This window comes from Bacteroidales bacterium, assembly GCA_022647615.1.
Classification (GTDB): domain Bacteria; phylum Bacteroidota; class Bacteroidia; order Bacteroidales; family UBA932; genus Egerieousia.
Genome location: JALCKZ010000001.1, coordinates 2,133,845 through 2,191,515, shown reverse-complemented (window position 1 = coordinate 2,191,515; position 57,671 = coordinate 2,133,845). Strand labels below are relative to the sequence as shown.

Sequence of the window (57,671 nt, the reverse complement as noted above, 5' to 3'; positions counted from 1 at the left end):
CGGGGATAAAAATGCTAATCCCGACAGGATGCACGCTGTTAAGGATTCTTCTGCTATTGGGATTTCTGATTCTGCTGATGTGAGCGGTGCGGATGAGGCTCTTATGGACGATTCGTATCAGGCGGAGTTTGTGCCGGAAGATACAATGGCTGTCGCTGAGCATCAAAGGATTGAGGATGAGGCTGCTAAAGCTGTTGAAACTGCGATGGCCGATACTACTACTGAAGAGGGAAAGGCGGCACTGGCTCAGGCTCAGGCGAATCTGGATACGGCGCGTGCAGCGCTTGCAAAAGTAAAAGCTGAATTAGCTGACGCTCAGGCAACTAACGAAAAGACGAAAATTGAAATTGCAAAACATAAAAAAGCGCTGGCCAAACGTCGCGAAGAAATGTCGCAACGGCAGGGAGGAAGTGCTGATTCACAATATGCTGCGGGCAATTCTCAATACTCGGAGCCTGCAAATACCACTAAAATAATAGATTATGGCAGCGGCTCTTCCAACGGGATGGGTACATTTTACGCTGCGCTTAATAGTGCGGGGAGCAGGCCGGTGCGGATAGCAGTATTTGGAGATTCTTTTATAGAGGCTGATATTCTGACGGTTAACTTAAGGGAGATGTTCCAAAAACAGTACGGCGGAAGAGGTGTAGGTTTTGTGAATATTAATGCTGTTGCGGATGCGCCGCGTCCTACAATACGCCAAAAATCAGAGGGTTTCACGGATCACTCAGCGATGGACACAAAAGGTTATGACCGCACAAAGCTCGGGATTTCAGGACATTATACTGAACCGGCAAATGGCGCCTATGTTTTTTTGCGCGGACAGAAAAAACTTGCAGCCCGGCTGGATACATGCAACCGTTCAACAATCTATTTTACAAGTAGATACGGAGCAAATATATCTGCGAGAGTTAATAATACAACGGAACAAACTTTCAATGTTCCGGCTTCCGCTTCCATGCAAACTTTGCATGTGGACGGGCGCATAGGAAGTGTAAAATGGACTATAAATCAGTCAAATAAGACAGTTGTTTATGGAGTCGCAATGGATGGCTCCCGCGGTGTTACCGTTGATAATTTTTCATTAAGGGGCAATTCAGGCACAAGACTTCATGCAATTCCATATCAGACTTTAACATCATTCAATGCCGTAAGACACTATGACTTAATCATTTTGGAGTACGGATTAAATGTTGCAAGTCCCGGAGCTAAGAACTACAATTGGTATGAATCAGGTTTTTTGAAGACAATTGCGTACCTTAAAAAATGTTTTCCGAATACGTCAATTTTACTTCTTGGCGTCAGCGATAGAGATCAAAGGAGTGAGGATGGCTCAATTCACACAATGTCCGGAATCAGGCTTTTGCTGTCAACACAGAATAGGATGGCGCAAAAATCCGGAGTTGCTTTTTGGAATACTTTTGAGGCGATGGGAGGCGAGGATAGCATGGCGCACATGGTTGATAACAAGCCGCCTATGGCAAATTTAGACTATACGCATATAAACTATCGCGGAGGAAAAAAGATAGCAAAATTATTATTTAAAGCTTTGACGGAGGGACAAAAATGAAAAGAATTTTATTCGCGACAGTCTCCCTAATTGCTTGTGCGGTTGTAGTTTATATCTCTGCAAGTGCGCAATCAAAAATATCATCCACTGAGCAATCCAAGTTTTCTGCCGACCAGCAAAAAAATGATGATGTAAAGATTGCAGTCCCAATTGCCAATATACCAGGTAGTTTCAGGGGAATGGGAGAAAATGTTCTGCATGACCCCGGCAAAACTCTTGCGCCAATAATGAACAAATTGCGCGGCATCAGGAAAAATTATCTTAAAAATAATATGCTGGAGAAAGATTTTGAGGCACCGCAATCAAATGATACACTGCATATTATCCATATAGGAGATAGCCATGTACGCGGTCATGTCTATCCTCACGCACTTAGAGATTTGCTGTCAGAATCCTTTGGCTCAATAGCTTACAAAGATTTTGGAATTAACGGTGCAACTTGCAACTCTTATCTTAATTCCCGCACGATGCAGCAAGTGTGTACGTATACACTTGAACAAGAGGATAATCCATTGATTTCACAATCCGATGATAATCAGATTCTTCATAGAGGTCTGATTGCAAAACACCATAAGCCGGATTTGATAATTGTTTCCTTTGGGACAAATGAAAGTTACGGCAGATATTACAATTCAGACGAGCATTACAAACAAATTGATGATTTGGTAAAGGCTCTGAATGAGGCATTTCCTGGAACTCCGCTGCTGCTTACAACTCCTGCAGGATGTTATAAGGCGCACCGCTCCAGCTACAAAGTTAGGGTGCCGATAAGCAGCAGGCACTCCAAACACGGCAGAAAAAGCCGCCGTTATAAGACAGTAACTCGCACAAGTACAACGTATTCGGAGAATCCGTTTAATGCTCCGTGCGCAGCAACAATAGTAAAATACGCAAAAGACAACAACCTGGCTTACTGGGACTTATACACAATCTCTGGCGGCCGTGAAAACGCATGCCGAAATTGGACATCTGCCCGCTTAATGCGCGCAGACCACGTCCACTTCCTGCCGGAAGGTTACACGCTCCAGGGTCAATTGCTGTATTGCGCGTTAATAAAAGAGTACAATAAATGATAGATATATCAAAGTTGAAAGATGTGCTGACGTACAACGCACAGGCTCCGATGATTTTTAGCAGCGGGCTATTCCTGTGGCTGTTTGCGGCTTTCATCATTATATATTATTTGCTGCGCAAGCAACAGACTGGCCGTCTGCTGTTTGTGGTGTTGTTCTCTTACTATTTCTATTACAAATCCAGCGGCCTTTATTTCTGGCTTCTTGCATTAGTCACAACTTCAGACTTTTGCATCGGCTATGCAATGGAACAAATTGAGCAGAAGTTTAAGTTCGCGACAGGTAGTATTAAGGCTGGCAAAAAGTTGTCAGACAAACACATACATACTTGTAAGACGCTTTTGGTCACGCTCAGCATCTGCATAAATTTGGGATTGCTTACATATTTTAAGTACACAAACTTTTTTGGAGAGATTTTTTCTAATCTGATTGGCGGCAATTTTCAGCCAAAAGACATATTCCTACCTGTCGGGATTTCATTCTTTACATTCCAGTCATTGAGCTATACCATAGATATTTACAGAGGCGAGATTAAGCCGCTGCACAACCTTTTGGACTATGCATTTTATGTCTCATTCTTCCCGCAACTAGTTGCAGGACCTATCGTGAGGGCGAAGGATTTTATCCCGCAAATACGTAAAAATCTGGTTGTTACTGATAAAATGATTGGTGTTGCATTGTTTCTGATTGCTGGCGGACTTTTCAAAAAAGCTGTCATTTCAGACTACATAAGCATCAACTTTGTGGACCGCGTATTTGACTCACCTACACTGTTTTCCGGCCTTGAAAACTTGCTTGCAACATACGGCTACGCGCTGCAAATTTACTGCGATTTTTCAGGTTATTCAGACATGGCGATTGGTATTGCCCTGTTGCTTGGATTCCATTTCAACATAAACTTCAATAATCCTTATAAATCTGTGTCTGTCACCGACTTCTGGCATCGCTGGCACATCTCTTTGTCAACCTGGATGCGAGATTACGTTTACATTTCTCTTGGCGGCAACAGAAAAGGAAAAATAAGGCAATACTTTAACCTTCTGGCAACCATGTTCTTATGCGGCTTATGGCACGGCGCATCTTGGAATTTTATTTTGTGGGGCAGCATGCACGGGGTAGCGCTTGCAGCAAATAAAGTGTGGAGAAGTATTACAGGTCACGATAAAAATGTTGATAAAGGTCACGACAGAAAGGTGAAACCGGTAAACCGCTTCAGACGGTTCATCAATATCTTCCTGACATTCAACTTTGTATGCTTCTGCTGGATTTTCTTCCGCGCGCATGACCTTAGCACTGCCAGCGATGTTTTGAGTCAAATCTTTACTTCATTCCACGCCTCAATCCTGCCGCAGCTCATCGTTGGCTACTGGAAAGTCCTGGCACTGATAGTATTAGGTTATGCATTACATTACGTGCCGGACCGCATCACCAACAAACTTCAGGAGCGTTTCACCGCCACACCTCTATGGTTCAAAGCCCTTGTAATGATAATCATCATCTACATAGTAATCCAAACCAAGAGCAGCCAGATCCAGCCGTTCATTTACTTCCAATTTTAATCTTTAACGCCGTAATACCAGTTATTACGCCATATTACTGGTTAATACGCCGTACTATCGTTTATTACGACGTAATAACCGTTAACACGGCGTGCAAAAAGGATTGAGATACAATTTTACTTCTTAAAAAATCCGGAATTGTAAATATTTGCGGATGATAGATATAATTGCTTGCATTTTAGTTATTTGCATAATATTATTGCTAAAATTTTATTTAAAGAATTATGAAGGGGAAAAGAGAGCCGCGACTTCAAGAGGGAGTGATGCATGTCGCATTTCGAGGGAATGCAAAGTTTACAGTTTTTTACGATGATGATGATAAGATAATGATGCTTAGATATTTGCAACGTGAACTTGATAAATTTAGCTCAACGCTTTATGAGTTTTGCATCATGTCAAACCATTGCCATCTTATGTTGCAAACAGACTGTCTCACTAAGATGATGACGGTATTTTTGCGTGAGTACAGCCGATGGCATAATCGCAAGTACAATTTATCGGAAAAGCTATTTGGAACTCCTTTTTTAAGTACAGTACAATTCTCTGAAAATCATATGATTTCAAAATGTGCTTATATTCTAAACAATCCGGTGGAGGCCGGGATTTGCGCAAAACCACAGGATTATTTTTGGAGTTCAGCTAAGATGCACTTTGGAAAATGTGATGAGTCTCCCGACAGTTTGCCTGCCCCTCAAAGGCTGTCCGATATAATTACCGTTGACACAACAATTTGCGACAGGCGCTATGAGGATTTTGATGATTTTATGAGATACGTTGTTACATCACAAAAAGATGCGCCAAAGGAAAAATCAGAAGACATATTTTCATCCAAGCGTATTGACGACAAAGAGCTACTGTCAAATGCAATATGCTACATATCAAAACAATACTCAAAGCAAAACCTAAACATGCTAAAACCGGCAGAAGCAGACGACCTAATAAAATACCTAAGAACCACCACAACTGGCTCAATTCGGCAAATAGCTAGTCTGCTCCATGACAGCCAAGAAAGAATAAAAAGGATACTAAAATGACGCTGTATTACTGAATAGTACGGCGTAATAACCAATATTACGCTGAATTACTCAATAGTACAGTACAGCGTACTAACCAATATTACGTTGTATTACACGGTAATTAGGCGTAAGATTAAAGTAACCCCAGGGTTTTGCTGCGGACCAGGAAACAGGCGCCTGTGACGCCGGCTTTGTCGCCGAGCTTGCTGGTTTTGATTGTGGTGTCTTTGTTGACCAGGGACAGGGAGTATTTGTTGATGGCGCTTTTTAGCGGCAGCATTAGATAATCTTTTGCTACTGAGAGTGTTCCGCCGACGACTATTAGTTCAGGGTTGAACAAATTGATTAGTCCTGCAACCGCACGGCCAAGTGTATTTCCAATTTGCTCCATGATTTCTATCGCGAGTATATCCTCATGCCTCAGGGCGCGCAGTATGTCTTCTTGTGAGATGTCTTCTCCTTTGGCGTATTTATCTGATAATAAGGATATTTTCTTTTGCTTTAAGGCTTCAAGAAATAGTCTGTGCAGCGCTGAGCCGGATGCGCCGGTCTCCAGGCAGCCGGATTTTCCGCAGCGACAAAGAACGTCATTGTCTAACATAGGGAAGTGTCCGAACTCTCCGGAAAAGCCTGATTTTCCGTAATATAGCTTGCCGTCTATTATGATGCCGACTCCAAGGCCCCAGCTGGCGTTGATGAAAAGCATTGTCTTCTCGTTACTTGCGACTCCGCACATATATTCGCCATAAGTCATGGCACGCGTATCATTCTCTAGATGAACGGGATATCCCATTCTCTCCTCCAGCAAAACAGATAGCGGACGCTCTTCAAAATAGTAGTTGTAGCAGTAGCCGGTTTCTGAGTTTACGCGTCCCGACAGATTCACACCTATTGAAAGTATTTTTTTCTTGACAATCTTACTCTCTGATATAAAGTTCTTTACAACAGTACAAAGTCTGTCGAGAGACTGAATAGTGTTATCAATTTTAAAATGAACGGCACCTTTATAAAATACCATCTGCCCCTTGAAGTTTATAATACCCAGGTTTACAGAGTCTTGAGTAATGTCAACTCCGACAAAATAGCCGGCGTACGGGTTAAGTCCGTAAATATTTGGGCGCCTTCCGCCGCTGCGGCCTTGCTTGCCATAGTCATGCACAAAGCCCTCATTTATAAGCTCTCCAATAAGTTTGGTGGTCGTAGGGACGGATAAGTTAAGCTCCTTGCTTAAATCAGTAATGCTGAAGTCCCCGCCGGTGATGTAAAGACCAATAATCTGCCGCTTCAAAAGGGCATTTTTATTTCCCTCTTCAGCCTGGCGTAAAAAAGTTTCTGTCATAATCCTCTGTTTAACAGTACGTTCATGGTGCTGTCTTTATCATTTGCAAACGCCGTTTATGTTTGCTATTCACAAAGATAAAAATTTTTATTTTCTAAAGGCTACTTTATAAAGTTTTTACATAAATTTGTGAACCAAGATTGCACGCCGTCATATTGGTTATGACGACGTTATATTGGATATTACAACGTCATATCGGATATGACAACGTTATATTGGTTATTACGGCGTTATAAAATTAGATGTTATGGGAAGGAATTTTAGAGCAGTGATTTTATTCACGATGGCGGCGTTGCTGGCGTCTTGCGGCGGTGGCAGCGGAGGAAGCGGTACGTTTACTTATCCTTCAGGAGGTGGGAGCAGTTCCGGCGGCGGTACTGGCAGCGGGACTACTACGAATTATCCTACAGGATTGAGTGTCAGCCAGTTTACAGAGAACTTTTCAGACGGGACTAAGTGTGTGGGATGGGTTGCTATTGCGGATACTAAAGCAAATACAAAGCTGCATTTTGCTGCATATCAGCCATCTGCGGCATCAACTCCATCCGGAATTTTTACACAGTTCAAGTCTTCGGGTGCCGGGACTCCTTACGTTGTGACCAACGGCGGATACTTTTATAACGGAGCTTCTTTGAGCTTGCTGATTCATGATGGAATTGTGAAAAGCATTGCAGCTCAGGCAGATTACAACTGCACAGACCAAAAAGGAAAATCTATCGTGACCTATCCTGTGCGTGGTGCTTTTGGCCTTACATACTCCGGGAGCTTTGAGGCTCAGTGGGTTTACTGCGTTGCTGACCAGGCGAACAAGCCTTATGCGTTTCCTTCAACTATGGGGAATGATGAGCAAACAAAAACATATTTGAGTTCTCCCGTTACTTCAAAATCTGTCGGAGCGGTGCAATGGTCTCCTGCTGAGGCAATTGGAGGCGGTCCTGTTTTGGTAAAAAACAGCTTGAATGTTGCGGTTGCCTCATATTGGGGTGAACTTTTGGATGCAGGCGGAACCGCAGGTTTATCCCGACAGCCTCGTACTGCAATTGGCGCAACCTCTGATGGTAAGGTGATTGTGATAGTTTGCGATGGCCGCAATCAGAATGGAAGCATAGGGCTTACATTGAATGAGCTTGCTGCAAAATTTATTTCATTGGGTGCGGTATGTGCTGTGAATCTGGATGGTGGGGGCTCTTCTGAAATTGTGGGCAAGGATGGGAAGGCGCTGAATTCTCCGTCTGACGGAACAGAGCGTAACGTGCCAACTGCTGTTGTTCTATATGAAAAGTAGAACTTTTCTGATATTGCTTTTGTTTTTTGCTATGCCATTGAATGCACAGCAGACCAGACACATATACATGTGGATGGATATTGAAGCAAATTATTCCCGTCTCTCAGATGCTGATTCTGTCCGCTATTACATTGATAAAATGAAAGTTGCGGGCGTTACAGATATGGTGCTGGATGTTAAGTCAATCATGGGAACGGTTGCTTATCAGAGTAAAATTGCTCCGTATATGGGTGAATGGATGGGCGTTAGGAGAGCTCCTGATTATGATCTTGTGCAACTTGTTATTGATGAGGGACATAAATCCGGGATGGGAGTTTTTGCCTCTATGAATATTTTTGCGGGAGGTCACAATTATTATCGCAGCGGAATTCTGTTTGCCGGTGAGAGTAATCGCAAAATCAGTAATGGAGCTTTGAGCGCTGAGGGAGGCTTAAGCGCTGTTAATATAAGCTCTTGGCAATCACAGGTTTACTGGCGCAATGAGATTTTTCCCATACTCAGATGTATTGGAATTACAATGCCATGCTGAATCCTGCGGACCCGCAAGTGCAAGATTATGAGTTGTCTATCATTAAGGAGTTTGTTGGCAAGTATAAAGCTCTTGACGGAATTATCTTTGATAGAGTGCGTTATGATGATATAACTTCTGATTTTAGTAGTCTTTCCAGGGAAAAGTTTGAGAAATATATTGGACATGCCGTTAAAAATTGGCCGCAAGATGTTTTCAGCTGGAATCCAAGTGCGGCAGCTGACAGTGTAAAGGCTTATGTGTCAATTGGTAATGTTGGCAATGGCGCTGTTGGCGGAAGAGTGGATGTTGCCAGCCGTGTAAGAATGATTATGTCCCGCGGTCGTGCGGATTCTCTTTATAACGCTGATAAGCAGAATATTGTGCCGGGGCAGCTTTATGGCAAATGGCTGGAATGGAGAGCACATGTAATCAAAGAATTCCTGTCGCGAGCTAGAAAAGAAGTGAAGGAAATTAATCCGGATTTAAAAGTTGGAGTTTATACAGGTGCCTGGTATGACAGCTATTATAACGTTGGAGTTAATTGGGCATCAGAGCATTATGACTTGTCTGCCCAAATGGTAAAATTGCCTGCAACTACAATTGCTCCTGCAAGAGTAATTAGAAAATATCCTTGGGCTACAGCTAAATATGGCAAGCAGGGGTATGCGGAATTGCTGGATGTTTATATGAGCGGTTTCTATTATGAAAACATTTCCGCCGGAAACATCGGAGCCGTAAAAGATGTGTTGCGAGGTGCTGTGCCGTTGACAGGAAGTATCTGTGTATCAGTTTATCGCGGCAACGTTAATGGATTTGTAAGTAACATGCATGTGCTGTTGGGCAGTGGCGCAAGTAGTGCAAGTAGTGCGAGTAGTGCGAGTAGTGCAAGTAGTGCAAATAGTGCAAGTGTTGCAAATAGTGCAAGTGTTGCAAATAGTGCAAGTGTTGCAAATAGTGTAAGTGGGGCGAGTGATGTAGTTACCGGCGGCGGTTGTGACGGAGGCGTGATGATTTTTGATATGAGTCATATTGTGCATTATGGCTGGTGGGGACCTCTTAAAAATGCATTGAGCAGTAGATAATTATATATACCATGAAAAATATTATGGCAATTTCTTTATTAGCACTTGCGGCTTTTGCTTTTAATGGCAATGTATGCGCACAAACTGAACAGAAGGGACAATCGGTTAAAATCGTGAAAGCCTCTGACCCTCAGATAACTTACTCCGGAAGGGTGCTTTTTCACAGTAGCGGAAATGTGCAATCTGCCGGCAGCATGCAGTCCGGTAACAAGAAAACTCCGGCAGCGTTTCTTTTGACTGGGCCGGCGTTCATGCAACTTTCAAGTTTACAGGAGGTTATTGCGCAGTGCGGCTTTCAGATACCGGACGTGATTACTATAATGTCTTCATTGACGGCGTGTTAAGCAAGGTTGCTATTGCGCACGGCAATGACACAACAGTTGTGCTTGCTGAGAATTTGTCTAAGGGACCGCATACTTTGCTCATTCAGAAACGTACTGAGGGTGAGCAGGGTATGACTACTCTTCATGAATTCCTTTTAGCTCCCGACGGCAAAATTATCCAAGAAAATAAAAAATCGTCAAGCATTATTGCAAGGGATAAATCTTGTTCCGATGTAAAACTTGGTGCCAATAATCCTATCAAGAAACGCCGCATTTTATTTATTGGCAACTCGCTGACTTGCGGATATGGCACTGAATCTCTCTCCGGCAAAGAAGATTTCTTTGCGGCAACAGAAAATTGCAACAAGGCATTTGGCTGTATATTAAGCCGTTACTTTCATGCTGATTACACTTTAATTGCACATTCCGGTAGGGGAGTCGTACGCAACTGGGGAGACCCAAAGAAAGTATCTGTCGGGAATATGAGAGATAAAATGTTTAATATTTTTGATGAGCCGGGACATGCAAAAATTGCTGCCGAAATGCTAGCCAATAGCGGAAATAATTCAGGCAGCAAAGGCAATCTTGGGGATGTGGCTGATAATAAATATGATTATGCCTCTGACTCTCAAAAGCCTGATGTTGCGGTGATTAACCTGGGTACTAATGATTTTGGCACGGAGCCTTATCCAGATAAAAAAGATTTTATAGAGGCTTATTCGCAGATAGTTGCTGCGGTGCGTAAAATGTATGGTAATATTCCAATTATATGCATTGCTCCGCGCGTGCAAGGCCCTTGTTTTGACTATGTTGCGGAGTTTGTTGAGGGCAGTTCAAACAACTTGCACCTGGCTGCAATTTTTCAAGATTACTGTAATAATACAACTGACCTTGGAGCGTCTGAACATCCTAATTATGAGGGACAAAAGAAGATGGCAATGCTGATAGCTCCGTACATTTCTACAGTTACCGGCTGGGCTGTGGGGGGCGCATTTAAGTAGTTAATTTTATTAAAAAATAGGGCAACCTCTACTAAGAGGTTGCCTTTTTTATTTTACAGCTGCTTTGTATTCTCTGTTAAAGCGATCTGTGACAACAACCTCTATTTGATTGTCTGTGTGCTTGTTGCCGTTTTGATTGCCTGTCAATAACTCTGCCGGAATCCTTGCGCGGAACAGATGCTCTGTTGGCATTGGGGCTATCCAGTCATATTTTATTTTGCTTCGGTCAGAACAAAGCGCCTCTGCATCAGGGTCATTGCCTGTGTATTGCTCCATCCTGCCCATGCATTTCCCGTTCAGGTACCACTCAACTTTCCATCCCTCATCAAAATTCCAAACATTTGCAATTAGCTCTTTATCAGAACTTGCGGAACTTGCGGATGTTGCGGTTGAAGCAGTGGCAGTAGCAGCATTAGCAGAAGTAGCAGAAGTGCAGCATTAGCAGAAGTAGCAGAAGTAGCAGAAGTGGCAGAAGTGCAGAAGTGGCTGCATCTTTTAAGTAAGCTTTTGCCTGATATGAATCCGGCAGTCCTGCGCCTTTGTATAACCATTTGACATTCTTGCCGTTGACATCAAATATTGCGTAGCCCTGAGGTGTTCCGTCCAGACAAATTTTGCCGGGGTAGGGGGCACCGCACCACCACGTGCCGCAGACTGCCGCTATGTTATGTTCATAAATATCAGTACCTTGCAGGCATCCGTTTGCATCATCAATCTTGATTTGCGAATTACCTTTTGCATTGCCTGTATTAACAGCAGTGCTTCTACTATTTTTTGCAAACGGCATGAGCGAGTGGTCAATGTTCAGATTATAATGCATGTGACCCGATATGATATGTGTCTTGCGGCCTGCCAGAACGCTGTACAAATGTTCTGCGTTAACCAGCTGATCTGCAAGTGAATTGAAGTCAAACTGGAATGGCTGCTGCTGTTTTGTAAGAGAGGTCGGCATGTGAATTACCAGGAATATTATTTTGTCCTTTGGCACAAATTGCAAATCTTGCTCTAGCCAGCGGAACGTAGTTTCATCAATGTAGCCAATGTAATCTCCGTCGCGACCTATATAAAAATTGTCATCCAAAAAAATGTAGTGAGCCTGCCCCTTGTTAAAAGAGTAGCGGACAGGTCCAAAATATTTCTCAAAAGTAGAGTATGACGTCTCAAATGTGCGGCCGCCGTAAGTTTGGTCATGATTGCCTATTGTTTTGAAAATAGGCATATTAAGACGGTCTTGAATCTCTATGTATCTTGGGAAAAGCTGCGGTGAATCTCCAACCATGTCTCCGCAGTCCACTCCAAAAATATCTATTTTTTCACTCGCGACAGATATGTCTGTTAATATATTTGTGTTGATTGTATTTGTGGTTTTCTTACTTCCGCGTTTAGATTTTTTACTCTTTTTAGCGCTCGTATTCTGCGTCTGATTATTACTTAAACTAGAATATGCTCCGTTAACGTATGTTGACATGAATTCATTGATATCCTTCACAATTGGCTCATACATATCTAGTTCCTTATTGCTTGTTACCTGCACGTCTGCTTGGGCAACAAAGATATGGTGCTCATCCTGGTTCTTAAAGATTTCAAAGTCATTGCGCGGCCAGCCATCATTTCCTTCATTTGATTTTACATTGTTCTTGCTTATTTCCTGGTAGAACGCAGGTCTGGAACCGTTGCGTGATGTTGTGTATCCTGCAGGGGTAGAGATGCTTATGAACTTTGCATCCTGATTTGTTTCAAGCATGTAATAACCTGTCTTGTTGGTGCAGGTAACGTTGTATCCGTCAGTTACCGCAACCCCTTCCACCCCGTTTCCATTGCACATGACAAATCCGTTTACCATTCTGTTGGAGAATGACTTAACAACGCTTTGTGCATTTGCAATATTTATTGATGCCAGCACAAGTAAAAGTTCCAACGGAACTTTTTGTATGTAATTGCAAATCAGTTGTTTAATTTTTTTCATCTCAGTATGTTTATAAACTAACTTATTGTGAATCAAATATATGTAAAAAGTTGCGAGGGAACTATTATTTATTTGCAGCTTTGTATTTGTCAATCCCGGCTTTTAGTTCATCCCAGTAGCCGTTCGCTTTTACTGAACTCATGTCAAAGCAGAAGTAGCCGTTGCCTGAATTGATGCAGGCGTCTACGCTGTTTGTAACTGCAAGACTGAGTGTTGCAGGCGTTTGTCCGCCTGTGTACCAGTTGCCGACATCGGGTCCGCCTGCGTATTTTGTAGCGCCGTTAATTACTATTCCGGCTTGTTTGCAGAAGCCCTGTATAGTCCACTCTGTGCTTCCATAAACATTTGAAGGAGTGGCGTATGCGCCAATCAGCATGAAGTCAAGCAGACTTGCATAACCGTAGTTTTTATAATCTGCGGAGGCCCAGTTTGGATAGTATAAAGATGTGTCATAAGTGCTGCTTGCCCAGTTTACTCCGCTTTCATAATAACTTGAGTACCAGCCTCCAACGTAAGTTCCAAATTGTATTGACGGGTTAACGGCCTTTACTGCCGCACGTGCTTTTGAGACAAAATCATATATGGTTTTTGCTCTGAACTCCAGCCATTTTTTCATGTACTTTGGAGCAGTGGCGCTTGTAACTGAGCTAGGGTCAGTATTATATGCCAGGCAATCATTTGGCCAGTTCCCGACAGTTGTTCCAATGTATGCCTCAAATTTTGCGCGGGTGTAGTCAGAAAAATCGCTAGATGCATCATCATATCTGCAGCGGTCCAGGAATATGCCGTCAATTTTATATGCGGCTAAATCTCTGAGCATTTGTAGAATATAGTTCTGTACATCTTCCCTTAACGGATTTAAAAATTTTGTTCCGTATGTAGAAGGGTCGGAAATATCCATCTCGTTCACAATTCCTGATGCAGTATTAATTGATGTGCACCAATCTTTTCTGGAGGATTCTCTAAACAGCATGCCTTGCTCTCCAAGTCCGTACATATACTTGCAACCTCCCGTAAATGTGTTGATTGCAGCGTGGACTTTAAGACCAAGCGCATGCCCCGCATCTATAAACGCCTGAAGATAATCCCATGTTGCCGTTCTCTCAAAGAAGCGATATGATGAACCCTCCCAAATATCAAGCTTTGTAACCTGCCGCTCAGCAGATGTTTTGAACAGCACATCTCCCTCGGAAGGACGCACGTCAACTACAATGTCTGTGAATCCCGCGTCATAAGCCAGCTTTAAATCTGCCGCAATATTATCTTTTGAATTTGCATAAGATTTAAAGTTTGCTGCTGCGTCAATCCACAAATATCTTGGTTTTAAGGTAGTTGTCTTGCTTGTCGTATCTCCCTTTGGGTATACGAAATGGTCGTCGTTTCCCTTTGTACAGGAGAAAAGTGTAACTGTCGCGATGAAAATTAAAACTAAAAACCGCACCGCAAAACAGGGACAATTACTTGATATTCTTTTCATTTAATTTAAATGATTTTCACTATGTAAATTTAAATAAAAAAACTCCCGCCGTAAAGTGGGGCGGGAGTTTTCCAACTTATATAACCCTACTGCTTAATACAGTCAAATTTGAAGCATTCGATGGCATCATTGTTATGCTCGATGTAAACCATATACATCATGTAACCATCTAGTGTTGAATAAAGTACAACATCTCCGCAAGCTCCAACTCCATCTCCGGTTGAGTAGTATGAAGTTAATGTTGGTTTGTAAGCCATTGGTGTTGTTGCATCTACAGTTCCTGCAAATGAGCTTGGATTGCTTGCATCATACATGTAAAGCAACTGAGCCATACCCCATTGAGGGAAGTGAGAAGTGCAAAGCAATGCTGCATAAACGGCTTTGTTAAAGGTAACTGTGCCGATTGAATTGTTGTTGTATCCCCAGCCTGTTCCGTCGCTTTGAGGGCCAAGCATTACGCTTCCCGCAAATGAAGTTCCGTTAACAAAGTACAGATTATCATATCCGCTGTCATAGCATGAAGCCATTAAACCGTTGGCAATGTTGTTTGAAAGAGGAGAGACATCTGCGTTGTTGCCGGGACCTGCTCCCCAGCCCGGAGTTGCTCCAATGTTGGAAGTGGTTGCTCTAACCGGTGCACCAACAGTTCCGTTAGTTATTGTCCAGTAAACAATATCATTGCTAACACTCACTCCGTCAATGCCTTCTACAGTTGCAACTATCAAAGCGTTTCCGTCCAAATCTCCGTGAACGCGTACTTTGTATCCAAGAGGGAATCCGTCGGGAATAGTATAAGAAAGCAATAATGTAGGTGCTGTTTTAACGCTGTTAGTTCTCCAAATCTTAAACTCAGTAGCAGAATAGTTGCAGATTATCATATTGCCTGCATCATCATTCTTTACGCAACCCGATGCGTCAGCAGAGCCAAGGTTGATACTCCCTTTGGCTGAGCCATTTGCAAGGTCCAGATAAACCGGCGTTGTGCCGTTGCTGCTGTTTACTACAACATAACCGTCGCATACAGCCAATGATACATTGTTCAAAACCTCGTAAGGCGAGCCAATTGCAGAGGCTTGTTTGCTCCACAATAAAGTCTCTGAGCCTGAGCGGAATCCGTAAGAAGTTTTCTCCGGCTGTTTAAGAACAATCTTATATTCTCTCTTATCTCCGTTCTGAGCGGTAACAGTTACAAGCGTGTCCTTATAGAAGTTCATCGTTGCAACTCCGTCATAATTAGAGGTTGCGTGAGGGTCAAGAGTGATGGAAGGTGTAACTGCGCTCACATCAACACCTGCGCCGACAGGGAAGGTAACTGTATTAGCTGTGTTGTCAACAATTCCTGTAAGTGAAGGGTTTGTGACAGAGAAAGCTTGTATTTTGTTTCCCGACAGTTTAACAATTTCACCCCTGATGCAGATTTTATGCTGCTCTCCGCGGCCGTCCGTATAGGTGAAATAGTTTGGCTGGGTTAGGTCCAAGATGCCAAGCTTTGGCTCTATAAAGCAGTTGTAATCCATTGTTGCATAGACCTTCATGCTAGTAATATCAGTAACCTGATTATTGCTCTCTTCCGGGTAATAATAAGGTATTTTAATTACAATATCTTGAGTAAGGTCAGAAACCGTGGCGGTAAATGTTGCTGCGGAATTTCCCTTATATGTTCCAGAATTGAACATAGCTGAAACGCTTGTAAGTCCAAGAGATTCAGTTGTTGGTGTGAAATCCTGAGGACTCTGGCAGCTTGCAAAAATTCCTGCAAACGCCAGCATTATCATCATAAATTTTTTCATCTGTTTCATAATAATTACCTCCATGCTTCAAATTGTTGTACAGCGGTATTGTTCTGCAACTCATCTTCCGGCATAGGAATCTGATACAATCTTGCCGGGAAGTATCTGTCTTGTCCGTCGCAGTCAACATAAGTGTAATTAAGGACTCCGCCAATTCTGTCAATTCTTAGTCCGTGAACTCTTGTTCCGGTATAAGCGGTAGCTGAAAGTTTCCAGCGGCGCATGTCCCAATAAAGCTGTCCTTCAAATGCAAGCTCAACTTTTCTCTCATGCTGAATGGCAGCCAAAAGATCTGTGCCTGAGTAATTTCTCTGTGGAAGATTAACTCTTGCACGTACCTGATTCATGTAAGTTCTTGCGTCAGCCTCTTTGCCGCTGATGTGATATGCTGCTTCTGAAGCGTTTAGCAAAACTTCCGCATAGCGCAGTGCAATCCAAGGAGATGTAGCACGGTCATTTACAGACATATCGTGAGTCTCATCTACAAGTTTTCTTAAGAAATATCCTGTGGTTGTCTTGCCGCCTGTCTGAGGTTTCTCTTTCCATGCTATGTAACCATCTTTGCTTGCTGCATCCGTGGTGATATTCATAGTGCGTCCTTTCCAAGTGCAGCCGTTGTAAATAATTGTCTCTGCGAATCTTGGCTCAAGTTCATCATAAGGAGGGGTAGCTGTTGTAGCTGTAGTTGTGGCGTTATCCCACTCGCTCCAGTCAACTTGTGTTCCGTTAGCTTTTTCATACATCTCTACCATTTCCTGAGTAGGGGTGCCGAGAGCTCCCGTTACAATTCCTGCGTCTCCGCCGGGTGAGAAGTTAAGGTCAAAGCTGTGAGTTACTCCGCTCAGATTGTACTGATATTCAATGATTGATTCAGTATTTCCTTGTGCTGCAGTTGTTGACCAAGCTGTCTTGTAATCTGCGGTTAATGAATATTTGCCAGACTTGATAACTGCGGAAGCAGCATCAAAAGCATCCTGCCAGCGCTCTGCATAAAGCATTGCACGTGAAAGCATTCCGTAAGCGGCGTACTTTGTCAAACGTCCCGTAGCACTTGTCTCCGGAAGATTTGTAGCAGCAAATTCCAGCTCATCATAAACATATTGCCAGCAATCAGCCTCTGAACTTAGCGGCATGTTATACTGATATGTATTGTCCAAATCTTCAGTTCTTAAAATGCACTGCTTGCTGCGTTTTAGAATTTCAAAATACAGCCAGCCTCTGAAGAATCTGCACTCTGCAAGAAGACGAGTCTTTGTTGCGTCATCATAAGCAGCGTACTTGTCGATATTTCTGATAGCTATGTTAACTTGTGATATATAGCCATATAGAAGGTCCCAGCTTCCCAGGAAAAATGCTGCCGTTGAAGCAGGAAGACCATCTTCTGCGTAAGCAATCTGGTTTGCAAACCACATGTGTGTATTTAATGTGGTGCAACCATACTTCAAAGTCTCTGTCATTCCTTCTGTTAGTCCGACAGATGATTGGCCAACATCAAATTGACCCATTGCATCAATGAAGTGGTAAAAACGATTGACTGCCAGTTCTGTATAATTTGCATCTGCAAACAACATCTTGTCAGATTGTGAATTTGTTGGTGTCAAATCCATATAGCTGTTGCAAGAATTCAGCAGCAGAGCTACACATGCAATCAATGATAATAATGTATATTTTTTCATAATATTCATCCTATTATAGTGTTTATAATGTGATAGTTAGACCGCACATAAATGTACGCTGCTGAGGATAATATCCGTTATTTACACCAGGGGACTCAGGATCAATTCCTTTAGGAAGGCCGTCCCATGTAAACAAGTTTGTGCCCTCTATGTAAACGCGTAAACTCTTTACTTTAATGTAGTTTAGCCACTTAGAAGGAACGTTGTATCCAATTTGCGCAGATTTTAGACGCAAATATTTTCCGTTCTTATACCAGAAAGTAGAAGCAAGACCGTTGTTATTGGTTGGTGATGAAACGGTTAGACGAGGATATTTTCCGTTAGGGTTATCCTCCGTCCATGCTCCGGTAACCAGCCATTTAGGAGAGTTGCCTCCCTCTTTGAAGGTTTCCGTATAGACCGTATTATCATCATTTCCATTGTAATATGTACCGGTTAGTGATACGTCACATCTTGTAGCTCCCGTGAACAGGAATGAGAAATCAAATCCTTTCCAAGAACCATCGATTGACAGACCGCCCTGAAGTACAGGGGTATTGGAACGTCCGGTAAATACTTTATCCTGATATTCAACAACTCCGTCTCCGTTTATATCTCTGTATTTGATATCTCCAACTCTTGGACGTTGTCCAAATGGCCATGCGGAATTATCAATTTCTTCCTCGCTTCTGTAAAGCCCTTCTGCTACCCAACCTAGCATCTCTCCAACCTGATGACCTGTAAGTCTCTGATAAGCAGGTTCATTAGGACTGTCGGGATACTTAAGCCAGCGCGTATAGGCATGAGACAAATTAAGCGCAATGCTGTAATTGAATGCGTTACTGCCGCTGCCTATAGAGTTCTTGTGAGTAAGTTTAAGCTCAAATCCTTTGGTATCCATCTTGCTGTAGTTCTCTACATCTTTGTAATATGAACCAACTGAGCCTGGTACGTTGCCGCCCATTGATTGAAGAATATCATAATTGTAGTTGTAGAACATATCAAATTCAATTCCCAACAATTCATGGAAAATAGAGGCATCAAATCCAACGTTGTAAGCTTTAACGCGCTCCCATGTTAGATAAGGATTTGCAACTGATGAGTCATACAAAGTAGTGTAGCGTGTTCCGTTCAAATAAAGCGGTGATGTTGCGCTATAAAGATTTAGGAATTTGTATGGTGAAACTGAATCATCTCCGGTCTCTCCGATGGATGCTCTAATCTTTAAATTATCAAGCCATTGTACATCTTTTAGCCAAGGCTCCTGTGACATTCTCCATCCAAGAGAAGCGGCAGGGAAGAATCCCCATCTTGAACCGTTCATTCCATTGAATCTGTAAGAAGCATCATATCTTCCGGATAGTTCAACAAAATATTTCTTTGCATAATCATAACTGATACGGCCAACGTAACCTGCTGTACGTGAGTGGTAACTCATACCTGAAATTGGACTGTCAGCTGCGGTTGCAAAGTCTAGTTCTGCAAGTTCAACAAATGGAAGACTCTTTCCGTATGCGGCCAAATTGTTTGACCTGTTATCTCTTTCCTCTCCAACTAACGTTACATCAACGTAGTGGTCCCCAAATGTGTGATTATAGTATAGGCCGATATTTCCAACCATGCTTGTATAACGAGAAGTTCCTTCTCCCAAAGTGTTGTATGTAACGTTGCGTACGTCCATCATTTTTGAGTAAGAAATATCTGTACTTGAGGCACTTGGAAGAGCAGCTTGCATTACGTAATAAGGTGTTGCAAGAATCTTGCTGTAGCTGTAGCCGTGGTCCCATGAGCCGTTTGCTTTGATTTCCAACCCTTTAACCCAAGGAACGCTGTAAACCAAATTCAAAGTTGTCTGCAAGTCTAAAGAGAAATTCTTATTGTATCCCGACAGTTCAGTAGCCGCTATTGGGCTTGAGCCTTGTCCGTATTTATTAGGAGATGCAACAGGAAGACCGTTGTAAGTTGTTGGAAGGAAAGGAAGTGCGGCAATAGTCTGACGTGCCACTGACATCCATTCATCACTTCCGCTGCCTCCTTCTCCGCCACCTGCTCCAAATCCCGGACGCTCCTGTTTGCTATATTGTCCCGCAACTCCAAAAGTCATCTTAAGATTTTTTGCAAGCTGTGCGTCAATGTTTGAACGCAAGTTGTAACGTTTGTATGTGAAGTTCTTGATGTTACCATCTTGTCCCATGTAACCTAGTGAGGCAAAGTATTTTATGTTGTCATTGCCTCCGGTTGCGGTAACGGTGTGTTTTTGATTGTGACCGGTCCCAAATACTTTTTTAATCCAGTTTGTATTTGCCCATCCGTCAGTATCATCTCCGTTAGTCATCTTTGCTACCATATCATCAGTGAATATTGGGGAATATCCGTCCATCTCCAATCCTTTGTTATAGTAGTAAGCATACTCAGGTCCGTTAAGGAAAGTAGGGAAGTTTGCATTTTTTGAAATACCGTAGCTTCCATCATAAGTAATCTGATTCTCACCAACTTTACCGTGTTTGGTAGTAACAATAATAACACCTCCTGCACTCTGAAGTCCGTAAACCGCAGCGGCAGCAGCATCCTTTAATACGGAGATACTCTCAATGTTATTTGGATCTATGTCATTGATTGAACGAGGCATACCATCTACGATGTAGGTAACGCCATATTGAGAACCTCTGATGTTCAAAGAGGCGTGGTCTGAACCTGGCTGTCCGGATTCCTGTACAGCTGTAAGTCCTGTTACGCGGCCTGCAAGCATGTTGGATACATTGGTTGCAGGAGTCTTAAGAAGTTCATCTCCCTTAACCGCTGATACAGCGCCTGTTAGAGTAGTCTTGGTTTTTGTGCCGTATCCAACTACAATAACATCTTCCAGCTTGTTAGCCTCATATTCCATCTTAATGTTAATGACCGCGCGTCTTCCGACATTCTCTTCATGAGTCTTCATGCCGATGAATGTAAATACCAGGACATCAGTCTGTTTGGCCGTTATTTTATAACGTCCGTCAAGTCCTGTAGTCGCCCCGTTAGTAGTACCTTTAATCACAACGTAAGCACCGGGCAGCGGTGCTCCGTCTGAGTCTAAAACAGTACCGCTAACTTGTTGTCTCTGTGCGTAAGCTGCTGCAGAAATTGTTATTACACAAAGAATTGTGAATAACCTGCGCATCACGCTCCAAAGGCTTCTTTTTAAATTAGCTTGTTTCATAGGTAATGATTTTGGTTATTTTATTTTGTTTGATTTTTATATCTCTCTGTAAATTAGATTCTATTGGCATTTCTCCAGAATCTGCCATATCTGATACATGGCTCTTGGAACATGGAAACATCCTTTCCATTTACCTCCTTTAAGAGGTAATAATACTTCTCCGCGACGGTTCAGATATCCAAACCATTCCGGGTATTTAGTATCCTTAAAATGTTTCCACATATAATCGTGAACTTTCTCAAACCATTTTAGGCACTCTTTGTTGCCGGTAAGCTGATAAGCTTTAATCATAGTGATTGCAGCCTCCAGATGAACCCACCAAAGTTTCTGGTCCCATTCCAGCTGCTGCTGAGGATAACCCTTGCGGTCCATAAAATAAAATATGCCGCCGTACTCTTTATCCCATCCAAAATCTATGGTCTTTAAAGCTATCTCTATTGCTTTATTTATCAGCTCTTTATCATTTGCTCTGACACCCAGCGCCATCATGAACCACATAGCCTCCAGTGAATGTCCGGGATTAATTGTGCGTCCCTCAAAACAATCAAGAAGCGAGTTGTCTTTTGCATTTACATTCTCTACAATCAGTCCCAAATCTTTCTGATAGAAAACATCCATCACTTCATGACGGCAAATATCTATTGTCTCATCAAGTGTCTTTGGGTCCATAAGTTTCTCAATTTCAAGGGCCAGGTTGCATAGAATCATAGGAAGCGCAAAGTCTTTCATTGGACGGGTGCCCGGATAAATCTTGCACCACTGTCCTTTTGGATTTCCTCTTCTCTCCAGAACTCTTGCAAAAGTCTTCTTTGTGATCTCTGCATACTCCTCATTACCAGTTGCAAGCGCAAGCTGTCCAAAAGCCATGATTGCAAAAGTGTCTGAGAAAATGTTGTAAGGTTGTACAAGCGGCTTGCCCTCCCTGTTAAGAGAGAAGTACCAATTGTAGTTCCCGTCGTGACCAAATTTCTTAAGAAATTCTCCACCCTGAACTGCAGCGTCCAGCCATTCCTGTCTCTTTTCAACATTGTTGTAAAGCATTGAGAATAACCAGACTTCACGCCCCTGCAGCCAGATGAACTTGTCAGTGTCATATACGCTGCCGTCTCTGTTTAAGCAGGAGAAATATCCTCCAAACTCTTTGTCAATAGAGTGTTCCAGCCAAAAAGGGAGGACATTGTCATAAAGTTCCGACTTGTATTGGTCGGCCAATTTTTTAAAGTTCATAAGTTATTTTTAAGTTGTATATATTCTTTTTTATCCCGACAGATTAACTATCGGGATTATAAATATTTATCTATTAATCCTTTGATTTCCAGTATTGTTCAATCTCCTCAAGCGTCTTGCCTGTTGTCTCCGGAACTCCCTTCCACATTATTAATATGTATGGAACGCACATTGCCGCAAACAGGAAGAATGTTCCCGCAGGGGTTAAATTCTCCAGCATCCAAGGAGTCAGCTGTCCAATTAAATAGGTGCCAATCCACAAAGAAAGTCCTGCAATTGACATTGCAAGTCCGCGGACGCTGTTTGGATACATCTCTGATAATATGACAAATACAACGGCGCAAATTGAGATGGCGCAGCAGAAAACATAGAACAAGAAGAAGATTAGCAGGAACAAATTTGGAAGTCCCATTGAATCTTTGAACAGGAAGTAAAAGCCTATCATTAAAAGAGATAGAATCATTCCCGATACTCCCCAGTAAACAAGTTTCTTTCTTCCTACCTTATCTATTATTATTACCGCAATAATTGTGGTGACCATATTTACAAGACCTACAAGTACTTGAGAGAACAAAGAGTGAGTTACGTCCAGTCCGGCATCCTGGAAAATTGAAGGGCCGTAATACAAAACTGCATTAACACCCATGAACTGACCAAGCATTGCAATTGCAATTCCAATCCAGAGCGCCTTGCGCATCCCTCTGGTGTTTAGCTGTTTCCACTCTGATTTTGTGCTGCTTGTGTTGTTGCTGCCAGATGCTTTACTGCTTGTATTCTCTTTTATTGCTGATGCTGTGTTGTTTGCTGAGGACGATATAGACTTTGTATACTCCAGCTGTTGCTGAGCCTCTTCCTTTGTCCTGTATATTTTTCCTAAAACCCCAAGTGCTTTACCATCGCGATTCTTAATAATAAGCCAGCGCGGACTCTCCGGAATCAAGAAGATTATCAGGAAGAATAAAAGTGCCGGAACTATCTCTGCGCCAAGCATTCCGCGCCATGTTTCCGTTACAAATAATCTGTTCCAAAACGGAGATGTGAACTGCCCGCTTACAGAGGCTTGTAGTATCCAATAATTAATAATGTATGCTAGTACAAAACCTACTGTTACGGCAAGTTGATACATGGATACCATTGTGCCTCTGTATTTTGCGACTGATATTTCAGAGATGTAAATAGGGGAAACTATAGAAACAATACCTATGCCGAAGCCTCCTATCATCCTGTAAATGACCAGTTGCGGAAAAGTGGTGCAGATCGCGCAACCTATTGCAGTCCATGAAAAAAAGACGGCGGAGATAAGCATTGTGATTTTTCTGCCGAGTCCGTCGCTCAAAAGACCGGCTACAGAAACTCCTATTATTGAGCCGATTAGCGCGCAACCGACATACCAGCCTTGCTGCATTGTGTTGAGAGAAAACTGTTTGGCAACATCGGATACTGTACCTGAAATTACAGCCGTATCATAACCAAACAGGATTCCTCCCATTGCGGCAACCACTGCCAGAAAAACAATGTACCCCGTATTTGTCTGATTTTTCATGAGTTAATTAATAAGTTGTTTTGTTTTGTTAAAAGAACAGGTCAGGTAATATTTAAATAAAAGGTTAAGTAAAATCTTAAATAATGAGCTTAGTAATTTTCTGTCGGGAGCTTAATATTACTTTATATTAAAGTACTCCTTGTATCTGTCATACAGGTGGCCTGCCTGTAAATAAGCAGATTGCGGGCTCATAAAGTGTGAGAACTCAAAAGTGATGGCCTTGTCATAATTGCAGCGCTTTGCGGCCTCCAGCTTCATTCTCAGCTTGTCAAATTTAATAGGCAAGAAATTGATAGGCATGTCGCGGTCAAATGACTCTGCGTTTGTCCAGCACTGCATTCCGTATTTGTCTGCAAGTTTCTTATTTACAGAGAAAAACGCGTCCAGCTCATCATAATCTATGTGACCGTCCTGGAATGCGCAAGCATCCACAACATCATGAATTCCGTCAAATATTTCATTCCACTCCTTCTCGTGCTCCTGCACTGAAATTGCCTGATCATTAGTCATTTTGCCGGTTCCCATTACGGCTTTCTTTCCGTCAATCCATGGAGAAATAAAAGTATGAAGACCGCCGGAAACATCTTTGCACTGCTTGCCCATTTGATGGAAAGCGCTGATAGCGCCCTTGGTACGGCGGCTGATTTCTCCGCTGATATACCATCCCTGGAAACTCTTGTACTTGCTCCCATACATCTTCCAAATCTCATCAATGACATATTTGTTGTCCTCTATCTCCCATGTCATATCTCCTGTGTCCCAGTATCTTCCGGAATCATAAAGTCCAAAATAATATTTCATTCCGTACTTTTCCGCAAGCCTCAAAAACATATCTACCAAATCAACTGAAGGCATGTAGCACCCTTTCTTTAATAGGTATGGACTTGGCCATGTAATGAACTTTCTGTAACCTGAGCGAATCTCTATAACTGTATCAATGCCAATGTCTTTCATGTATCTGAAATCACGGTCCCATTCCTTCTCCCCCCAGTTCTGGTGAGGAATATCGTGGGAAATCTCATCCAGGAAAGTACCCGTAATGCGTATGCCATTCTCCTTTGGAACAATCAGCTTATTGCCAAATTCTCCAACGCTTACCCCATCTCCGCCTTTACCGCCGATAATAGAATTGATATTTGCCGTACGCTCCGCACCATTTAGAAGTGAAGGAGTTACAACGGCCGCTGAAGCTGCAAGCGCAGCCTTCTTAATAAAATCTCTGCGATTAAAATCTGTCATAATAAAGTCCCTTTACAGGTTAATTCAATCTTTAGTTTAGGAGCAAGATGTTAATAAAACCTCTTGCTTTGTAAAGCAAATATAATAAAAAAATTTATTAATGCTTGCATTTCAAAAAATAATTTTTATTTTTGTAACAGTTAATGTACAAATGCTGTAACGCCGTATTACCGGATATGACAGCGTAATATTGGATATGACGACGTGATATTGGATATAACAGCGTATTATTGGTTATTACGGCGTATTATTGGTTATTACGACGTACTTTTGGCTTTTGGATAATTTAAACTTAAAGGATATGAAAAGGATTTTTTTACCGTTTGTTATGTGTGTAGCGTTTGTTGGCAGCGCGCTTGCCCAGAGCGGCAAGGCGGATTTTAATCAGGTGATTCCTAAACCTATGGAGATTACCTCTGTTTCTGCGGGGAATGCTGCTACTTCTGCAGTTCCTGCAAAGAGCTTTGTGTTAAGTAGTTCTACGGTTGTCCGTTATGATGCGGCTGATGCCAAGATGGTGAGCAACGCCAAGTTTTTGCAGCAGTATATTAAGGATGCTACGGGGATTGAGGTTGCAATTAAACCGTTTGACAAGCCAGCTGCACCTGGTCAGAAGCATTACGGCATGTACAAGAGCTTCAGTAAGTTGCAGAATGCTATTGTGCTGAGAGTTCATGATGGTGAGCACATGCATAACGGCAAGGATGCAAAATGCAATAATGAAGAGGGAATGTGCCTTTCTAAAAATAAGGAGGCATATAAGATGATGGTTGCTGAGAAGACAATCGTGATTGACGGTGGTTCGGATGCGGGTGTCTTTTACGGACTTCAGACTTTGCGCAAGGCGCTGCCGGTTGCAAAGGCAAAGACTGTGGCAACGTCTGGCAATGCAAAAAAAACTGTCGGGAACTACAAAAGCATAACAGTGCCGGCCTGCCAAATATCTGATGCTCCGCGTTTTGCGTGGAGGGGTATGATGCTGGATTGTTCACGTCATTTTTGGAGCGTTGAAGAGGTTAAGCAATTCATTGATATTCTTGCTCTTCACAATTGCAATACTTTTCACTGGCATCTTTCTGATGATCAGGGCTGGAGAATTGAGATTAAGAAATATCCTAATTTGACCAAGATAGGTTCCATGAGAAAAGAGACCGTAATTGGCAAATTGCCAGGTAAATGGGACGGCAAGCCTTATGGCGGATTTTATACACAGGAGCAGGCAAAGGAAATTGTAAAGTATGCGGCTGAGAGGTTTATCACGATAGTTCCTGAAATTGATATGCCGGGCCACATGACTGCTGCAATTGCCTCATATCCATTGCTTAGCTGCAGCGGAGAGCCAAGAGACGTTTGGACTCAGTGGGGAATTTCTGACGGAATTTTGTGCGTTGGCAAAGAGACAACTTTTGAATTTGTTAAAGGAGTTTTGGATGAACTGATGGAAATTTTCCCTGGGAAAGTTATTCATATCGGAGGTGACGAGTGTCCGGAGAGTAATTGGGAAAAATGTCCTTTGTGCCAGAAACTTGTTGAGAAAGAGGGTTATAAGACAGATGCAAAGAGCAATGCATTCCGCAAGTTGCAGTACTATTTCACAGGACGCATTGACAAATATCTTGCTTCAAAGGGGCGTGAGATTATTGGATGGGATGAAATTCAAGGAGGTGACCTGGCCAAGGATGACATTATTATGTCATGGCAGGGAGAGGTTGGAGGAATGACTGCCGTGCGCAACGGACATGATGCGGTTATGGCTCCTAACACTTATTTATACTTTGATTATTATCAGGCTAAAAATGTTGATAAAGAGCCATTTGCAATAGGGGGCTACATTCCTGTCCGGCAAGTTTACAGTTATGAACCTGTCCCTTCATCATTGAGCAAAGAGGAATCAAAACATATTCGCGGTTTGCAGGCAAACTTATGGACGGAATATATTCCTACTTTCCAGCAAGCTGAGTATATGATACTTCCTCGTCTTGCTGCTTTGTGCGAAGTTCAATGGAGCCAGCCCCAGAACAAAAATTATGAGTCTTTCTTGTTGAGAATGAACAGTATGCGCAAGTTCTACGATTTGTACAATTACAACTACGCCAAACATATTTTTGACGGTTCCGATAAGTAACTATTATTAAAGAAGGTTTTTCTAACAAAAAAATGCCGTCCTTTTGGGGCGGCATTTTCCACTTAAATATTGTTCTTTAACCTAACCTGTCAAATTTAATTTCAGCTATTGCAAACAGTAGTATTACTGCCTGCAACAGCTGGAATATTTTTTAATCTGTTGGCATTGTATAACTGTCTGGGAAAGTGAATCTTTCCGGATATGCAGGATCAGCTGCGCTTCCGCCTTCATACCATCTCTTGGCTGTGTTTGCAGCACCAGGGAAGTGGTAATCTACGGTAGCTTCAACTACGCGTCCTGTAAGTTTTACACTGCCTACAGTCAAATACATTTTGCTGGTTCTTCCGCTGCTGTAAACTCCGGTGTTTTGCTCGTCAGGCCAAATTACTTTGCCCTTGCTTATTGAGAAGCAAATTGTGTAGCCCTTTGCCGCAGAATATCCGTCATTATAGAAGCAGTCAGGAAGTTCATAGTAATGAGCCTCTTCCGCTTCATAAACGGGTTGAGACCAATCTTCTTCCGGCCAGTCGCTGTGATATGTGCCATTGCCTATCAGCTTCATAGTCAGCTTTCTCTTGGCCTGTACCTGAGTAGAAGATATGCCGGAAACGGAAACATCAGAATCATTTTTTAGAGTGATTGTGATATCATTTGCCGCTCCAGTAAAATTATTCAGGTCTGCATAAGAGAATGTGATGTATGCAACTGACTCTCCATCAGCAAAATCAAAAGAAGTTGATGATGGGGTGAAAGCTCCCGACGGGTCATCTATCGTGACCGGAACTGATGCCGCGCCGTTCTTATTTCCTCTCCACAGCGGAACCTGGAATTTGTTGCCGTCCGCAGGGAGCATATTAATTTGAATAACGGAAGATGGGAAAGATGCGCTTACATCTGTCGGCTTGTAAACCGTCCCGTCTATACTTTTGCATGAGGTGAAAAATGCACCTGCCGCAACTGCCATTAATATTAAAAATATCTTTTTCATAAATGATTTCATTTTAAAATTTGTAATTTTTTATCATCCATGCAAAACATTATGGCTCAGGATTTTGGTCGGCCGATGTAATATTTGCGTTACCATCTATTTCCGCTTGTGGAATTGGCAGAATGAAATACTTTGAGCCTGCGCTTGTGTTCTTTCCTATGCATTTTTGAGTTTGGTTAGAACCAGTGTAGTCTCTTGTATATCCAAGTCCAAGTCTCTGCAAATCAAAGACTCTTGGAAGTTCGCTCCATAGCTCAACTCTTCTTTGAAACAGCACTTCATCCATGTAAGAAACCGGTGCAAGCTTTGTATCTGTCTGGTAAGTTTTTGAAGGATCCAGGCTGGCAATTCTTGCTGCGTAGTTTGGATCTCTCTTAGACTCAAGCATTTCCAGATAAGTTTTAGCACTTGTGAAATCTGATTTCTGACATGCCGCCTCTGCTGCAATAAGTACCATCTCTTCCGTTCTCATCAGAATGAAATCTCCGGTGCCTGCTGCAGAGTTTAAGAACTTAAATTTCTGCTGGCAATAACTTACTTTAGAATTTCCTGACTCTTCATTTGCAATTTCTCCGTTCCACCATGCAAGCCTGTAATCGGTAGCAGGAATCAATTTCCACAAACCGTAATCTATGCACTCTCTTGCTCTGGAAGCGTAAGACTCTGCAACGTCTGCATCCATGAAATACAGGAAGTTAGCCCAATCATCCATTAGGTTTTGTGAAGTCTCAATTAGCAGTCCCCACATCACATTGCTCTTGGAAGCGTCGTTAATAACTTTAACATCGCTCCAGCTTCCCACGCCGCTGCCATGTGCTGAAATAGCGCTTGTTGCAGCAGTGTAAGCAGTTGTATAATCGCCTGTAAGAAGAGCTATTCTAGCTTGAATTCCGTAAGCGACAGCAAGGTCTATATGTGACTTGTTGACCTGGCTAAGTCCGCCTGCTTTTAACAGTTCAACAGCTTTTGCCGCATCTGCTGTCATTTGCTTATAGTCCTCAGCGACAGTACCTCTGCCCTTTCCTTCTGATTTTGCCGTGGTAGGTTCTGTGTAAATTGGAACGCCCGGAGCACTAGAAGAATGCTGGCAAAAATACTGAGTAAGATACCAATAAGATAGAGCGCGAAGTGCATAAGCTTGTCCCATCAAATCTTTAACTGCGCTTGCGTCTCCGGATAGAGTATTTTCTTCTGCAAGAATATAATTAGTGTTTGCAATTATATAGTAGAAGTAATACCATACGTTGTATGAACGGCCTTTTACGGTTGTGTAATATCCGTAAACATTAAGCTTATAATCATCTGTGAACCAGCCTGGTCCTGCTTCATGCTGAATTTGGTCTTCACCCATAAGGCAACCTACAAGGTTGTAAGCCATTATTCCTCCGTTCTCTCCTGCCCATCCGCCTGCAAGCTGCCAAGTATAAAGAGCTCTGTAGATACCGTTTAGGGCGGTCTGCGCATTCGTTACGTTTTCAAAAAGAGTAGTACCGGTAGCCTGATTAGTTGGAACAGTATCTAGCTGCTTTGAGCACCCTCCTGCAACAAAAAGAACTGTCGCGATGAAAACTATAGATAAATTTTTAATTATTTTTTTCATATTCAATTCCTCCCTTATTAGAATTTAATATCCAGGCCAAATGAAATTGTTCTTGCGGCGCTGTAGGTATAACCTGTGCTGCCGGTGAAATTGGTCTGAGGGTCCATGCCTTTAAGGGCTGTGAATACCCAAAGATTATCTGCTGTTAATGAGATTCTTGCAGAGGACATGCGAGCTTTGCTTGTCCATCTCTTAGGAAGTGTATATCCAACCGTAATGTTCTTTATTGCAAAGTATGATGCGTCAAACAAATCATCATCTGTTGTTGCATAATTGCCTGCAATATCAATTCTTGGAACATCTGTAATATCTCCAGGGTTCTTCCATGCTTTTGTTCTGTTGGAAGCTGCTGTTACGCCCGGATAGAACGGATACATAATTGCCTGATAAACACCATCGTAAATCTTTCCGCCTTTTGAGTATGTTGTCATGATAGAGGCGTCAAAATTCTTGTATCTGAAATCACTTGAGATAGAGCCGTATACGGTAGGAATTCTGCTGCCTGCAATGTGGCGGCAAGAAACTGCTTTACTGTAACTGTTTGATATATACTCTGTTCCTTTGTTTCCATTAGCGTCCGTATCCCAAACCCAATAAAGTTTATCACCTGTAGCAGGGTCAACTCCGGCAGATTTTGATACATAGAAAGAGTTAAGCGTTTCACCTGTTTTTGTAATGTAGGTACCGCTTATAATCTCGTCTTTATCAGCAAGTGTCAGCACTTTGTTCTTTATAGTTGAAGCCTGCAATGTTACATTCCATTCAAGATTATCTGTACGCATTACAGTTCCCGTAACGGAGAATTCAAATCCTCTGTTGCGCATGCTTCCTACATTTTTATTGAAGGATGAAAATCCAAGAGAAGTAGCCATCGGGTATGCCATCAGCATGTCCGTAGTTTTTCTGCTGTACCATTCTGCTGATGCTTGAATCCTGTTATCCAGGAACTTGCCCTCCAAACCAAGGTTAAGATTTCCGTTCTTTTCCCATTTCAGGTCCTTGTTTTCCAAGGAAGAAATAAGGGCGCCGGAAAGAGCTCCGTTAGGAAATCCAAGATTATAGAAAGATTGCCATGCGTAATATGTTCCAATGTTATCATTTCCCTGAACACCGTATGAAGCCTTGGCTGTCAAGTTGTTAATCCACTTGATATCCTTCATGAATTTCTCTTCTGAAATTCTCCAGCTTGCACCTACGCTCCAAAAATCTCCCCATCTCTTGCTCTTCTGAAATCTGGAAGATGCATCCCTTCTGTAACTTGCGGAGAAGTAGTATTTATTGTCATAGTTATAATTTAATCTCGACAGTACAGACTCGATTCCGTAATTGTCTTCATAACCATCTAGAGAATAAAGAGTTGAAGCGGCTGATAATTCATACATTCCTCCAAAAGGAAGACCTGTCTTGCTGCCTCCGAAGTAATTATTCTTGTATGAGTAATACTCATGTCCAACTAAAACATCAAGATTATGTTTCTCTGCAAAAGTGCGGTTGTAATTAAGCAGCTGGTTGAATGTGTAGCTGAAAGTTTTATAAGTATCAACTTCTACCTTTCCGTTTGTCTCAACTGCATTGCCTGTGTATGGATTGTAGTAATAATCATATCTGCTGTTTTTGTAGTCAAAACCAAATGTGGTAGTAAATTTTAAACCCTTTAGCGGTCCTTCTTTAAGGCCTCCAAGGTCTATATAAGTTCTGCCGCTAACACTCTCAACTGCAAAACGATAACGGTCATTGTAAAGTGCTCCGATGCTGCTCCAGTTTGGACTTGCTCCGGAAGGGCGGCTTACACCGTAATCATAAACTGCGCTGCCGTTTTCATAAATTGTCTGGCCATTGTCATCCTTCTCATATACAGGATAGATAGGGGCCATTAAGAATGAAGCATGGAAAACATTTGATGATGCGGTAGAAGAAGAGCCGTCGCCTGAACCAAGGGAAGTAGTTACAGCCTTGGACTTTGCAACGTTCATGTTAACTCCCGTCTTCAACCAATCTTTAACTTGTGAGTCAATGTTTGCTCTGCCTGAATATCTGTTGAAATCTGTCGTGACAACCATTCCTTTCTCATCCAGATAGCCGAGAGAAAACATATATTTTGTTTTTTCGCTGCCTCCCGATAGAGTTAATACATAATCCTGTCGCAGAGGATTATTCTGAGTCACAGCGTCCATCCAGCTCTCATTCCATTTTAGCTTTGCGCCTGACTTTACTTTGCCTGTGCTTAAGTCAATGATATCTGCGGCGTTGCAGTCAAACGGATTGTACATTGCGTTAGTTCCAAAGATTTTGCCTGAGCCATTAATCATCTCATTAAGAGCAGCCTGGCCTGCATCTGCAGGTGATACTCCGTTACGGATTTGTTCTCCGCGGTATGAGTTGTAAATGCTTTCCACATAGCCGTAAGCATTTAGTGTTGAGTGCATTGGAATAGCGCGTGAGGATACGCCCCATGAACCCTTGAACTCAACTGACAAGTCTCCGTTTGTTCCCTTTTTTGTAGTAATCATAACAACTCCGTTTGCACCTCTGGAACCGTAAAGAGCTCCTGCAGATGCATCCTTTAAAATTGTCATAGACTCTATATCTGAAGGGTTTATGGAGTTGATATTGCCGTCGTAAGGAATTCCGTCAACTACATAAAGAGGGTCTCTGGCTGCGTTGATTGAGCCAAATCCTCTGATGATGATTGATGCTCCTGCGCCTGGCTGGCCGCTTCCGGAAGTTGATTGAACTCCGGTAACCATTCCGTCAATTGCCTTTGTTACATTGGATACCGTTCTTTTTTGCAGCTTGTCTGATTTAACAACTTCTGCAGAACCGGTAAAAGATTCCTTTTTTGCAGTACCGTATGCAACAACAAGAACATCGTCCAGATTTACAGCTTCAGATGCAAGCTGAACGTTTATTATTGCGCGGGAGTTGACTGATATTTCCTGAGTTTTATAGCCCACATAATTGAATGTCAACGTTCCATTTGCCGGTACGCGGGCTATATTAAAAGAACCGTCATCTGCTGTATATGCTCCTGATGTTGTGCCTTTTACAAAGACAGAAGCATAGGGGATAGGTTCGCCCGTCGCAGCATCTTTTACGGTTCCTTTAACTGAAATTAAATTTTTTTTCTGCTGTGCGCTTTGTGCATTTTCTTCTGTATTCTGCGCAAGATTTGAAGTAATGCCAAGGACTACCTGGCTCCCCTTGATACGATAATTGATGTTAAGGGGTTTAAAAATTTTATCAAACAAAACCGTAGCAGGTTCATTCTTAGAGGAGACCGTCACCTTATAGGATGCAACGTTCAGCTCATTGGTGTATACAAACCTGTAACTGCTTTGTTTAGAGATACTCTCCATCACCGTTTTTAACGGTGCGCCATTAACTTCTATTGTCACTCCGCTTTGTGCAAAAATGAACGACGGGGCAACAAGAAGAAGGGCTAAAACTAAGGCAATTCTTTGTCTAAGTTTTAAAAATAGTTTTTTACCCATGTTTACTATGTTAGGTTTCTATTTATAAGACACTCAAACTGCCTTAATCCCTAAAAAAAAATTATGGTAAACGCGTTTTTGAGTGTCTTAAATTAAATGAGCAATTATAATAGTAGTATCTTTGTTCCAGGGTTAAGCGTTCCTGTAGAGCGCACCGACGCTGTGGACACAGGTATTGATAAAAAAGCTCTCTTTGAGAAGATTTACTCTGCAAATTTGCAGAGGGTGATATTTTTTGCCCGCGGCTATCTTGGAGATATGTCTGAGGCACAGAATGTTGCACATGATGTGTTTGCTTCTTTCTGGAAGAAGATGGACGATATAGATACGGAACGCTCTGTGGCATATCTTTACGAGGCTGCAAAAAATTCCTGCCTGAATATTCTGAGGAAGAAATTGAACGCAAACAAATATGCTGATTCTTCTATCAAGGAAATGGCTGATTTTCTTAATTATACGGCATTGGAAAATTCATATTCTCCAAAACTTTATGAGGTAGATGTTGAGGCTATCATAGGGAAGGGAATGTCTATGATGAAACCTAAAGTGCGCAGAACTTTTGTCATGAGCAGATTCCAGGGGATAAAAAATAAGGATATTGCTGCTATTGAGAATGTTGCCGAGAGCACGATTGAGGCCAGAATTACATCGGCGCTTCTGATTATGAAGCGGCTGCTTAAGGATTACATAAACTGAAAAACATTTTTATGAAAAAATATACTCTGATAAAATTCTTTAGGGGTGAGGCTTCCAAGGAAGAGATGGATTCCATAATCCGATGGATTAATGAGTCTCCGGCAAATAAGAAGTATTTTGCAAGTGAGAGAGAACTGTTCAATGTGATGGAAATGGCTGAGAATAAGGATACTGCAGATACATTCTTTAAAGGGGATGCTGCTGGAGATAAGAGCGCAGGCCGTTCATATTCTGGAAAAAGCAGGGTGCTTTCCATTGTAACATATTGTGCATCAGCAGCTGCAATTGCCGCAATATTTTTTGTTGCGGGCTATTTGCTTAAACCAAAACATGACAGGCTTGCAGGTATAACCAAAGTTTCCAATATCTTGCCGCACAAGCCAGTTATACATACTCTTTACACAGAGAAAGGGGTTAAGGGTTTTGTTGTTCTTCCCGACAGTTCCCGCGTATGGCTAAATTCAGATAGCAAAATCACTTATCCTGAGGGGTTTAACGGGAGAACCAGGAATGTGTCAATTAGCGGCGAGGCTTATTTTGAAGTACAGAAAGATTCTCTTCATCCAATGATAGTGATGACAAACAAGAATTTTTCTTTGGAGGTTTTAGGTACAAGCTTTAACATTAAAAGCTATGATAATGAGGATAATGCAATGGCAACTCTGTATACGGGAAGCATAAAAATGCACTATCGCGATGCTAATACTTCTAAGATTTCTACTATAAAGCTGAAGCCCAACGAGACCTTCAACTATACTCCAAAACTTGCTGAAGTTAAGCAGTTTATATCTCCAAAGCCGGAGAATGACAAAGCATGGAAAGATGGTGCGCTTGTCTTTGACAACACTCCGATGCCGGAAGTTTTAAGAACTCTGGAGAGATGGCACGGCACAAAATTCATCGTAAAGAACAATGATATATACACCTACAAGCTATCCGCCGTATTCACTTCAGAATCAATAGTTCAGATAATGGAGATAATGAAGCTGATTATGCCGGTCAAGTACACTTGCAAGAACAACGTGGTTACTTTGGAGTAAGCTTATAGAATGTTCATGCTCTGCTCGCGGATCTTCTCCAGTTCATCTTTCATGCGGACTACATATTTTTGAATATCAGCGTCGTTGGCTTTTGAGCCGATGGTGTTGATTTCACGTCCCATTTCCTGAATGATGAATCCTAGCTTTTTGCCGGGATATTCTTCTGCTCCGGCTGCAGCAGCGGCAGATGATCCGGTTGCTGCGGTGGTTGCATCAGCTTCTCCATCAATAGTTTGCATGAAGTATTTGCAGTGCTGGGCAAGGCGGACTTTTTCCTCATTGATATCTAATTTCTCAACGTAGAATACAATTTCTTGCTCTAATCTGTTTGGATCAGAAGGGATTCCGGCTTCCGCAATCTTTGCCTTAAGCCTCTCCTTAATAGCCGGAACTCTTGTAACATCCTGCTTTTTAACCTCTTCCAGGAATGATTCTATGTTGCCGACGCGCTTTGTCACATCTGCATAAAGGGCTTTTCCTTCTGTATCGCGATAGTTATTTAATTTATCTGTCGCCGTGTGTATTGTCTCTGTAATCTGCTGCCAGTCAGCCTCTGATATGACTTGTTCTTTGGTTTGCAGCACATCCGGAAGTTTCATTACTGCGGACATTAATATTGAGTCTGATGTATATGAAGGGTATTCTTGTCCGTTTGTGCAGCATGAACTGTCGTGAGTCCTGCCGGAAACGGCCTCATCTACAGGTTCTTCTCCGGTTCCGATAAAACCTGCGGACTTATGAAAATCCTGCAAATTTTTAAGCTGGTCATAGTACTGTTCAAAAATTTCTTTGTTGATTGTCTTCTGCGCCGCAGAGTCTCCGGCTGTCTGATTAATGGAAAAATCAATTGTGCCGCGGTGCAGCTGCTGCGTTAAATACTGTCTGATCTCCAGCTCTTTATCCTTTGGAGCAAAATTGCTTTTAAAATTTATATCCGCGCTTTTTCCGTTAAGCGTGCGAATCTCCACCGTTACTTTGCTGTTATCGGAAAGAGTGCATTCCGCCTTTCCGTAACCTGTCATTGATTTCACCATCTTATTTTTTTACAAATATAGTTCCTTCGGAACTTTTTACAAATTATCTGTGTTTTGCAAAAAGTTCCGAGGGAATAATTGTATCTTTGTGAGACTAGTTTATTGGGTAATATTATGGAAGATTCTAAGAAAGAAGAGATTAAGAATGAAGGGGAAGGTCGTTCCCTTAATTTTCTAGAAGAGATTATAGAAGGCGATTTAAAGACGGGACGCGTGAAAAGCGTGCTGACCCGTTTTCCTCCGGAGCCAAACGGTTATTTGCATCTTGGTCATGCAAAGAGCATTTGCCTGAATTTTGGGCTTGCGAAAAAGTATGGCGGCAAAACAAATATACGTTTTGACGATACTAATCCGACAAAGGAAAGCGTTGAGTATGTGGATTCTATAAAGAATGATATAAAGTGGCTTGGCTTTGAATGGGCTAATGAAAGATATGCTTCCGATTATTTCCAGCAACTATATGATTGGGCTGTCGAGATGATAAAGAAAGGCCTTGCTTATGTTGATGACCAAACACTTGAGCAAATTAGAGAAAACCGTGGAACTGTTTCAAAACCAGGTACTCCTAGCCCTTTTAGAGACCGCAGCGTAGAGGAAAATCTTAAGCTGTTCCAGGAAATGAAAGAGGGAAAATATAAAGAGGGTGAGAAAGTTTTGCGTGCAAAAATTGATATGGCGAGTCCTAACATGCTGTTCAGAGACCCAATCATGTACAGGATAAATTTTACTCCTCATCATAGAACGGGAACTAAATGGTGCATATATCCTATGTATGATTATGCTCACGGAGAGTCTGATTCCATTGAGGGTATTACGCATTCAATTTGCACACTTGAGTTTGACGTTCACAGGCCTTTATACAATTGGTTTATTGAGCAGCTTGGAATTTTCCACTCACATCAGTACGAATTTGCAAGGTTGAATTTGACATATACCGTCATGAGCAAACGCAAGCTTTTAGAGCTTGTAAAAAATAATTATGTGCGCGGATGGGATGACCCCCGCATGCCAACAATTTGCGGTATTCGCAGAAGAGGTTATACTCCTGAGAGTTTGAAAATGTTTGCAGATAAAGTTGGAGTTGCAAAGAGGGATAACATTATTGATTTGTCACTTCTTGAGTGGTGCGTGCGTGAAGATTTGAATGCTCGCTCAAATAGGTATATGACTGTACTTGACCCTGTTGTAGTGGAAGTTGAAGGATGGGAAAAAGGTAAAGTTGAGTGGTTTGAAGCCCCTTTAAATCCTGCAGCTCCCGACGGACCAAAACGTAAAGTTCCGTTTGACGGCACCGTATACATTGAGCGTGATGACTTTATGGAGAATCCTCCAAAGAAATATTTCCGTTTGCAGCCGGGCGGAGAGGTACGTTTGAAGTACGCGTATATTGTTAAGTGCAAGGAGATTGTGAAGGATGCAGATGGCAAGATTACAAAGATTATATGCACTTATGACCCGACTTCAAAACCGGGCGGCGGAGCATGGAGAAGTGTTAAAGGAACAATTCACTGGGTTTCCGTTGCTGCTGCAAAGAAGCTGGAAGTCAGATTGATAGACAGATTGTTTACAGAGCCTGACATGGGTTCAATTCCGGAAGATAAAGACTACAAAGATTATCTAAATCCAGATTCAATGAAGGTTGTTGACGGTTATGCGGAACCTGCATTGCTGGAAGATAACAGCGGAGTCGCCGTTCAATTTGAGAGGCTTGGGTATTTCTTTAAGGACACGGACAGTACTCCGGAACATCCTGTGTATAACCGTACTGTGACGCTAAGAGATAATTTCAAAGCGGCTAATAATGATCCGCGCTCCAAGGCAAATAATGATCCGCGCAAAAAATAACTGAACTGAATTTTTTACTGTCGGGAATATTAAAATATGAAATATATTGGAGCACATGTTAGTTCTGCCGGCGGTCCCTTTAATGCGCCGCTGAATGCAAAGGCAATAGGGGCTACTGCGTTTGCAATGTTCACAAAGAATCAGAAACAGTGGATTGGCAAACCTTTGACAGCAAGTGAGATAGAGCAGTTCAAAAAAACATGTGAGGAGTGCGGCTATAAGCCATTTCAGATTTTGCCTCACGACGGTTATTTAATTAATCTTGGCAGTCCAAAGGAGGAGGGGCTTCAGCAATCGCGCGGCTCTTTTCTTGATGAGATGAAGCGCTGTCAGCAGCTTGGTTTGGACAGGTTGAATTTTCACCCCGGAAGTCATCTTAAGCTAGAGACTGAGGATGAGTGCATTGCACTGATAGCACAATCTATAAATATTGCGCTGGATAAAACCAGCGGAGTTACTGCGGTCATAGAAAATACTGCAGGCCAGGGTACTAACATAGGTTACAAATTTGAGCATCTTGCTGCCATCATTGATAAAGTTGAGGACAAGAGCAGGGTTGGAGTTTGCATTGATACTTGCCACGCTTTTGCGGCGGGATATGATATGCGCACAAAAGAGGCTTTTGAAAAGACATTCTCTGACTTTGATAAAATTATAGGATTCAAGTACTTGCGTGGCATGCACTTTAATGATGCAAAGAAAGATGTTGGCAGCCATGTGGACCGTCATGAATCTCTTGGAACCGGCATGCTTGGGTGGGATACATTTAAGTTCATCATGCAGGACCCTCGTTTTGATAATATTCCGCTTGTCCTGGAGACGCCTAATCCGGATATCTGGCCGGATGAAATCGCCAAGCTGAAATCCTTCGAAATAAAGGCTTAGCTGATTTGCGAATAATCCGTGGCGTCCTTGCCTTGATGCCGCAGCACGGCAATTTGTCGTGTAAGCAGCTGGTTGGCAGGAGACTGCAGCAACGGATCTGCTTCAAGAATCTTGAGGGCGGTCTGGCGCGCATTCTCCAAGATACGGCCATCTTGATACAATGAGGCAATATGCAAATCTATCGCGAGTCCGCTCTGAGTTGTTCCCTCCAAATCCCCCGGACCGCGCATTTTCATGTCTTCTTCTGCGAGCTTAAAACCATCTGTGGTGCTGCACATTAGCTCCAATCTTTTTTTGCTTTCATGGCTCAGCTTATAGCCGGACATCAGGATGCAGTATGACTTTTCAGAGCCTCTTCCGACACGTCCGCGCAGCTGATGCAACTGACTGAGTCCAAAGCGTTCAGAACTTTCAATTACCATGACCGTTGCATTTGGAACATCCACTCCTACCTCAATTACTGAGGTAGCTACCAGGATGTTAGCTTTGCCTTGCGCAAACAGCTGCATGTCAAAATCCTTATCGGCTGTCTTTTGCTGGCCGTGCACGACGGCGGTAATATACTCAGGTGCTTTGAATTCCTGTATGATAGATTGGTATCCGTTCTCAAGATTTTCATAATCCATTTTCTCGCTCTCTTTAATAAGCGGATAAACAATGAAAATCTGACGCCCTGCCTTGATTTGCTCCTTCATAAATGCGTAAACCTTAGGGCGTTGGCTTTCCCATGCATGCATGGTTTGAACCGGCTTTCTGCCCGGAGGAAGTTCATCCAAAACGGATACATCCAAATCTCCGTAAAGCGTCATGGCCAGCGTACGCGGGATAGGGGTTGCGGTCATTACCAGTATATGAGGGAATAGTGCTGCGGAACCTGCTGGTTTATTGCCTTTTGCGGTTGTCCCTTTGTTCCACAGGCGGGAGCGCTGGTCAACTCCAAAGCGGTGCTGCTCATCAATTACTGCAAATCCCAAGTTGCGAAATTGTACTCTGTCTTCTATAAGTGCGTGAGTACCAACGATTATATTTATTTTTCCAGCGGCTAAATCTTCTAGTATCTGTTTTCTGTCTTTTGTTTTTGTACTGCCGGTGAGCAGCGCAACGGTTGCGGAGGTTGGTGCAAGAAATTTTGAAATGCTTACAAGATGTTGGTTGGCAAGTACTTCCGTTGGAGCCATTATGCACGCCTGGTATCCGTTGTCTATTGCTATCAGCGCAAGCAGCACAGCTACAAGGGTTTTGCCGCTCCCGACATCTCCCTGCAGCAGGCGGTTCATTTGTTTTCCGCTCATCATGTCTGCCCTCATCTCTTTTATGACTCTTTTCTGAGCTCCTGTAAGAGGGTAAGGCAGAGCATTATAGCATTTGTTGAAGTTGTCTCCAACCTTTGGCATTGGAAGTCCGCCTTCATGAGACATTCTTACATTTTTCTGTTTTAGCAGACTCAGCTGAAGATAGAATAACTCCTCAAATTTCAGGCGGTTCTGCGCTTTAAGAAGAGAGTCTCTATCGTGAGGAAAATGAATATTTTTAAGTGCAAATTGAAGAGAGCAAAGTCCTTTGCGCTGCAGCAAATCTTCCGGCAAAGTTTCACGGATAAACGGGAGAACTTTGTCCAGCAATGTACTTTCAAATTTTGTGATAACTTTTATGCCAACTCCGGCGCTCTTCATTTTTTCAGTTGTACTGTAAATGCCAACCATTGAGCCTGTTCCGTAAACCGGGGCCATTGCCGGAGGAGTGACTTCCGGGTGCACCATGTTTAGCGTTCCGTTAAATTCAGAGACCTTTCCAAAGACTATAAATTCGCTCTTCTCTTTGACTTTGTCAGCTATCCATTTTAGGCCGCTAAAGAACACAAGATCAATGCTTCCCGTTGCATCTTGCAGGGTTGCCACAAATCTTTTTTTGTGTCCTCCGCCTGCCATTGCAGTTTTGACAATTACACCACGTACTTGAACATAAGCACTTTCCGGAGTCACCTCAGAGATGGAGTAAATTTTAGACTTGTCTATCCAGCGGAAAGGGAAGAAATACAAAAGGTCTCTAAACGTATGGATTTCAACCTCTTTTGCAAGAAGGTCCGCGCGCTTGGGGCCTATGCCCGGCAAGTATTGTATTTCAGTATCAAGGATGTCTGCCATTATCATGTCAGCGCAAAGGCTGCTTATGCTGCGCAACGATTAGTCCATAAGTTGCGTATGAGCAAAAGTAATAAACTTTTTTCGTAACTTGCGTTGTATGCGGGAACAGCGCTTTAGCTAGTGCGGAGAGCAACCTGCAGCTGACCTAAAAACGAAAAAATATGCAGCCTAAAATTGTTATTGGAATTACACAAGGAGATACTAATGGTATTGGTTATGAGGTTATTATAAAGGCTTTGTCAAATGCCAACGTGCTGGAAATGTTTACGCCGGTAGTTTACGGTTCATCAAAAGCATTTGGAATTTACCGCAAGCAAATACCTGATACAGAAAATATTAATACGAATATTATTACATCCGCAAAGGATGCTCATCCTAAAAGGGTTAACATTGTTAATTGCTTATCTGACCAAATACAGGTGGAGCCCGGACAGCTTACTCACGATAGTGCAAAGTCTGCCATTGAGGCGCTTGACGCGGCTGTAAAAGATTTGAAGGATGGCCTTATAAACATCTTGGTTACAGCACCTTTCAATAAGAGAGGCGTTACCCTGGAGAACTTTAAGTATGCAGGTCATACGGGATATCTGATAGATACTTTTGGAGCAAAGGATGGTTTGATGTTTATGTGCTCTGACAATTTGAAGATTGGAGTTGTTACTACGCATATTCCTCTGTCACAGGTTTCCGGCTCAATCAATGAGGAAATTATTTTGAGCAAATTGCGCTTGATGAATGACTCTTTGAAGAGGGACTTTGGAAAGGAAAGGCCAAAGATTGCAGTGCTTGGACTAAATCCGCACGCAGGAGATGACGGCTTGTTAGGTGATGAGGAACAGCGTATTATAAGGCCTGCCATTAAAAAGGCGAACGAGGAGAATATTCAGACTTTTGGCCCTTTTCCTCCCGACGGATTTTTTGCTGCAACAATGCAGTATGATTATGACGCTGTGCTGGCAATGTATCATGACCAGGGACTTATACCGTTTAAGGCGTTATCTTTTGATTCCGGCGTAAACTTTACTGCCGGTCTTCCTATTGTGAGAACATCTCCTGATCATGGAACTGCGTTTGACATTGCTGGTAAAAATAAAGCTAATCCGCGTTCAATGCTATCTGCAATTTATTTAGCATTAGATATTTACAGGAATCGCCAAAGATATGATGAAATGCACGCAAATCCTTTGACGGCAAAAATTCCTGGACAGGATGATGTAAGGCAGCAGGGGCCGAGGTTCCCAAGGTATAATGGAAATGGTAACGGCGGAAATGTAATACAGTAGAGATAAAGCTCAGCAAGTGAAGAAGTTAGAGCCTATATTTTTATATACCGACGGAGCATGCAGCGGCAATCCCGGTCCTGGAGGCTGGGGAGTTGTGTTAAAATGCGGTCAGCATTATAAGGAACTATCTGGGGGATGCAAGAGCACTACAAATAACAGAATGGAACTAACTGCTGTTATTGAGGGGCTTAAAGCTATTAAGAGGAAAAATGCAGAGGTGAATGTTTATTCAGATTCCTCTTATGTGGTGAAGGCAATAAATTCCGGATGGCTGCAGAATTGGGTGGCGTCAGATTTTAAAAAGAAGATGAACAGGGATTTGTGGGAAGAGTTTATAAAAGTGTCTAGCGGCTTCAGGCTGACTTTCAATTGGATAAAAGGACATGCGGGACATCCGGAGAATGAGAAATGCGATGCTCTGGCTGTTGAGCAAACAAAAAAATATATGTAATGAATAGCAACAATATACTGGAAAAGAACAATTTACGTTATGCGGTCATTGGAAGCGGCAGCTGGGCTACGGCAATAGTCAAGATGCTGCTTAACCACCAGAGCCAAATATCATGGTTTCTGAGGGATAAAAAGAAAATCACACATATACTTAATTATCACCACAATAAAGTGTATCTTCAGTCCGTTCTCCTAGAACCAGAAAGGCTTAAGATGTCCTCTGATATTAATGAGGTTGTTAATGCTGCTGATGTGCTGATATTTTGTATCCCTTCCGTTTATTTTATGGATTGCCTGAGTCATCTTACAGCCTCTCTGGACAATAAGTTTATTGTCTCTGCAATAAAAGGTTTTGTAGATGAAAAGAATTTAACAATCGCAGAGTACTTCCATCAGATTCATAACATCCCTTTTGACAGAATAGGTATTGTCAGCGGCCCTTGTCATGCAGAGGAAGTTGGAATGGAAAGGCTTTCATATCTGACACTTACGAGCAAATATATTGAGACCGCCCGCATTCTTTGCGAGGCTTTTGCGTGTGATTATATTAAAACTACTCCGGGTACTGATATTTATGGAGTTGAGTATGCAGCCGCTCTTAAAAATATTTATGCGGTGTGCGCCGGTATCTGCCACGGTCTTGGCTACGGGGATAATTTTACCGCCGTGCTTATGACAAGTGCGTTCCATGAATTGACTGATTTTTTGAATGTTACGCATCCCGATAGAAACCGCGACGTGATTACTTCTCCATATCTTGGAGACTTGCTTGTTACCGGATATTCTCAGTTTAGCCGAAACAGAACTTTTGGAAATATGATTGGAAAAGGGTATTCCGTTAGGAGCGCGCAGATAGAGATGAGCATGATTGCAGAGGGTTACTATGCCAGCAAGTGCATTAATGAAATTAATAAGAATTTCCGCGTGGATATGCCTATCGCTGAGGCAGTTTATGAAATTTTATATGAGCATAAGTATCCTGCCTACGTGATTAAAAGATTGACGGAAAAATTGTACTAGTAACTTTAGATGCCGGTTAGGCCGGCAATTTCTTATATGCTACATTTAAATACCGAGTTTGCAGAAAAGTTTGTCTCAGAAAAACTCTTGAAAGAGGAAACAGAGAAGGCTTTGGAAGCCATTGATACATTGATAGATGGTACCGGGGAGGGTAATGAGATGCGGGGATGGCTGGGGCTGCCCCTGGATATTGATGACAGCACAATAGAGGAGTGCAACGATATTGCAAAAGCTTGGAGAGGAACCGTGGATGCTGTTGTGATTGTGGGAATTGGAGGCTCTTATCTTGGTTCCAAATGTGCAATTGAGGCGTTGTCCCATACGTTTGCATCAAACGGACTTAGGAACAATTATCCCCAAATTCTTTTTGCCGGGAACGGTTTGAGCCAGGACTATCTTGCTGATTTGCTGGAGTATCTGAGAGACAAAACTTATGCGGTAATTGTAATTTCAAAATCAGGAACAACAACAGAACCTGCAATTGCATTTAGATTTTTGAAGAAAAATCTGGAGGAGCGTTTTGAACAAAGTGTTGTAAGAGAGCGTATTGTGACTATTACGGATGCAAATAAGGGGGCATTGAGGGAGATGAGCCGCAAGGATAAGTATTCATCTTTTTATATTCCCGATAGTGTCGGCGGACGTTTTTCTGTTCTTACTCCTGTTGGATTGCTGCCAATTTCAGTAGCCGGCTTTGACATCTCAATGCTTGCAAGAGGAGCAAAAAATGCCCGCAATAATTATCTTGCAAAATCGGCGGACAATGATGCAATCCGTTATGCAGCAATAAGAAACGCCCTTTATAAAAGCGGCAAGAAAATAGAAATTTTTGCAAACTTCAATCCTAAGCTTCATTATTTTTCCGAGTGGCTTAAGCAGCTTTACGGAGAGAGTCTTGGAAAACAGCATAAAGGCATTTTCCCTGCCGCTGCAGATTTTACAACTGACCTTCATTCAATGGGACAATATATTCAGGATGGAGAGCGGAGTTTATTTGAGACGGTAGTTTTGGTAAATTCTCAAAAGAGCAATCTTAAAGTTCCTTTCTTTGACGAGAATAAAGATGACCTTAACTATTTGGCAGGAAGAACTTTAGAGGAGGTTAACATGGCTGCCGCAGAGGGGACAAGAAAGGCGCACGTGGATGGCGGAGTTCCAAATATTGTAGTTGAAGTTGATGCGCTGGATGAGGCTTCTCTTGGAGAGATGTTCTATTTCTTTGAGGTATCCTGTGCAATTGACGGATATGTTCTTGGAGTTAATCCCTTTGACCAGCCCGGCGTTGAGGCTTATAAAAAAGAATTGTTTACACTTCTGGGCAAGCCCGGGTATGAGAAGAAATGACCGGAGGAACTATAAACCCGATGCTTGCGGATCTTGCGCTAATTCTGATAGTTGCAGGAGTCGTCACTATTATATTTAAAGCTTTAAAGCAACCTCTTGTTCTGGGCTACATCATTGCGGGAATTTTTACAGGCCCGTATATCTCCTTCATTCCCACGGCAACACAAGTTTCAAACGTGGAGTTCTGGGGAAAAATAGGAATGATATTTTTGCTGTTTGGATTGGGACTTGAGTTCAGTTTTAAGAAGTTAAAAAAGGTTGGAGGCCCTGGCTTTATAACTGTCTTCTCTGAGGCGGTTATGATGTTCGCGATGGGATTTCTTGTTGGCAGAGTGCTTGGATGGGGATGGGTTACATCTTTGTTTCTTGGCGCAATGCTCTCTATATCATCTACTTCTATTATCATAAAGGCATTCGGAGATTTGGGTCTTTCCGGTAAAAAATCTTCCCAGCTAGTCTTTGGAACTTTGATATGCGAGGATTTGATTGCCATTCTGCTTTTGGTGATGCTGCCCGCAATTGTGGTGGGCAAAACTTTTAACGGAAGCGAACTTATAAACAAAGCATTCTTCATAGGATTGTTTCTTGTTCTTTGGTTTACCTTTGGAATATACTTTATCCCAACAGTTTACAGGAAGTTGCGGAAACTGCTGAGTGATGAAACTCTGATTGTGGTCTCTTTGGGCCTCTGCCTGCTTATGGTGGTGATTACCGTAAATGCCAATATATCAGAGGCTCTTGGCGCCTTTGTTATGGGTTCAATACTGTCGGGAACTATGCAGAGAGATAAGATAATCCAGCTTACAAAACCTATAAAAGATTTTTTTGGAGCTATATTTTTTGTCTCAGTCGGAATGCTTGTTGACCCTTCTGTGTTGTTGCATTATTGGCCTCATATCCTGCTGATTACAGTTACGGTCATTACAATGAAGCCGCTCTCCGCAACAATCGGTTATCTGTTTAGCGGACAGACTTTTAAGATTGCGCTTACAAGCGGAATGTGTCTATGTCAGATAGGTGAGTTCTCATATATTATTGCAACAATGGGAAGGAGCCTGGATGTTACGCCGCCTTATCTGTATCCCGTAATTGTGACTGTATCCATTCTAACTACCTTTGTTACACCGTATTGGATAAAACTTGGGGAGCCTGCTTATAACTTTATTTATGCTCATGCAAAACCTCAGTGGCGGACTGTAATTGAGAGATTGGGTACGGGCAAGCAAACTTTGAACAGAGAGACGGAATGGAGGAAGCTGATTCGCTCTTATTCATTGAGAGTGATACTTTATTCTGCGTGGCTGTTCTTTGTTTTTGTGTTTTTTACAAGATTCGCCAATCCATTTATTGCCAGCTATATAGGTGTAACAAGATGGACGTCGCTTCTGATGTTTGCAATTACAGTTGGCGCCATGACTCCGTTCCTTTGGGGACTGCTTAGAAGGAAAGATAACGAGGGGGCATTTGATAAAATTTGGGAGGATAAAAAGTTTGCGCGCGGACCGTTGCTTTTTATGAGAGTGTTCAAATATATAATTGCAATTATTGCGGTCTCCGTCCCCGCTTCCATCTATATTACCAGAAGCACCGGAGCAATCATTGTAATTTGCGCTATAGTAATTATTTACGTAGAAGTTTCCAAGAAGATAAAGGGCTATTATTCCAAGATTGAAAATAGATTTTTGACAAACCTTCAAAGCGAGGGAGGCCGCTCATTTGCAATTCCTAAAGATATGGCTGAAGAGATGCATATAGATAAATGCAAGGTGGAGCCAAATTCTTTTGCGGCCGGCCGCAGCATTGGAGAGATACATAGAGAGAAGGATACGGGAGCGCTTGTTATTCAAATTATTAGAGGCGCGGTTACTATAGATTTGCCTGCAAAAGAGCAAGTCCTTTATCCGGAGGATTCTGTGATTTTGCTTGGTTCTGATGAGCAGATAAAATCTTTCTCTACGCTTTCAGATAATGAGCCCTCTATTGTTCAAAATGAGGATAATCCAGATAGAATTGAGATGAAACTTTTCCAATTTACTCTTGGAGAAAAATCTCAAATGGTTGGGCAGCAGGCAAATATAACATCCGTAAGAGAGAAGTTTAAGGTACTTATTGTTGGAGTTGAGAAAAAAGAGGGCAATGATTTTTTGCGTCCGACATCTTCTATTATGCTGGAAGAGGGTGATACTGTTTGGGTTGTGGGAAGCAAGAAAAACGTTGAGGCCTGCTTCAATTTGGCGTAGTTAAGATTTACTTTTGCTTGTAAGATTTAAGGCGGATTGCCGTATATATATTTAACATGGAGAGACAATTTTTAAGACAGGTAGCAAGTATATTCTCAAATCCCTCATTATTAGGAATTAAGGGCGAAGATGCCAATTATCTTAGCCGCTTTACTTTCATATTTCCTAATAAGCGCTCAATGGCTTTTTTCCGCAAGTATTTGGGGGAGGAATACGACAAAGTTCATAAGACTCCCGACGGTTTTCCTATGCCCGTCTTTTCTCCCGGAATGTCTACAATAAGTGATTTGTTCTCTGATTTAAGCGGTGCGCAAACTGCTGATTATCTAACACTTATTGTTGAGCTTTGGAAGTGCTATTCTGCCGTTCAGAAGGAGCATGCAATTGCGGCCGGAGTTCCAGAGGCTGATTTCAAAGAGGAGCCGCTGGATGATTTTATTTTTTGGGGAGATTTAATTCTGTCAGATTTTTCCGATGTCGACCAGTATATGGTGGATGCAAAACAATTGTTTATCAATCTGAAAGATGTAAATGAAATTAACTCTGATTTTTCTTGGATGTCTGATAATCAGATTAATGCAGTTAAGCGGCTTGGCGGAGTTGAAAAGAAAGAGTTATATAAAAAGAGATTTCTGGATACCTGGGAAATTTTGTATCCGCTTTATGTGAACTATCGCGATACATTAAAAAAGAAAGGAATTGCCTATAGCGCAATGCAATACAGGGCTGTGGCCGAGGCTGTGAAATCTTCTGCGCTTAAGCTTGGCGCATCTGCGACTGATGAAGAGGATGTTATTATAAGCAAGCTTGATGCGCTTGGTTCTGCCGTCTTTGTAGGTTTCTCTGCGCCAAATAATTGTGAGAAAACTCTAATGCGCTATTTCCGCAATAAGAAAAATTTGGATGGCACTCCTGCCGGGTATTTTTATTGGGATTATTATTCTGATATGATTAAGGCGCCCCAGAATAAATCTTCCAGATTAATAGAGAGTTGCGTTGAGGAGTTTCCGTCTTTCCCGGAAATTGAGGATGCGGCTAAAGTTGCAAAAGATAAAAGTGCTGCTGCAAAGAATGGCGTAAATGATTGCACCTTTGATGTTTATCCTGTCTCAGGAAATATGGGGCAAACGCTGGCGGCTTCTGAAATCCTTAAGAAAATTTGCGGAGGCTATGATTATTCAGCCCCCGGATTTGACTTGCGCGGCGAGGCGCTTAAAACGGCTGTAGTTATTGCAGATGAGAACCTTTTGTTGCCGATGCTCTCTGCAGTTCCTGCAGGTTTCAGAGATGTTAAAGGGAGACCTTGTGTTAACATAACCATGGGCTATCCGCTTTCTGCAACAGGTGTTGCTTCCCTGGCAAACCTGCTTTCTGCTATTCATGTGTCCATGCGCGTAAAAAACGGCAAATCATTGCTTTACGGCAATGTGTTGCTGGACGTGCTTACCCATTCTTATGTGAAAAGCATAAATAAAAATGATGCTGAAAAATTAAGGAAACATATTATTGACTCTAACAAGTTTTTCATTGGTGCGGAGGAGTTTGAAGATGGGTTTGAGAATCTTCCCGATTCTAAAGGGAGAAAGAGAAGCCTTAATCTTTCCGCAGAGTTTAAGCAGTTCTTAAAATTGCTGGTTCCTAATATTGACGGCGCAAATTTAATCTCTTCCATTGTTGAGTATCAGAACAGAGTGCTTGAGTATGTGAGCAATTACGTATCTGCTGCGGAGAAAGGTTACATTTTCCAATATTCTGACGTTTTGAATTCTCTTAAAGGGAACAATTTGAGCATTTTGCTGCCGCGCTCCGCATACAGCATAATAAGAAAAACTGTCGGGAACCTGACAGTTACCTTTAAGGGGGAACCTCTTATGGGACTGCAGATTATGGGTGCTCTGGAAACGCGTGCGCTGGATTTTGATAATATAATTTACCTCTCTTTTAACGAGGGAATGTTTCCAAAAACGGGAGAGCAAAAATCTTGTATTCCATATTTTTTGAGGAAGAGTTTTGGATTGCCTACTTATGAAACTCAGGACAGCATTTCTGCCTATAATTTCTACAGAATGATACAGCGTGCAAAGCATGTCAGCTTTGTGTATAGTACTGATACAGAGGGAATGAAGGTGGGGGAGGAGAGCCGTTTCATTAAGCAGCTGCGGTACGATTTTGGGGTTAAGCCGGTTTATCATAATGTTAATTTGCCTATGCCTGAGAACTTTACGGCTAAGTACAAGAAAGTTGTAAAGAGGGAGGAGGACACAAGAAACATTGTGAATGGGTATTTTGATGCATCGCCTGATGCGGAGGAGAGCGAGTATTTCTCCGCTTCTTTGCTTAACAGCTACATAGACTGTCCTTTGCACTTTTATTTTTCAAAGATTATGGGGGTGGAAGTTGAGGCGGAATTAACGGATAGCGTTGACGGGAGTGTGTTCGGCTCAATATACCACAAGTGTATGCAGCTGATTTACAATAAGTATACAGAAGAATTCGCCACAAAGACAATAACCGGGAAATTTGTTGAGAGATTGATGAAAGAGTTGTTTCCCTCCGGTAAAACGGATGGAAGTTTCTCAGGTCCAGGCTCTTCCAAACTTTATGATTTTATTTTGAACGGTTTTAAAGATGCGCTTCAGGTGGATGTCATAGAGGGAGAAAACTTGGTTATCAGGGAGCTGGTGGAGAGGTATATTTATAACACGTTAGCGGCTGATTTTGAGCGCGCATGCCAGATAGGGGAGTTTTCATTTATGGGAACCGAGAGGATGATTAAAGGCAAATATCTTGGGGCAAATTTCATTGCCTTTTTTGATAGAATAGAGAAAGGTCCCGATGGTGTAGTAAGGATATCTGATTATAAAACAGGTTTTTTTGACCCTGCGCTGATAAATAAATATTATTCTGAGGATCAAAGAGTTTCCATAATTGATGATGATGAAATTGAAAGTGTTCTGGATGTGCTCTTTGACATGAGCGGAGGCAGAAAACCGTCAGATAAAATTTTAATGCAGCTTTTTGTTTATGCAATGATGTGGGAGGGTAATGGTAATGGTAATGAGCCGGGAGATGCTAACGATAATATTGATGTGACAATTTATCCTGTACGTAAAATAAAAAGCCAGGGACTTGTTACCCTGAGAGTTACAAAGAGCAATATTGTTGCTTTCAAAAAGAGATTGGCAACGCTTCTGAATGATATTAAGAGCGGCGGAGAGGGGAATGATGAATTTAAGATGTGCAAAGACTTGAGCCCTTGCGGGTTCTGTGATTTTGCAAACATTTGCAATAGAGGCGCTGAGGTTAAAGATGAATAAGAGATATGAGCGAGAATAAAAATAACATATTGATTTGCAGGGCGTCGGCAGGTTCCGGAAAAACATATAAGCTGACCGGAGAGTACAAGAAACTTGTGATAGATGCTTTTGCAAATAAGAATTGTGATGATGCATACAAGCATATTCTTGCAGTAACTTTTACTAACAAGGCTACAGATGAGATGAAGGGGAGAATTTTGCAGACCTTGTATGAAGTTTCAAAGAGCGGAGAGGATAGAGAAAAAGAGATTGCTAAAGATGCTTTAAGAAAAATTGTGCATGACTATACTATGTTTAGAGTCAGTACAATAGATAGCTTCTTCCAGGGGATACTTAAAGCCTTTGCTTTGGAATTGAGAACGCGCTCAGCTTATGAAACCAGCCTGGATGACAACGGAGCCATTGACGCTGCTGTCGAGAACTTATATGTTAATTTGGACAAGGACCCGCAGCTGCTTAATTTGCTATCTCACATATCTTTATCCAGAGTGGATGATGAGAAGTCATGGGATGCCAGGGGTGTTATTAAACAACTTGCGCAGGAGATTTTTAAGGAGAGTTATAAATCTTTCAAGGCTGATGATTCTGTTGATTTTGGAAAATTGGCGGAGCATCTTAGAAAAGATTTTGTGGAGAAATTTGTGGGTGATGTGGAGAAGATTTTTAATGACGGAAGGGAGATAATGTCTAATGCAATTGCCAAGTATTCAATATCTTCAGATGATTTTGCGGGAAAGAGCCGTTCTCCATTATATAAGTTTTTTGCCGGAGGTTATTCTTTAATTTCGGCAGGAAGCAGAGAGGTAACGGGAGAGATGTCCGCAGATTTAAGCGAGTTTGCTGTAAACTTTGATAAGTGGCCAAACAATAAAATTTCCCCAGATCATCTATCCGCCCTTAAAGAACTTTATGGGGGAGAAAAGCTGGGCGCGCTATGCAATAATCTGAGCGATTGTTTGTTAAAGCTGCAGGAAAGATTCGCCGCGGGATATTCTTACTATTCTACGGCAAAACATATTCTTGCAAACATTGATATTATCTCTCTGTTCAAGTACATTAAAAGAGAAGTTGAGGCTTATTGCCAGAAGGAACAAATTGCTCTTTTGAGCGAGGCTCCTGACTTGCTGCATGATTTAATTGACGGAAGCGATACCCCTTTTGTATATGAAAAAATTGGGACAAAAATTGATAACTTTTTGCTGGATGAATTCCAGGATACTTCCGGGCGCCAATGGGAAAACTTCAAGCCGCTGCTGATGAATAGCTCTTCTGAAGGGTGTGAGAATCTGATTGTTGGAGATGTTAAACAAAGTATCTACAGATGGAGGGGCGGAGATTGGAATATTTTGAAGTCTAATCTTGGAAATGAGTTTGATGGTAAAATTGACAGCAGCACCTCGCTGAGCGAGAACTACAGAAGTCTTGAGCAGATTGTAGAGTTTAATAATGCATTTTTTAAAGCCAGAGGGGATGCTCCTCAAACAGGTGATGCGCAGGCTGTTACTCCGCTTATGGCGGCGAGGGAATATATTGTGGGTCAGATAAATTGCGGAGATGACGCAATCTCTTTAAAAACCGCAGATAGGCTTTTGGATATCTATTCAGATTCTAAACAGGTAATGCCTGCTCCAAAGGGAGATACAGCTGTCGGGAATAAGAAAAAGGGATTGGTTGAGGTAATTGATTTTGTTGCTCCGTCCAGAAATGCAGCTATGAAATTTGATGATTTTGTGCTGCCGGATATGCTAGAAAAGATTAAAATGCTGACGGATAAGAATGGAGCATATCGTTATGAAAATAAGGATATTGCAGTGCTCGTGACTTCAAATGTGCGGGGTGCACAGACTGCAAGTTTTCTTCTGAAAAATGAAGTTAATGTGATATCCGGGGATTCGCTTTTTGTTTGTAACAGCAGGGCGGTGAAAGTCCTAATTAATGTGCTGAGAAAAGTTAATGATGCCTCTGACAAGAATCTTGAGGCAGACCAGACGCTGTTTGGAGATACCCCCGGTATTTATGAAAAATTCAACGCTAAAATTGAAGAAAATCCCGCGATGAAGGATTTATCCCTTTACGAGATTTGTCAGGAAATTTTGGGATGTTTTACCGCCGATTTGCTTAAAGATGTCTCATTCATCCAGGCCTTTATGGATACTGTGCTAGATTATTCAGTTAACCAGGGGGCAAATCTTGGAGCATTTATAAAGTGGTGGGATGAGAACGGAAGCTCGCTATCTATTCCTGAACCGCCTGATAAAAATGCCGTTCGCATTATGACAATGCATAAGGCTAAAGGCTTGGCATTCAAGGTAGTGTTTATTCCTTTCCTTAGGGAAAATCTTATATCTTACAACAGAGCGGGTGCTTTTGGGCATTCATCCAGAATTTGGTGTGCTACAGATGATAAGAATATTGGCTATGCCGGGCCGCTGCTGCTGAATTTTGACCACGATTTATATTCCACTGTTTTCCGCAGAGATTTTGAGAGGGAATGTGTTGACTCGGCGATAGATACTGTAAATCTTGCATACGTCTCATTTACAAGAGCAAAGGAGAAACTTTACATATACGCAAACAACAAAGAGAGTTCAAATAAAGGGAACAGCGTGTCAAAGGTTTCCGGTATGCTTGAGTTCTTTTGCCAGTCCGCCCCGGGTATTACTGCATCAGTTGCAGCCGAGTGCAGCGAGCGCATGGAGCGCAGCGACTTTAAGCGAGCGCACTCCGGCGCAACTGATGCACAAACATCTGCGCCGCACTCCGGCGCAACTTATGGAGCTGAAAGTTCTTCTGGTGCGGCAGACAAAAGGTTGAAACCTTGCCATTGCGTAACATACACTTTTGGAGATGCAGAGGAGCCGGCACAACAAGAGAAAGAGGGAACCTCTGATGACTCTTATATTGCAGGTGAAAATTTGGACATCTCTGAATTTACTATAAATGAGAGTGTTAAAGGAGAACTGAAAAATGAGCTTTACGGAGAGGGAGATGATATGCGTCACCGCGGTATTGTACTTCACCGGCTGTATTCTTTTATCGGGGCTGCCGCAGAAACAGCGTATGCAAGAACGGAAGTTGCAGTCAAGCCTGGCGAGCGCATGGAGCGCAGCGACTTTAAGCGAGCAGGCTCTGACGCAACTTCTGCACTAGATAGGCAGATAGAGGCGGCTGTTGATAAAATTACCGCCGAGGGAACGGCCTCTGTGATTGCAGACAGCAAAGAAAAAATAGTCAATTTGATTAAATCGCAAATAAATTCTGTTGATTCTTATGGCTGGTTCAGCAATGATTATCAGCCGCTTAATGAGACCAGTATTTTGATTGGAGGCAGCGTTTACCGTCCTGACCGAGTGCTGATAAAGAGGAATGGCGGAGGAGCAGCCGGAAGTTTAAACGGCAACATTGCAGATGCGGTAGTTGTTGATTATAAATTTGGAGAATATGACCCTGAATCCCGCAGCCATGCCGGCTACCAAAATCAGGTCCGCAACTATATGAATCTTCTCTCCAGAATGGGCTATGCGCCAAAGGGTTACCTTTGGTATGTTACAGCAGGAAAAGTAGCCGAAGTAAAATAATAATTTGGAATTGGCGCTAACTCCGTTTTGGTTCTACGTGGATGCTGGTTTGAGTCTGCGGACCAAACTTCTGACGCAGTAAATCCTCTATCTTTGAGGCAATTTCATCGTGAGCTTTAATTACGGTCATATTTGGGTCCACTTTGATGTGAACATCTATGATATAGCCGTTGCCGCTTTTGCGTGTCTTCATATTGTGCATTCCCTCAACGCCTTCCACTGACTTAATGACATCCGCAATTTCATTCTCTACGGAATCTGAAAGTGAAGCGTCTGTAAGTTCTTCAACTGCAGGGCGCAGCAGCTTTACCGCAACTCCAATAATAAAGATGCTGACTATGATGGAAGCTATGGGATCCAAAATTCTCCACTGAACTCCTAAAAACATTGCGCCGGAAATTCCTATTAAGGTCCCGATAGATGAAAAAGCGTCTGACCTGTGATGCCATCCGTTTGCTATAACTGCTTGGCTGTTAATCTTTTCTCCAACAGCTCTTGTCTTGCGGAACAGCCACTCTTTGGAAACTATGGAAACTGCCGCGGCTATTAGGGCTGCGTATCCCGGCTTGGAAATTTCAGTGCCTTGTAATGATGTGATAATTTTCTTTGCGCCCGCAATCATCAACATAATTGCGACGGCAAAAAGTGCGACGCTTATGATAAATGTTGCAAAAGTTTCAAATTTACCATGTCCGTAGTCGTGGGTCTGGTCAGTATCCTTGGAGGATAGTTTCATGAACACCAGAACTATTACATCTGTGATAAAGTCTGATAATGAGTGGATACCGTCTGCAATCATGGCGCCGCTTCGGCCAAAAACACCGGCCAAAATCTTTCCGATGGAAAGCACCATGTTCACCCAGAACCCAAGCCATGTCACTTTGCTTGCCTCTGTATTTCTCTCTATTCTAAGCTTTTCAGCCTCTATGTTCAAAATGTTTTTGCTGTTTGTCATAAGCCAGTGCAATAAAAAAACTCATTAATTGCTTTAAACTCTATAGCAACCTATATCATTTACACACTCAAAGTTATGCAAAATTATCAATTGTACTTATGCAAAATAAACAATTCGCAAGTTTTGATCAATTGACTTGCTTTGTTTTTATGCCGACATATTTTTGTGCCGGAAACAAACAGGAAAATTGAAAGAAGAAAAATAGAGTAGCGGATAGAAAGATGGAAAGGATTGATACGTGTAAAGTTATGAAAGAGAGTGAGAAGGATGGAGCCGTTGTGGCGTTGGCATGGGCTGTTATTATGGTTGTGGTAATGATTCTGTCGGGAGGAAAAATTAAAGCGCAGAACTATTCCGTATCCACAAATATTGCCGGGTGGCTGGAGATGGGTACTGCTAATTTAGAGGCGGGTATTCCGGTTGCAAAGAATTGGAGCGTATATGTGCAGGGAGAGTACAATCCTTTCCATTATGATATGTGGGGCAAACGCAGGCAATATAAGCATCTGGAGTTTTCAACAGGTGCCAAGTACTGGCCGTGGTTTATTAATAGCGGCTGGTTTTTAAGCGGTTACGTTAATTGGATGAAATATAGTTTTGGTGGTGTTTTTAATGAAAAGTCCTATGAAGGGAATGCTTACGGTGCAACTATCGGCGGAGGGTATGCTTTGATGTTAAGCAAGAGCTTGAATTTGGAGATGGGACTTGGTGCATTTGCGGGGGTGGCAGATTATACACGATTTTCGTGCATTAAGTGCGGCAAGATTGAGGGTAAAAAGAAAAAAATTATTGTCGCCCCCAATAATGTGCTTATTCAATTAACGATGCTGTTTTAGGAACCGTTTGTTTTTCTTGGATAGATATGAATAAAAGGTTTCAATCATATATTTTGGTTATTATTCTAGTTGCCTGGATTGCAGCTGATTGCAGCGGCATTCATAGAAGGATTGGAAGGCTGGAGAAGTCAGGCGCAGCGGCTAATGTTGCAATTGATAATGGCGGGCAGCACATTAATGTTATTAATCCCGACAGCTTGGTAATAGAAGCTTCTATGGATAGCGGGGAACCTCTGATTATGAACGCAGTAAAAGAAGATTCTACAGGAGATATGATTGCTGCTGATAACCTTAAACCTATAGTTGTTCAAGCTAGATTCCGCAATGTGGCGGAGAGAAACGGGATGGTGAGCATTGCCTTCCAGATTACAGTTCCGGAGGCAATGCAAGACCCGTTTTGGCAGGTGAGGTTTTTCCCAAAATTATTCTGGAACTCTGATTCTCTGAGACTTGACAAGATTTATATAACGGGGAAAAACTATCGCGATGAACAACTTAAAGGTTATGAAAAGTACAAGAGATTTTATAATTCTATTATTCCCGATAGTTCTGATTATGTAAGCGCATTTACAAGAGAGGCATTGCTGCGCAGATTTGCGGAGAGGAATTTTAACGGGAAAAACAATTGTGATGTCACTGAAGATGAAGCTGTTGAGTATTATACCAAATATTGGCTGGTAAACTTAAACAACAGAAGAAAGTCCAGACTTGGAGAGATGTACAAGAAGTATGTCAAGGATCCAATTGAAAAAGAGGGTATAAGGCTGGATACTATTATCATGGGTGTGAACGGAGATATTCTGTACCGGTATATACAAACGCTTAGAGCTCAGAAAGATATGAGAAAGGTGAAACTTTCTTTTGATGGGGGCGTCTATGCTGACGGGAAGGAGCTGTACAAGATGCCGTCATGTGATTCTCTTACTTTTTATGTAAGCTCAATTGTCCAGTTTGCAGATAGAAATCCTTTTTATCTGAGCAAGGTAGTTGAAAGAAGAGTGAATGTTAACACATTGGCATTCATAGACTTTAGAGCTGGAAAATGGAATATAGAGGATACTCTGTTTAATAATGAAGAGGAGATAAAAAGGATAAAAGGGAACTTTGATACGTTAGTTGCAAACAATGATTATGTTATTGACTCAATAGTAGTTACCGCCTCATGTTCACCGGAGGGAAGCTTCATGCAAAATGCAATTCTTGCCGGAAAGAGGGCGGCGTCAATTAAGAAATATTTTTATAACTACTTAAACGACGGTAAGTTGCATGAAAATCCTGTAATGTGTTCTCACTCAATTCCTGAGGATTGGAAGAGGTTGGAGGTAATAATTAGGGCTGATAGTTTTTTAATTGATAAGCCTGATGTTTTAAAATGTTTTGAAATCTCAAACCCGGACATCAGAGAGCGTGCATTATCTAAAACTAAGGATTACAGTTACTTAAGGGCTCATGTTTATCCTCTTTTAAGGAGAATTAATTTTAGTTTTTGCCTGCATCGCAGGGGCATGATAAAAGATACCGTGCATACCCTTGTTGTTGATTCAGTTTATATGAAAGGTGTTGAAGCGCTTGAAGAAAGAGATTATAAAACTGCGATAAACATACTAAGGCCTTATCGGACGCTAAATACTGCCGTTGCATATATGTGCTTGAATTACAATCACTCCGCATTGGATATTTTGGAAAATCTTAAGGTGTCGGCGCAGAGAAATTACATGATGGCGGTATTATATGGACGGCTGGGAGATGAGAAGGAGGCTGTGAAATATTTTTTGAGTTCTGTTCAAATGGAGCCTCAGATGAAATATAGGGGGAACCTTGATCCTGAAATATCATCTTTGATTTCCAAGTATAGACTTTTAGAGTAGGATGAAAATCATTTGAATGTTAGTATAAATATCTTATAATCAATTATTAATAATTATGTTTTAAAATTAATTTAACT

The 57,671-nt window shown here is 42.1% G+C and carries 36 protein-coding genes and 2 pseudogenes (1 of these 38 cut by a window edge); 23 read left to right on the top strand and 15 right to left on the bottom strand.

Annotation, left to right across the window (positions count from 1 at the left end; all coding sequences use genetic code 11):
* The 4 genes from LKM37_09395 to LKM37_09380 all read left to right on the top strand — a co-directional run.
* Positions 1-1,570 carry the 3' portion of a hypothetical protein gene (locus LKM37_09395; protein ID MCI1721196.1) on the top strand. It extends 137 nt beyond the left edge of the window, so the window shows 1,570 of its 1,707 coding nt (coding positions 138-1,707); its start codon lies off the left edge, out of view; it ends in the stop codon at positions 1,568-1,570.
* Positions 1,567-2,643 carry an SGNH/GDSL hydrolase family protein gene (locus LKM37_09390; GenBank protein MCI1721195.1) on the top strand — a complete coding sequence of 359 codons (1,077 nt, stop codon included), beginning with the start codon at positions 1,567-1,569 and terminating at the stop codon, positions 2,641-2,643. The genes LKM37_09395 and LKM37_09390 overlap by 4 nt, the downstream gene beginning before the upstream one ends.
* Positions 2,640-4,202, top strand: a complete 1,563-nt coding sequence (locus LKM37_09385) for an MBOAT family protein (GenBank protein MCI1721194.1) — start codon at positions 2,640-2,642, stop codon at positions 4,200-4,202. Before LKM37_09390 ends, LKM37_09385 begins: the two co-directional genes overlap by 4 nt.
* A gap of 224 nt (positions 4,203-4,426) precedes the next feature.
* Entirely contained in the window at positions 4,427-5,236 is an 810-nt protein-coding gene (locus LKM37_09380) for a transposase (protein ID MCI1721193.1), read from the top strand.
* Positions 5,237-5,351: 115 nt separating this feature from the next.
* Here LKM37_09380 and LKM37_09375 read toward each other — a convergent pair whose 3' ends face one another.
* On the bottom strand, positions 5,352-6,557 hold the full coding sequence (locus LKM37_09375; GenBank protein MCI1721192.1) for an ROK family transcriptional regulator: 1,206 nt from the start codon (positions 6,555-6,557) through the stop codon (positions 5,352-5,354).
* A gap of 247 nt (positions 6,558-6,804) precedes the next feature.
* Here LKM37_09375 and LKM37_09370 point away from each other — a divergent pair, with 247 nt between their 5' ends.
* The 5 genes and pseudogenes from LKM37_09370 (at position 6,805) to LKM37_09350 (ending at position 10,759) form a co-directional block, all read left to right on the top strand.
* On the top strand, positions 6,805-7,842 hold the full coding sequence (locus LKM37_09370; protein MCI1721191.1) for a phosphodiester glycosidase family protein: 1,038 nt from the start codon (positions 6,805-6,807) through the stop codon (positions 7,840-7,842).
* The gene (locus LKM37_09365) at positions 7,832-8,371 is read left to right on the top strand and encodes a family 10 glycosylhydrolase (protein MCI1721190.1); all 540 of its coding nucleotides are present in this window, start codon (positions 7,832-7,834) and stop codon (positions 8,369-8,371) included. The genes LKM37_09370 and LKM37_09365 overlap by 11 nt, the downstream gene beginning before the upstream one ends.
* Positions 8,344-9,435, top strand: coding sequence for a family 10 glycosylhydrolase (locus LKM37_09360; protein MCI1721189.1), 1,092 nt, complete (start codon positions 8,344-8,346; stop codon positions 9,433-9,435). The genes LKM37_09365 and LKM37_09360 overlap by 28 nt, the downstream gene beginning before the upstream one ends.
* Before the next feature lie 274 nt (positions 9,436-9,709).
* Positions 9,710-9,877, top strand: a pseudogene (locus LKM37_09355) (lysophospholipase).
* A gap of 12 nt (positions 9,878-9,889) precedes the next feature.
* The gene (locus LKM37_09350; GenBank protein ID MCI1721188.1) at positions 9,890-10,759 is read left to right on the top strand and encodes an SGNH/GDSL hydrolase family protein; all 870 of its coding nucleotides are present in this window, start codon (positions 9,890-9,892) and stop codon (positions 10,757-10,759) included.
* 48 nt (positions 10,760-10,807) lie between these two features.
* On the opposite strand, the pseudogene LKM37_09345 reads toward LKM37_09350, so the two are convergent.
* From LKM37_09345 to LKM37_09310, 8 genes and pseudogenes are all read right to left on the bottom strand, one after another.
* Positions 10,808-12,584: pseudogene (locus tag LKM37_09345) on the bottom strand (calcineurin-like phosphoesterase family protein).
* 205 nt (positions 12,585-12,789) lie between these two features.
* Positions 12,790-14,202: a family 10 glycosylhydrolase gene (locus LKM37_09340; GenBank protein ID MCI1721187.1), complete on the bottom strand. Its 1,413-nt coding sequence runs from the start codon at positions 14,200-14,202 to the stop codon at positions 12,790-12,792.
* Positions 14,203-14,288: 86 nt separating this feature from the next.
* Positions 14,289-16,016 carry a DUF5018 domain-containing protein gene (locus tag LKM37_09335; GenBank protein MCI1721186.1) on the bottom strand — a complete coding sequence of 576 codons (1,728 nt, stop codon included), beginning with the start codon at positions 16,014-16,016 and terminating at the stop codon, positions 14,289-14,291.
* A complete protein-coding gene (locus LKM37_09330) occupies positions 16,007-17,668 on the bottom strand; it encodes a RagB/SusD family nutrient uptake outer membrane protein (protein ID MCI1721185.1) in 1,662 nt (553 codons plus the stop codon). Before LKM37_09330 ends, LKM37_09335 begins: the two co-directional genes overlap by 10 nt.
* A gap of 22 nt (positions 17,669-17,690) precedes the next feature.
* Positions 17,691-20,846 (bottom strand): TonB-dependent receptor, encoded by a 3,156-nt coding sequence (locus tag LKM37_09325; GenBank protein MCI1721184.1) that lies wholly within the window; start codon positions 20,844-20,846, stop codon positions 17,691-17,693.
* Positions 20,847-20,906: 60 nt separating this feature from the next.
* Complete coding sequence (locus tag LKM37_09320; protein MCI1721183.1) at positions 20,907-22,073, bottom strand: AGE family epimerase/isomerase; 1,167 nt, start codon at positions 22,071-22,073, stop codon at positions 20,907-20,909.
* Positions 22,074-22,146: 73 nt separating this feature from the next.
* Positions 22,147-23,616, bottom strand: coding sequence for a sugar porter family MFS transporter (locus tag LKM37_09315; GenBank protein ID MCI1721182.1), 1,470 nt, complete (start codon positions 23,614-23,616; stop codon positions 22,147-22,149).
* Positions 23,617-23,733: 117 nt separating this feature from the next.
* Positions 23,734-24,855, bottom strand: coding sequence for a DUF4434 domain-containing protein (locus LKM37_09310; protein MCI1721181.1), 1,122 nt, complete (start codon positions 24,853-24,855; stop codon positions 23,734-23,736).
* A 301-nt stretch (positions 24,856-25,156) separates the two neighbouring features.
* Here LKM37_09310 and LKM37_09305 point away from each other — a divergent pair, with 301 nt between their 5' ends.
* Positions 25,157-26,980, top strand: coding sequence for a beta-N-acetylhexosaminidase (locus tag LKM37_09305; protein ID MCI1721180.1), 1,824 nt, complete (start codon positions 25,157-25,159; stop codon positions 26,978-26,980).
* Positions 26,981-27,131: 151 nt separating this feature from the next.
* Here LKM37_09305 and LKM37_09300 read toward each other — a convergent pair whose 3' ends face one another.
* The 3 genes from LKM37_09300 to LKM37_09290 are packed head-to-tail and all read right to left on the bottom strand — an operon-like array spanning position 27,132 to position 33,059.
* Positions 27,132-27,968 (bottom strand): hypothetical protein, encoded by an 837-nt coding sequence (locus LKM37_09300; GenBank protein ID MCI1721179.1) that lies wholly within the window; start codon positions 27,966-27,968, stop codon positions 27,132-27,134.
* Positions 27,969-28,017: 49 nt separating this feature from the next.
* Positions 28,018-29,568 carry a RagB/SusD family nutrient uptake outer membrane protein gene (locus LKM37_09295; protein MCI1721178.1) on the bottom strand — a complete coding sequence of 517 codons (1,551 nt, stop codon included), beginning with the start codon at positions 29,566-29,568 and terminating at the stop codon, positions 28,018-28,020.
* A 17-nt stretch (positions 29,569-29,585) separates the two neighbouring features.
* Positions 29,586-33,059, bottom strand: a complete 3,474-nt coding sequence (locus LKM37_09290; protein MCI1721177.1) for a TonB-dependent receptor — start codon at positions 33,057-33,059, stop codon at positions 29,586-29,588.
* A gap of 96 nt (positions 33,060-33,155) precedes the next feature.
* Between LKM37_09290 and LKM37_09285 the strand changes: the two genes are divergently transcribed.
* The gene (locus tag LKM37_09285) at positions 33,156-33,755 is read left to right on the top strand and encodes a sigma-70 family RNA polymerase sigma factor (protein ID MCI1721176.1); all 600 of its coding nucleotides are present in this window, start codon (positions 33,156-33,158) and stop codon (positions 33,753-33,755) included.
* An 11-nt stretch (positions 33,756-33,766) separates the two neighbouring features.
* Positions 33,767-34,795, top strand: a complete 1,029-nt coding sequence (locus LKM37_09280; protein MCI1721175.1) for a FecR family protein — start codon at positions 33,767-33,769, stop codon at positions 34,793-34,795.
* 2 nt (positions 34,796-34,797) lie between these two features.
* On the opposite strand, the gene LKM37_09275 is transcribed toward LKM37_09280, so the two are convergent.
* Positions 34,798-35,829 (bottom strand): YicC family protein, encoded by a 1,032-nt coding sequence (locus tag LKM37_09275; GenBank protein MCI1721174.1) that lies wholly within the window; start codon positions 35,827-35,829, stop codon positions 34,798-34,800.
* A 114-nt stretch (positions 35,830-35,943) separates the two neighbouring features.
* On the opposite strand from LKM37_09275, the gene LKM37_09270 reads away from it, so the two are divergent.
* The gene (locus LKM37_09270; GenBank protein ID MCI1721173.1) at positions 35,944-37,674 is read left to right on the top strand and encodes a glutamine--tRNA ligase/YqeY domain fusion protein; all 1,731 of its coding nucleotides are present in this window, start codon (positions 35,944-35,946) and stop codon (positions 37,672-37,674) included.
* A gap of 36 nt (positions 37,675-37,710) precedes the next feature.
* On the top strand, positions 37,711-38,559 hold the full coding sequence (gene nfo / locus LKM37_09265; GenBank protein ID MCI1721172.1) for a deoxyribonuclease IV: 849 nt from the start codon (positions 37,711-37,713) through the stop codon (positions 38,557-38,559).
* On the opposite strand, the gene recG is transcribed toward nfo, so the two are convergent.
* A complete protein-coding gene (gene recG, locus LKM37_09260; protein MCI1721171.1) occupies positions 38,556-40,703 on the bottom strand; it encodes an ATP-dependent DNA helicase RecG in 2,148 nt (715 codons plus the stop codon). The two genes, nfo and recG, sit on opposite strands and share 4 nt — an antisense overlap.
* 161 nt (positions 40,704-40,864) lie before the next feature.
* On the opposite strand from recG, the gene pdxA reads away from it, so the two are divergent.
* From pdxA to LKM37_09225, 7 genes are read left to right on the top strand one after another with little or no spacing between them, the layout of a single operon-like run.
* Positions 40,865-41,986, top strand: coding sequence for a 4-hydroxythreonine-4-phosphate dehydrogenase PdxA (gene pdxA, locus LKM37_09255; GenBank protein ID MCI1721170.1), 1,122 nt, complete (start codon positions 40,865-40,867; stop codon positions 41,984-41,986).
* Positions 41,987-42,002: 16 nt separating this feature from the next.
* Positions 42,003-42,437 (top strand): ribonuclease HI, encoded by a 435-nt coding sequence (gene rnhA, locus LKM37_09250; protein ID MCI1721169.1) that lies wholly within the window; start codon positions 42,003-42,005, stop codon positions 42,435-42,437.
* Positions 42,437-43,456, top strand: a complete 1,020-nt coding sequence (locus LKM37_09245) for an NAD(P)-binding domain-containing protein (protein MCI1721168.1) — start codon at positions 42,437-42,439, stop codon at positions 43,454-43,456. The genes rnhA and LKM37_09245 overlap by 1 nt, the downstream gene beginning before the upstream one ends.
* Positions 43,457-43,492: 36 nt before the next feature.
* On the top strand, positions 43,493-44,800 hold the full coding sequence (locus tag LKM37_09240) for a glucose-6-phosphate isomerase (GenBank protein ID MCI1721167.1): 1,308 nt from the start codon (positions 43,493-43,495) through the stop codon (positions 44,798-44,800).
* On the top strand, positions 44,797-47,040 hold the full coding sequence (locus LKM37_09235; GenBank protein MCI1721166.1) for a cation:proton antiporter: 2,244 nt from the start codon (positions 44,797-44,799) through the stop codon (positions 47,038-47,040). The genes LKM37_09240 and LKM37_09235 overlap by 4 nt, the downstream gene beginning before the upstream one ends.
* Before the next feature lie 56 nt (positions 47,041-47,096).
* A complete protein-coding gene (locus tag LKM37_09230) occupies positions 47,097-50,357 on the top strand; it encodes a PD-(D/E)XK nuclease family protein (GenBank protein MCI1721165.1) in 3,261 nt (1,086 codons plus the stop codon).
* A gap of 5 nt (positions 50,358-50,362) precedes the next feature.
* The gene (locus tag LKM37_09225; protein ID MCI1721164.1) at positions 50,363-53,935 is read left to right on the top strand and encodes a UvrD-helicase domain-containing protein; all 3,573 of its coding nucleotides are present in this window, start codon (positions 50,363-50,365) and stop codon (positions 53,933-53,935) included.
* A gap of 16 nt (positions 53,936-53,951) precedes the next feature.
* Here LKM37_09225 and LKM37_09220 read toward each other — a convergent pair whose 3' ends face one another.
* Positions 53,952-54,890, bottom strand: coding sequence for a cation diffusion facilitator family transporter (locus LKM37_09220; GenBank protein MCI1721163.1), 939 nt, complete (start codon positions 54,888-54,890; stop codon positions 53,952-53,954).
* Between the two features lie 221 nt (positions 54,891-55,111).
* Between LKM37_09220 and LKM37_09215 the strand changes: the two genes are divergently transcribed.
* Both LKM37_09215 and LKM37_09210 read left to right on the top strand, forming a co-directional pair.
* Positions 55,112-55,726, top strand: a complete 615-nt coding sequence (locus LKM37_09215; GenBank protein ID MCI1721162.1) for a DUF3575 domain-containing protein — start codon at positions 55,112-55,114, stop codon at positions 55,724-55,726.
* Positions 55,727-55,752: 26 nt separating this feature from the next.
* Positions 55,753-57,594 (top strand): hypothetical protein, encoded by a 1,842-nt coding sequence (locus LKM37_09210; protein ID MCI1721161.1) that lies wholly within the window; start codon positions 55,753-55,755, stop codon positions 57,592-57,594.
* Positions 57,595-57,671: the final 77 nt, after the last annotated feature.

Coding starts and splice junctions, on each gene's coding strand:
- LKM37_09230 (MCI1721165.1), top strand. CDS start 47,097: ATGGAGAGACAATTTTTAAGACAGGTAGCAAGTATATTCTCAAATCCC.
- LKM37_09380 (MCI1721193.1), top strand. CDS start 4,427: ATGAAGGGGAAAAGAGAGCCGCGACTTCAAGAGGGAGTGATGCATGTC.
- LKM37_09305 (MCI1721180.1), top strand. CDS start 25,157: ATGAAAAGGATTTTTTTACCGTTTGTTATGTGTGTAGCGTTTGTTGGC.
- LKM37_09315 (MCI1721182.1), bottom strand. CDS start 23,616: ATGAAAAATCAGACAAATACGGGGTACATTGTTTTTCTGGCAGTGGTT.
- LKM37_09310 (MCI1721181.1), bottom strand. CDS start 24,855: ATGACAGATTTTAATCGCAGAGATTTTATTAAGAAGGCTGCGCTTGCA.
- LKM37_09280 (MCI1721175.1), top strand. CDS start 33,767: ATGAAAAAATATACTCTGATAAAATTCTTTAGGGGTGAGGCTTCCAAG.
- LKM37_09325 (MCI1721184.1), bottom strand. CDS start 20,846: ATGAAACAAGCTAATTTAAAAAGAAGCCTTTGGAGCGTGATGCGCAGG.
- LKM37_09275 (MCI1721174.1), bottom strand. CDS start 35,829: ATGGTGAAATCAATGACAGGTTACGGAAAGGCGGAATGCACTCTTTCC.
- LKM37_09215 (MCI1721162.1), top strand. CDS start 55,112: ATGGAAAGGATTGATACGTGTAAAGTTATGAAAGAGAGTGAGAAGGAT.
- pdxA (MCI1721170.1), top strand. CDS start 40,865: ATGCAGCCTAAAATTGTTATTGGAATTACACAAGGAGATACTAATGGT.
- LKM37_09330 (MCI1721185.1), bottom strand. CDS start 17,668: ATGAAAAAATATACATTATTATCATTGATTGCATGTGTAGCTCTGCTG.
- LKM37_09390 (MCI1721195.1), top strand. CDS start 1,567: ATGAAAAGAATTTTATTCGCGACAGTCTCCCTAATTGCTTGTGCGGTT.
- nfo (MCI1721172.1), top strand. CDS start 37,711: ATGAAATATATTGGAGCACATGTTAGTTCTGCCGGCGGTCCCTTTAAT.
- LKM37_09335 (MCI1721186.1), bottom strand. CDS start 16,016: ATGGAGGTAATTATTATGAAACAGATGAAAAAATTTATGATGATAATG.
- LKM37_09240 (MCI1721167.1), top strand. CDS start 43,493: ATGCTACATTTAAATACCGAGTTTGCAGAAAAGTTTGTCTCAGAAAAA.
- LKM37_09360 (MCI1721189.1), top strand. CDS start 8,344: ATGTATTGGAATTACAATGCCATGCTGAATCCTGCGGACCCGCAAGTG.
- LKM37_09235 (MCI1721166.1), top strand. CDS start 44,797: ATGACCGGAGGAACTATAAACCCGATGCTTGCGGATCTTGCGCTAATT.
- LKM37_09340 (MCI1721187.1), bottom strand. CDS start 14,202: ATGAAAAGAATATCAAGTAATTGTCCCTGTTTTGCGGTGCGGTTTTTA.
- LKM37_09375 (MCI1721192.1), bottom strand. CDS start 6,557: ATGACAGAAACTTTTTTACGCCAGGCTGAAGAGGGAAATAAAAATGCC.
- LKM37_09365 (MCI1721190.1), top strand. CDS start 7,832: ATGAAAAGTAGAACTTTTCTGATATTGCTTTTGTTTTTTGCTATGCCA.
- LKM37_09285 (MCI1721176.1), top strand. CDS start 33,156: ATGAGCAATTATAATAGTAGTATCTTTGTTCCAGGGTTAAGCGTTCCT.
- LKM37_09225 (MCI1721164.1), top strand. CDS start 50,363: ATGAGCGAGAATAAAAATAACATATTGATTTGCAGGGCGTCGGCAGGT.
- LKM37_09350 (MCI1721188.1), top strand. CDS start 9,890: ATGACTACTCTTCATGAATTCCTTTTAGCTCCCGACGGCAAAATTATC.
- LKM37_09295 (MCI1721178.1), bottom strand. CDS start 29,568: ATGAAAAAAATAATTAAAAATTTATCTATAGTTTTCATCGCGACAGTT.
- LKM37_09245 (MCI1721168.1), top strand. CDS start 42,437: ATGAATAGCAACAATATACTGGAAAAGAACAATTTACGTTATGCGGTC.
- LKM37_09290 (MCI1721177.1), bottom strand. CDS start 33,059: ATGGGTAAAAAACTATTTTTAAAACTTAGACAAAGAATTGCCTTAGTT.
- LKM37_09270 (MCI1721173.1), top strand. CDS start 35,944: ATGGAAGATTCTAAGAAAGAAGAGATTAAGAATGAAGGGGAAGGTCGT.
- LKM37_09370 (MCI1721191.1), top strand. CDS start 6,805: ATGGGAAGGAATTTTAGAGCAGTGATTTTATTCACGATGGCGGCGTTG.
- recG (MCI1721171.1), bottom strand. CDS start 40,703: ATGGCAGACATCCTTGATACTGAAATACAATACTTGCCGGGCATAGGC.
- LKM37_09385 (MCI1721194.1), top strand. CDS start 2,640: ATGATAGATATATCAAAGTTGAAAGATGTGCTGACGTACAACGCACAG.
- LKM37_09220 (MCI1721163.1), bottom strand. CDS start 54,890: ATGACAAACAGCAAAAACATTTTGAACATAGAGGCTGAAAAGCTTAGA.
- LKM37_09320 (MCI1721183.1), bottom strand. CDS start 22,073: ATGAACTTTAAAAAATTGGCCGACCAATACAAGTCGGAACTTTATGAC.
- LKM37_09210 (MCI1721161.1), top strand. CDS start 55,753: ATGAATAAAAGGTTTCAATCATATATTTTGGTTATTATTCTAGTTGCC.
- LKM37_09300 (MCI1721179.1), bottom strand. CDS start 27,968: ATGAAAAAGATATTTTTAATATTAATGGCAGTTGCGGCAGGTGCATTT.